General features: G+C 72.9%; 44 protein-coding genes and 1 riboswitch (1 of these 45 running past the window's edge). Of the genes, 34 read left to right on the top strand and 10 right to left on the bottom strand.

Going from position 1 to position 46,466, the window contains the following annotated elements:
- Positions 1–423 (top strand): hypothetical protein (locus tag B5D66_RS02985; RefSeq protein WP_235000664.1); only part of this gene is annotated, 423 nt, incomplete at its 5' end.
- Entirely contained in the window at positions 420–1,343 is a 924-nt protein-coding gene (locus B5D66_RS02980) for an FKBP-type peptidyl-prolyl cis-trans isomerase (RefSeq protein ID WP_078759984.1), read from the top strand. The genes B5D66_RS02985 and B5D66_RS02980, both read left to right, overlap by 4 nt.
- Positions 1,344–1,383: 40 nt before the next feature.
- On the opposite strand, the gene B5D66_RS02975 is transcribed toward B5D66_RS02980, so the two are convergent.
- The 3 genes from B5D66_RS02975 to B5D66_RS02965 all read right to left on the bottom strand — a co-directional run bounded on the left by B5D66_RS02975 (position 1,384) and on the right by B5D66_RS02965 (position 4,844).
- On the bottom strand, positions 1,384–2,358 hold the full coding sequence (locus B5D66_RS02975) for a hypothetical protein (RefSeq protein ID WP_078759983.1): 975 nt from the start codon (positions 2,356–2,358) through the stop codon (positions 1,384–1,386).
- Entirely contained in the window at positions 2,355–2,702 is a 348-nt protein-coding gene (locus B5D66_RS02970) for a GntR family transcriptional regulator (RefSeq protein WP_078759982.1), read from the bottom strand. Before B5D66_RS02970 ends, B5D66_RS02975 begins: the two co-directional genes overlap by 4 nt.
- A 93-nt stretch (positions 2,703–2,795) precedes the next feature.
- Positions 2,796–4,844, bottom strand: coding sequence for a primosomal protein N' (locus B5D66_RS02965; RefSeq protein ID WP_078759981.1), 2,049 nt, complete (start codon positions 4,842–4,844; stop codon positions 2,796–2,798).
- Between the two features lie 165 nt (positions 4,845–5,009).
- On the opposite strand from B5D66_RS02965, the gene fmt reads away from it, so the two are divergent.
- Both fmt and B5D66_RS02955 read left to right on the top strand, forming a co-directional pair.
- Positions 5,010–5,942: a methionyl-tRNA formyltransferase gene (fmt, locus tag B5D66_RS02960; protein WP_078759980.1), complete on the top strand. Its 933-nt coding sequence runs from the start codon at positions 5,010–5,012 to the stop codon at positions 5,940–5,942.
- 132 nt (positions 5,943–6,074) lie between these two features.
- Complete coding sequence (locus B5D66_RS02955; RefSeq protein ID WP_078759979.1) at positions 6,075–7,520, top strand: RsmB/NOP family class I SAM-dependent RNA methyltransferase; 1,446 nt, start codon at positions 6,075–6,077, stop codon at positions 7,518–7,520.
- Positions 7,521–7,594: 74 nt separating this feature from the next.
- Here the strand turns inward: B5D66_RS02955 and B5D66_RS02950 are convergent, their stop codons facing one another.
- A complete protein-coding gene (locus B5D66_RS02950; RefSeq protein WP_078759978.1) occupies positions 7,595–7,846 on the bottom strand; it encodes a hypothetical protein in 252 nt (83 codons plus the stop codon).
- A gap of 300 nt (positions 7,847–8,146) precedes the next feature.
- Here B5D66_RS02950 and rpe point away from each other — a divergent pair, with 300 nt between their 5' ends.
- The 11 genes from rpe (at position 8,147) to B5D66_RS02895 (ending at position 17,815) form a co-directional block, all read left to right on the top strand.
- Positions 8,147–8,812 (top strand): ribulose-phosphate 3-epimerase, encoded by a 666-nt coding sequence (gene rpe / locus B5D66_RS02945; RefSeq protein WP_078760050.1) that lies wholly within the window; start codon positions 8,147–8,149, stop codon positions 8,810–8,812.
- A 130-nt stretch (positions 8,813–8,942) separates the two neighbouring features.
- Positions 8,943–9,073, top strand: a riboswitch (FMN riboswitch).
- A 109-nt stretch (positions 9,074–9,182) separates the two neighbouring features.
- Entirely contained in the window at positions 9,183–9,812 is a 630-nt protein-coding gene (locus B5D66_RS02940; RefSeq protein ID WP_078759977.1) for a riboflavin synthase, read from the top strand.
- Positions 9,809–10,492, top strand: a complete 684-nt coding sequence (pnuC, locus tag B5D66_RS02935; RefSeq protein WP_078759976.1) for a nicotinamide riboside transporter PnuC — start codon at positions 9,809–9,811, stop codon at positions 10,490–10,492. The genes B5D66_RS02940 and pnuC overlap by 4 nt, the downstream gene beginning before the upstream one ends.
- Before the next feature lie 59 nt (positions 10,493–10,551).
- Positions 10,552–11,805, top strand: coding sequence for a bifunctional 3,4-dihydroxy-2-butanone-4-phosphate synthase/GTP cyclohydrolase II (locus B5D66_RS02930; protein WP_078759975.1), 1,254 nt, complete (start codon positions 10,552–10,554; stop codon positions 11,803–11,805).
- 46 nt (positions 11,806–11,851) lie between these two features.
- On the top strand, positions 11,852–12,334 hold the full coding sequence (gene ribH / locus B5D66_RS02925; protein ID WP_078759974.1) for a 6,7-dimethyl-8-ribityllumazine synthase: 483 nt from the start codon (positions 11,852–11,854) through the stop codon (positions 12,332–12,334).
- Positions 12,335–12,485: 151 nt separating this feature from the next.
- Positions 12,486–12,884, top strand: coding sequence for a PH domain-containing protein (locus B5D66_RS02920; protein ID WP_078760049.1), 399 nt, complete (start codon positions 12,486–12,488; stop codon positions 12,882–12,884).
- 226 nt (positions 12,885–13,110) lie between these two features.
- The gene (locus B5D66_RS02915) at positions 13,111–14,049 is read left to right on the top strand and encodes an AAA family ATPase (protein ID WP_078759973.1); all 939 of its coding nucleotides are present in this window, start codon (positions 13,111–13,113) and stop codon (positions 14,047–14,049) included.
- 6 nt (positions 14,050–14,055) lie between these two features.
- Positions 14,056–15,198, top strand: coding sequence for a vWA domain-containing protein (locus tag B5D66_RS02910; RefSeq protein WP_078759972.1), 1,143 nt, complete (start codon positions 14,056–14,058; stop codon positions 15,196–15,198).
- Positions 15,191–16,357 (top strand): XdhC family protein, encoded by a 1,167-nt coding sequence (locus B5D66_RS02905; protein ID WP_078759971.1) that lies wholly within the window; start codon positions 15,191–15,193, stop codon positions 16,355–16,357. Before B5D66_RS02910 ends, B5D66_RS02905 begins: the two co-directional genes overlap by 8 nt.
- 152 nt (positions 16,358–16,509) lie before the next feature.
- Positions 16,510–17,046, top strand: a complete 537-nt coding sequence (locus B5D66_RS02900; protein ID WP_078759970.1) for a hypothetical protein — start codon at positions 16,510–16,512, stop codon at positions 17,044–17,046.
- 148 nt (positions 17,047–17,194) lie between these two features.
- Entirely contained in the window at positions 17,195–17,815 is a 621-nt protein-coding gene (locus B5D66_RS02895) for a nucleotidyltransferase family protein (RefSeq protein ID WP_078759969.1), read from the top strand.
- Positions 17,816–17,839: 24 nt separating this feature from the next.
- On the opposite strand, the gene B5D66_RS02890 is transcribed toward B5D66_RS02895, so the two are convergent.
- Together B5D66_RS02890 and B5D66_RS02885 are read right to left on the bottom strand one after the other, a co-directional pair.
- A complete protein-coding gene (locus B5D66_RS02890) occupies positions 17,840–18,787 on the bottom strand; it encodes an aldose 1-epimerase family protein (RefSeq protein ID WP_078759968.1) in 948 nt (315 codons plus the stop codon).
- A 106-nt stretch (positions 18,788–18,893) separates the two neighbouring features.
- Positions 18,894–21,488, bottom strand: coding sequence for a protein kinase domain-containing protein (locus B5D66_RS02885; RefSeq protein ID WP_078759967.1), 2,595 nt, complete (start codon positions 21,486–21,488; stop codon positions 18,894–18,896).
- Positions 21,489–21,723: 235 nt separating this feature from the next.
- Between B5D66_RS02885 and B5D66_RS02880 the strand changes: the two genes are divergently transcribed.
- Entirely contained in the window at positions 21,724–22,917 is a 1,194-nt protein-coding gene (locus B5D66_RS02880; RefSeq protein WP_078759966.1) for a CaiB/BaiF CoA transferase family protein, read from the top strand.
- Positions 22,918–23,007: 90 nt separating this feature from the next.
- Here B5D66_RS02880 and B5D66_RS02875 read toward each other — a convergent pair whose 3' ends face one another.
- Positions 23,008–23,265 carry a DUF2470 domain-containing protein gene (locus B5D66_RS02875; protein ID WP_078760048.1) on the bottom strand — a complete coding sequence of 86 codons (258 nt, stop codon included), beginning with the start codon at positions 23,263–23,265 and terminating at the stop codon, positions 23,008–23,010.
- Between the two features lie 165 nt (positions 23,266–23,430).
- On the opposite strand from B5D66_RS02875, the gene B5D66_RS02870 reads away from it, so the two are divergent.
- The 11 genes from B5D66_RS02870 to B5D66_RS02820 all read left to right on the top strand — a co-directional run bounded on the left by B5D66_RS02870 (position 23,431) and on the right by B5D66_RS02820 (position 33,135).
- Positions 23,431–23,898 (top strand): MarR family winged helix-turn-helix transcriptional regulator, encoded by a 468-nt coding sequence (locus B5D66_RS02870; protein ID WP_078759965.1) that lies wholly within the window; start codon positions 23,431–23,433, stop codon positions 23,896–23,898.
- A 71-nt stretch (positions 23,899–23,969) separates the two neighbouring features.
- Positions 23,970–24,671, top strand: coding sequence for an SseB family protein (locus tag B5D66_RS02865; RefSeq protein ID WP_078759964.1), 702 nt, complete (start codon positions 23,970–23,972; stop codon positions 24,669–24,671).
- Positions 24,672–24,876: 205 nt separating this feature from the next.
- Positions 24,877–25,674, top strand: coding sequence for a prepilin peptidase (locus B5D66_RS02860; RefSeq protein ID WP_078759963.1), 798 nt, complete (start codon positions 24,877–24,879; stop codon positions 25,672–25,674).
- A 634-nt stretch (positions 25,675–26,308) separates the two neighbouring features.
- Positions 26,309–27,490, top strand: a complete 1,182-nt coding sequence (gene aroC / locus B5D66_RS02855; protein WP_078759962.1) for a chorismate synthase — start codon at positions 26,309–26,311, stop codon at positions 27,488–27,490.
- 49 nt (positions 27,491–27,539) lie between these two features.
- The gene (locus B5D66_RS02850) at positions 27,540–28,067 is read left to right on the top strand and encodes a shikimate kinase (protein WP_078759961.1); all 528 of its coding nucleotides are present in this window, start codon (positions 27,540–27,542) and stop codon (positions 28,065–28,067) included.
- Positions 28,064–29,143, top strand: coding sequence for a 3-dehydroquinate synthase (gene aroB, locus B5D66_RS02845; protein ID WP_078759960.1), 1,080 nt, complete (start codon positions 28,064–28,066; stop codon positions 29,141–29,143). The genes B5D66_RS02850 and aroB overlap by 4 nt, the downstream gene beginning before the upstream one ends.
- Positions 29,144–29,344: 201 nt before the next feature.
- Positions 29,345–29,911: an elongation factor P gene (gene efp / locus B5D66_RS02840; protein ID WP_078759959.1), complete on the top strand. Its 567-nt coding sequence runs from the start codon at positions 29,345–29,347 to the stop codon at positions 29,909–29,911.
- Positions 29,912–29,951: 40 nt separating this feature from the next.
- Complete coding sequence (gene nusB, locus B5D66_RS02835; RefSeq protein ID WP_078759958.1) at positions 29,952–30,365, top strand: transcription antitermination factor NusB; 414 nt, start codon at positions 29,952–29,954, stop codon at positions 30,363–30,365.
- Between the two features lie 26 nt (positions 30,366–30,391).
- Positions 30,392–31,171, top strand: coding sequence for a methyltransferase domain-containing protein (locus B5D66_RS02830; protein WP_144290664.1), 780 nt, complete (start codon positions 30,392–30,394; stop codon positions 31,169–31,171).
- 33 nt (positions 31,172–31,204) lie between these two features.
- Entirely contained in the window at positions 31,205–32,476 is a 1,272-nt protein-coding gene (dinB, locus tag B5D66_RS02825; protein ID WP_200813485.1) for a DNA polymerase IV, read from the top strand.
- A gap of 266 nt (positions 32,477–32,742) precedes the next feature.
- A complete protein-coding gene (locus B5D66_RS02820; RefSeq protein ID WP_078759955.1) occupies positions 32,743–33,135 on the top strand; it encodes a DUF3040 domain-containing protein in 393 nt (130 codons plus the stop codon).
- Positions 33,136–33,261: 126 nt separating this feature from the next.
- On the opposite strand, the gene B5D66_RS02815 is transcribed toward B5D66_RS02820, so the two are convergent.
- The 3 genes from B5D66_RS02815 to B5D66_RS02805 form a co-directional block, all read right to left on the bottom strand.
- Entirely contained in the window at positions 33,262–35,547 is a 2,286-nt protein-coding gene (locus B5D66_RS02815) for a transglutaminaseTgpA domain-containing protein (protein ID WP_235000660.1), read from the bottom strand.
- A complete protein-coding gene (locus B5D66_RS25885; protein ID WP_078759953.1) occupies positions 35,544–36,782 on the bottom strand; it encodes a DUF58 domain-containing protein in 1,239 nt (412 codons plus the stop codon). Before B5D66_RS25885 ends, B5D66_RS02815 begins: the two co-directional genes overlap by 4 nt.
- Before the next feature lie 65 nt (positions 36,783–36,847).
- Positions 36,848–37,834, bottom strand: a complete 987-nt coding sequence (locus B5D66_RS02805) for an AAA family ATPase (protein ID WP_078759952.1) — start codon at positions 37,832–37,834, stop codon at positions 36,848–36,850.
- A gap of 320 nt (positions 37,835–38,154) precedes the next feature.
- Here B5D66_RS02805 and mraZ point away from each other — a divergent pair, with 320 nt between their 5' ends.
- The 7 genes from mraZ to mraY all read left to right on the top strand — a co-directional run.
- Complete coding sequence (gene mraZ / locus B5D66_RS02800) at positions 38,155–38,586, top strand: division/cell wall cluster transcriptional repressor MraZ (RefSeq protein ID WP_078759951.1); 432 nt, start codon at positions 38,155–38,157, stop codon at positions 38,584–38,586.
- 422 nt (positions 38,587–39,008) lie between these two features.
- Positions 39,009–39,932 (top strand): 16S rRNA (cytosine(1402)-N(4))-methyltransferase RsmH, encoded by a 924-nt coding sequence (rsmH, locus tag B5D66_RS02795; protein ID WP_235000686.1) that lies wholly within the window; start codon positions 39,009–39,011, stop codon positions 39,930–39,932.
- A 417-nt stretch (positions 39,933–40,349) separates the two neighbouring features.
- Positions 40,350–40,691: a cell division protein FtsL gene (locus B5D66_RS02790; protein ID WP_235000659.1), complete on the top strand. Its 342-nt coding sequence runs from the start codon at positions 40,350–40,352 to the stop codon at positions 40,689–40,691.
- Positions 40,692–40,769: 78 nt separating this feature from the next.
- Positions 40,770–42,725, top strand: coding sequence for a peptidoglycan D,D-transpeptidase FtsI family protein (locus B5D66_RS02785; protein WP_078759949.1), 1,956 nt, complete (start codon positions 40,770–40,772; stop codon positions 42,723–42,725).
- A 114-nt stretch (positions 42,726–42,839) separates the two neighbouring features.
- Positions 42,840–44,432: a UDP-N-acetylmuramoyl-L-alanyl-D-glutamate--2,6-diaminopimelate ligase gene (locus B5D66_RS02780; protein WP_078759948.1), complete on the top strand. Its 1,593-nt coding sequence runs from the start codon at positions 42,840–42,842 to the stop codon at positions 44,430–44,432.
- 427 nt (positions 44,433–44,859) lie between these two features.
- Complete coding sequence (locus tag B5D66_RS02775) at positions 44,860–46,272, top strand: UDP-N-acetylmuramoyl-tripeptide--D-alanyl-D-alanine ligase (protein WP_078759947.1); 1,413 nt, start codon at positions 44,860–44,862, stop codon at positions 46,270–46,272.
- Positions 46,269–46,466 carry the 5' portion of a phospho-N-acetylmuramoyl-pentapeptide-transferase gene (gene mraY, locus B5D66_RS02770; protein ID WP_078759946.1) on the top strand. The gene runs 858 nt beyond the window's last position, so only the first 198 of its 1,056 coding nucleotides appear in the window; the start codon lies at positions 46,269–46,271; its stop codon lies off the right edge, out of view. The genes B5D66_RS02775 and mraY overlap by 4 nt, the downstream gene beginning before the upstream one ends.

Here is a 46,466-nt window from a genome sequence, read left to right as displayed (position 1 = left end):
CCTCGATGGGAGGTTCCGGATCCTACGGTGTCTCCGCCTGAGGCGTCTTTGGAGGGGTTCGCGGAGTTCAGTGACCTGTCGTTGCCTGAGGGGATGCGGGAGGTCAGTGTGGATTCGGGGTTCGATGATTACGGGCGGGTCGTCTATTGGATCAGCTTTGTGATCGATGATCATGAGGCCGCGGAATCCGTCTGTGAGCAGGTAGGGAATTTCCTGTCATACGGTGATGTTTTGGCCGAGCGTGAACGGGAGCGGCTTCGGATCGATCCTGCGGATCTGGAGCGCTACCCGGGGCCTCCGCGGGGTTGCGAGGCCCTTGTCGGTGATTTCAGTACGGAGGTCATGGCGGTGGTCTTGTATCCGGATCCTTCGGAGGAGGGGCCCGCCAAGGTCTACATGTCGGAGTACGAGGTATCGCGGTGAGGCGGGAAGGTCTGGCCGGGGCGGTCGTCCTTCTGGTCCTGGCCGCTACGGGATGCGGCGGTGAGGCGGATGCCTCGGAGCTTCCGGAGATCTCGGGCTCCTTCGGTGCGGAGCCCAGGGTGGGGGAGTTCGGCCCGCTTCCCGATGGGGTCGTCATCGACACGGTGATCGAGGGGGAGGGGGATCAGGTCGGGGCCAACGCGCTGGTCGTCGCCGACCTCGTCTCCTACGACTGGGCCGAGGGCTCCCCCGGCGAACCCGTCTTCTCCTCCCACGCGGTGGGAGAGCAGGTCCTGCTCTCCACCGAGGAGTTCGCCGCCTACGTGCCCGAGGGCGCCGGTTCCCTGTCCGGCCATCGTGAGGGGACGCGCTTGGCCGTCGCGGTTCCAAAGGGTTCCTCGGAGTCCGGACCACCGGACGGGAGTGAGGGGGCCGGCCTGCACGTCCTCGACATCGTCACGCACTATCCGGCCGCGCGGACCGTCGAGGGCGAGATGCGTCCCGTCTCGGACCCGGACCTGCCCTCGGTCGAGCAGGAGCCCGGGAGCGAGCCGCGGATCGACGTCCCCGACGGCGATCCCCCCACCGAACCGGTGGCGGTCCCCCTCATCGAGGGGGAGGGGCCACAGATCCGGAAGGGGGATCGTGTCGTCGTCCAGTTCACCGGGGTGACCTGGGACGACGGTGCCGTGTTCGACAGCACGTGGGACTGGGGCGGGCGTCCGACGGCCTTCCCGGTGGGAAGCGGGCAGATCGTCCCCGTCTGGGACGCGGAGCTTCCCGGGGTGAGGGTCGGCAGCAGGGTGATGCTCGTCGCTCCACCCGAGTACGGCTACGGCGCGGCCGGTGGCAAGGAATCCCTGGGGATCTCGGAGGACGACACCCTGGTCTACGTCGTCGACGTGCTCGGCGTCCACTAGAGGCCGCCGCCCTCCGCCCCGTGGCGTCGCGCCGTTCGACTCAGCGCTCGGACCGATCCCCCGCGACGAGGGCGTTGATGAGGGAGGCGCCGCGCTCGGCGTCGTCCACGCTGACGGTGAACCGGCCCCCGGAACGGTAGTCGATGACCAGGCACTCCCCGGCGCGCAGCATGACGGTCATGTTGCCCGGACGCCCCCGGATCCCCCATCCGCCGACGTGACCGGGGGTGCGCTGCTGTGCCCTGGCCCGCGCGATCCTCTCCGGTGGGATCCGGTGGACCGGCCATCCGAAGAGACCGAACGCCACCGCGACGCCCTGTTCGGTCACCCGTACGTTGACCGACGAGGTGAACAGGCCGACGAGGCCCAGGATGACGGCCAGGCCGATGAGACCACCGGCCTCTCCGCCGGCGACGCCGCCCGTCCACAGGGTGGCCAACACCAGGCAGAAGGATCCGGCGGCCAGGAGGGCGAGCCAGGGGTTGGCGCCACGGCCCACCCACACCGATCGCCGGCCGGGACGGAGGCGCAGCTCGGGCGGCTGCCGCGTGGTGTCGGTGGGGACGTCGGGCGCGCCGCGGCCGAGCCAGCCGGCGAGCACGCCGGTGGCGAGCGACGCGGCCATCACCACCGCCACCCCCCACTCCTTCAGGTCGGCACGTGACCAGGAGGAACGGTCCAGGTTGGCGTCCAGGGTGAGCAGGGAGAGCCCGACCAGGAACACGCCTCCACCGATGAGGAATCCCCACCAGTACACCCGGCCGGACCGGTGAGTGAGCGTCTGTCCCCATAGCGCCAGGCCGATCGCGATCGCGACGCCGACCAGCCACACCGCGACCGGTAGGACGGTGAAGGTGAGCAACGGGGCGGAGCCGTCGGCTCCCGCGCCGCTCCAGTGGATCGCCACGGGGTCGGGCAGGCGGTCGCGTAGCGCCAACGGCGGGGCGGCCAGGGCGGCCCCCACCAGCGTCCCCCACACCCCCGCGAGGATCGGCGCTCGAATCCGGTCGGTCATGGCAGCTCCTTCAGGATGTCGATGAGGTCGTCGCGCCCGTAGCCGTAGCGCGCGGCCTCGTCGAGGAGGTCGCGTGCCCGTTGCTCGATCAGGGCCCGCCCGGCGGGACGCTCCGCCACGGTGACCCCCCGGCCGCGCCGGAATTCGAGGATCCCCTCGTCGCGGAGGTCGCGCAGCGCCCGCAGGACGGTGTTGGCGTTGATCCCGAGCGCCGCGGCGAGCTCGCGCGCGGGAGGCAGCCGATCGCCCGGCCGGTATCCACCCTCGCCGACGGCGCGTCGGATCGCGCCGGCGACCTGCTCGTGGAGCGGCCGGGGATCGTTCAGATCGAGCGTCAGCAACATGGTGCTATCAACATTAGCACCAAATGGGGATGGGGCGCCGCGATGTGAGACGTAGATGAAGCCGGGCGGACCGCCAGGGACGCGGCGGCCCGCTCAGATCACGTCGAGGGGGTCGACCCTGACCTGGGCCAGACGCTCGTCCCGGCGCGCGCTGCGCGCCGCCGCCGCGGCCTTCAACGCGGCGGCCAAGGACCCGGCCTCGCCTCGCGGGACACGCAGCAACGCGCGCTCGGTCGCCTCGTCCCTGCCCGGGCTCCCGACCGGGACCGGTCCCAGCAGTTCGGCCTGCCGCGGCAGGTCCAGTCCCTCCACGAGCTCCCGGACCCGCGCGGCATCTCCGGTGATCGACGCCATGGTCACGGCCGGCGGGAAACCCAGTTCGCGGCGCTCGGCGAGCTCCCGTTCGGCGAACCCTCCCGGATCCCAGCGGATCAGCGCCTGGGTGACCGGCAGGGACGGGTCGGCCAGCACGACGACCTGTCCGCCCTCGGTGGCCGGGCGCACCAGCGCCGCCGCGTTGCACCAGCGACGTAGCGCCTCCTCCGCCGCGCGCAGGTCGGCGCGGCCCAGCAGGGCCCAGCCGTCCAGCAGCAGCGCCGCCGCGTATCCACCCTCGGCCGCGGGCTCGGCTCCCGGGGTGCTCACGACCAGGGCGGGCCGGGGACCGACCTCGGTCAACACCTCCTCGCGGCCCGACGTGCGCACCGGGAGCGAGGGGAAGGCCCGCCCCAGTTCCTCCGCCGTTCGCCGCGCCCCCACCACGTTCGCGCGCATCCGCCGGTGATCGCACGACGGGCAGCGCCACTCGCCGCAGATCCGGCCGCACCAACGGCAGTAGGGCATCGCGTGCGCGCTGCGCAGGGAGAGGGGACCCTGGCACGTGTCACAACGCGCGGGGGCCCGACAGCTCGCGCAGGCCAGGGCGTTGAGGTAGCCCCGTCGGGGGACCTGGACCAGCACGGGGCCCTCGCGGGCGGCCTCGCGCGCCACGCGCAGGGCCAGACTGGGCAGCCGGGCCGAACGCGCGGCCTCGTCACGGGCCAGTTCGACGTCGTCGCCCGCGGCGCGTATCCGCGGCGCCCTGCGGCGCAGCAGCTCCCGGTCGGCGGTGAGGGGGAGGGCCCAGCCCGTCTCGATGAGCCGGGCGGCGTCGCTGGTCCGGGTGAACCCGCCGATCAGGGCACCCGCGCCGGCGCGGTGCGCGCGCATGGCCAGCACGGTGCGGGCGTGCGGATAGGGGGCGTGGGGGTCGGCGTGGACGTCGTCGCCGTCGTCCCACAGCACGACCAGGCCCAGGTCGTGGACCGGCGCGAACATCGCCGCGCGGGTGCCCACGACGGCACGGGCGCGTCCGCGCAGCACCGCCAGCCAGCGGCGGTAGCGTTCGGCCGGGCCGAGGTCGGCGGTCAACGCGACGTGGTGGTCCGGCCCCAGCAGGGAGCGGAGCGCGGCGTCGACGACGGCGACGTCCCGGCCGTCGGGGACGACCACGACGCAGCCGCGTCCGGCCGCGACGGTCGTGGCCGCGGCCACCGCGATCGCGTCGGCCCACCCGGGGCCGGGCAGCGCGTTCCAGACGGCACGCGGCGGCGGGCCCGACGACAGGGCCGCCAGGAAGGCCGCCCCGTCCCGGTACTCCGCCCACGGTCCGGGGGCGGGTGGGGGCGGCGGGGGCGGCACCTCGCCCACGGGCTCCTTCTCCACCCGGGCGTGCCGCGGAGGGATGGCCAGGCGTAACACGTCGTTGAGCGTGCCGGCGTAGTGGTCGGCGACGGCTCGGGCGAGTCCGTGGACCTCCGGGGTGAGCACCGCTTCGGAGGAGACCACCTGGTGCAGGTAGGACAGGCGGCCGGTGAAGTCGGACTCGGCCGCGCGCTCCACGAGGAAACCGTCGAGCACCTGGTTGTTGAACCGGATCCGGACCCGGCATCCAGGGACCGCCTCGGCGTCCATGGAATCGGGGACCAGGTAGTCGAACGGCCGGTCCAGGTGGGGCAGCGGGGTGTCGACGACCACGCGCGCGACGGGCAGCGTGTCCGCGGGGCGGCGCCGGGCGGGGGCCGCGCCCGCGGTCCTCTTCGGGGCCGCCGCGCGGGGCACGTCGAAGAGGGCCTCCTCATCGGGGCCGGGCTGTGTGGTCATCACTGCCAGTCTTACCAGAGGGGAGCGACCGTCCCAGCTGAGCGTCCTGCGGGCCGGGGGCGGGGATGGGCCGGCGCAGGAACCCCGGTCCCGGGAGCGGCCGGACTAGACTGGCCGCGGCGCGCCGCCGGTCAGATGTCGAACGTTGAAGGTGTGGGGTCGTACATGAGGTTGGTCTTCGCCGGCACGCCCGAGGTGGCGGTTCCGTCCCTGGAGGCGTTGCTGGAGTCCCGCCACGAGGTCGTCGCGGTCGTGACCCGTCCCGACGCGGCCTCGGGCCGTGGCCGCAGGGTGTCGGTCAGCCCCGTCGCCCAGCGTGCCGCCGAGGCGGGGGTGGAGGTGCTCAAACCCGAGAAGGCGAGCGATCCGGCCTTCCTCGACCGGTTGCGGGAGCTCGCGCCCGACTGCTGCCCGGTGGTGGCCTACGGCGCGCTGCTGCGTCAAAGCGCGCTGGACATCCCCCGCCACGGTTGGGTCAACCTGCACTTCTCGCTGCTGCCGGCCTGGCGTGGCGCGGCGCCGGTCCAGCACGCCGTGCTCCACGGCGACGACGTCACCGGCGCGATGACCTTCCAGATCGAGCCCGACCTGGACTCCGGTCCGGTCTTCGGCGCGGTCACCGAGCCGATCGGTCCGCGTGACACCAGCGGTGACCTGCTGGACCGCCTCTCCCGTAGCGGGGCGGGCCTGTTGGTGCGCACCTTGGACGGGATCGAGCGCGGTGAGCTCACCGCTCGACCGCAGAGCCCCGATGGGGTCTCCTACGCCCCGAAGCTGACGTCCCAGGACGCGCGGGTGGACTTCGAGGCCCCCGCGATGCGCGTGGACCGCCTGATCCGGGCGTGCACGCCGGCCCCCGGGGCGTGGAGCACCTTCCGGGGGACCCGGATCAAACTCGGTCCGGTCGTGCCGGTCCTCGACGCCCCGGCGCTGCCGCCGGGTCGTCTTTCCGCGGACAAGAAGCGCGTCCTGGTGGGCACCGCCACCCACCCCGTCGAGCTCGGCGAGGTGCAGCCCCAGGGTAAGCGGCTGATGTCGGCCGTGGACTGGGCCCGAGGCGTCCGCCCGGGCGCCGACGAACGCCTCGGCGGGGAGTGAGCGGAGAGGGCGCCGCCGCGCGGCGGTCGGCCCCTGTTCCGTCCGCACTGACCTGTGCCTCTCTGTACCCTCGATGGGTGGCCCGCGATCTCGGGCCGCCCAGTTCCCGCTTGGCATGAGGCTGATACGACCGTGAGTGACCGTTCCCGTTCCCCCTATCGTCCCGCGCGCCGGGGCCCCCGGCCCGCCGGAGGGCCGCCCACGCCCAAGGACCCGGCCCGGCGGATCGCCTACGACGTGTTGCGAGCGGTGGACACGCGGGACGCCTACGCCAACCTGCTGCTGCCGTCGCTGCTGCGCGAACGCGGGGTGAGCGGCCGCGACGCCGCCCTGGCGACCGAGCTGACCTATGGCGCGCTGCGCCGCCAGGGCACCTACGACGCGATCCTGGACGCCTGCGTCGACCGCTCGCTGCGTTCGGTGGACGCCGAGGTGCTGCCGCTCCTGCGGCTGGGCGCGCACCAGCTGCTGGCGACGAAGATCCCGCCGCACGCCGCGGTCAGCGCGACGGTCGACGTCGCGCGCAGGGTCGTCGGCCACCACCGGGCCCGTTTCACCAACGCGGTGCTGCGCAGGGTGAGCGCCCGCACGCTGGAGGAGTGGACGGCGATCGTGGCTCCCGAGCGCGCCGTCGACCCGGTCGGTCACCTCGCGGTCGTGCACAGCCACCCGCGCTGGATGGTCGAGGCGCTGGCCGCGGCCCTGGGCGAGGATCCCGGGGGCGACCTGGCCGACACCGAGCGCCTGCTCGTCGCCCACAACGAGCGCCCTCGGGTGACCCTGGTCGCCAAACCGGGCCGTGCCGCGGTCGCCGAGCTGATCGAGGAAGGCGCGCAGGAGGCCCGCTACTCCCCCTTCGCCGCCTACCTGCCCGAGGGCGATCCGGCGGCGCTGCGGTCGGTGCGCCAGCGCCGCGCGGCGGTGCAGGACGAGGCCAGTCAGCTGGTGGCGTTGGCGCTCACCCGGGTCCCGGTCGAGGGCGCCGACACGCGCTGGCTGGACATGTGCGCCGGCCCCGGCGGTAAGGCGGGCCTGCTCGGCGGGCTGGCCGGACAGCGCGAGGCTCGGCTCCTGGCCGCCGAGGTGCAACCGGCCCGGGCCCGTCTGGTGGCGGGCGCCGTTGAACGGTCGGTGCGTGACGCGGCCCGTGTGGTCGTCGCCGACTCCACCCGCCCGGCCTGGCGTGACGGCGTGTTCGACCGGGTGCTGGTGGACGTGCCCTGCACCGGGCTGGGGGCGCTGCGGCGCCGTCCGGAGTCGCGGTGGCGGCGTAGCGAGGCCAGCGCGGCGGAGCTGGAGCCGATCCAGCGCGCCCTGTTGGATCGGGCGTTGGACGCGACCCGGCCGGGGGGCGTGGTCGGTTACGTGACCTGTTCCCCCCACCTGGGCGAGACCGAGGGCGTGGTGCGCGCGGTGCTGGCCGGGCGCTCCGACGCGGTGCTGCTGCGCGCGGCCGACCATCTCGCGGAGGTGCCGGAGGTGGCGGCGGGCGACTTCGCGCAGTTCTGGCCGCACCGCCATGGGACCGACGCGATGTTCCTGGCCCTGCTGCGCAAGGCGCCGGCCGACGCGCGCTGACCCCGCCCCTGGCATACGCGTCGGCCGTGGGGAGCGGTGCGGGTTCCCCACGGCCGGCGCGCGCCAGGGCGGGGTCAGGCCGTTCCGCTGGTGACGTTGCCCGACGCGGAACCGTGGTGGCCGCTGTGGCTCCAGGACTTGGAGTAGTAGGCCTTCCCGTCCTTGACGTAGGAGACCACCTGGTAGGAGTGGGAGCCGTGCGGCCCGGAGCCGTTGGCCTCCTTGGCGTAGTAGACGTCGGCCGACGCGACGGCCGGGGCGCCCAGGGCGAGCGCGGAGACGGCGATCCCGGTGAAGGCCAGGCGGCGTAGAACGATCGTTTTCATACTGGGTTTTCCCCTCTGGCAGGAGGCGTCGTCGGCTTCGTTGCCCGGTCTGTCATGGACCGCTCGCTTCCGACCCGGTATCGGGAGGAGAGAGGTGATTTTCCGGGCCACGCCTCATAGTGGGCTCTCGCGCATCAAAACCCAACAGAGGAAGGGCCTGGTCATGACAAAGCCATGCCGGGAGACGGTAAGGCGGAGTTGACCGAGCCCCCGCCGCCGGACGCGGGCGAGCCCACCCCCGCACGCGCCCGCAGCGGGCCGGTCGGCCCGGTGCCGTGCGGCCACCCTAAACTCGGGACCGTGGCAATCCAGATCTCACCCAGCATTCTCTCCGCCGACTTCGCACATCTCGCAGACGAGGCGGCGGCCGTCGCCGACTCCGCCGACTGGCTGCACGTCGACGTCATGGACAACCACTTCGTCCCCAACCTGACCCTGGGGCTGCCCATCGTGGAGGCTTTGCACAAGGCCGCCACACTGCCGCTGGACTGCCACCTGATGATCGAGGACCCCGACCGCTGGGCCCCCGCCTACGCCGAGGCCGGCGCGGGCAGCGTCACCATCCACGCCGAGGCCGCCCGGGCCCCCGTGCGCACGCTGCGCTCCATCCGTTCCCAGGGCGCCCGCGCCGGGCTCGCGCTCAACCCGGCCACGCCGATCGAGCCCTACGCCGAACTGCTGCCCGAGCTCGACATGCTGCTGCTCATGACGGTCGAGCCCGGCTTCGGCGGACAGAAGTTCCTCGACGTCGTCCTGCCCAAGATCCGCCGTACCCGCGAACTCATCCGCGACCGCGAGGCGGCCGTGTGGCTCCAGGTCGACGGCGGGGTGAGCGAGGAGACGATCGAACGGTGCGCGGAGGCCGGCGCGGACGTCTTCGTCGCGGGCTCCGCCGTCTACGGTGCCCAGGACCCGGCCGGCGCGGTCGAGGCGCTGCGCGCCCGGGCCGAACGGGCGGCGGGCTGACCGGCCCTCCCACCGGCGACTTCGCGTGGCCGGTCACCACGGAGGTGGTGGCCGGCCACGTCCGTGTTCCCGCCCCGCGCGACGCCGGGAATACCCGGGCGTGGCAAACTGTTGGGCGAGACGTTTTCGAACGCGTGCTCCGGGGTCGGTGAAAGTCCGAACCGGCGGTGACAGTCCGCGACCCGGCCGAAGCCATCGGCCGGTTGAACCGGTGGAATTCCGGTACCGACGGTGAAAGTCCGGATGGGAGGCAGCGCGCGTGGGAGACCGGCTTTCCGTCGTCCAGCACGGCCACGGGAACCCGGAGTCCCGGCGGTCCGCCGCTCACGCACATCCCCGGAGCCTGACCAGGTAAGGGGATGGCTCCCTCGTGTTCACCGGAATCGTGGAAGAACTCGGCGAGGTCGTCGCCGTCGATCCCGTCGGCACCGCCGGCGAGGCCGCCCGGATGACGATCCACGGCCCCACCGTCACCTCCGACGCCCGGCACGGCGACTCCATCGCGGTGAACGGCACCTGCCTCACCGTCACCTCCGTCGCCGACGGCCGCTTCACCGCCGATGTGATGAGGGAGACACTGGAGCGTTCCAGCCTCGGCGCCCTCGTCCCCGGATCCCCCGTCAACCTGGAACGCGCCGCCCGCGTCTCCGACCGCCTCGGCGGCCACATCGTCCAGGGCCACGTCGACGGCACCGGCGAGATCCTGGAACGCGTCCCCGGCGAGAACTGGGAGACCGTCCGCATCTCGCTGCCCGACCGGCTGGCCCGCTATGTCGCGGAGAAGGGCTCCATCGCCGTCGACGGGGTCAGTCTCACCGTCGTCACCGTCGCCCCCGGTTCCTTCGGCATCGGCCTCATCCCCACCACGTTGGAGCTGACCACGCTGGGCCACAAGGGGGTCGGCGCGACCGTCAACCTCGAGGTCGACGTCATCGCCAAGTACGTCGAGCGCCTGGTGGGCGTGGGAACGTCGACGGGTACGGGGGAGGCCGCGCGATGAGCGCCGTCCACACCGGGGTCTGGTGGCTGGAGTGGGCCTACGCGGGGTTCACCCTGTTCGGCGAGCATGTCCGCTGGGCCGACCTCATCGGCAACGCCGCCGCGCTGGGCACGGTCGCCCTGGCGATCCGGCGCACGATCTGGACCTGGCCGGTGCAGCTGGTCGGCACCGTGCTGCTGTTCGCCGTCTCCATCGACGCCCATCTCACCGGCAACGCCCTCAAGCAGGTGATGTTCGCGGTCATCGTCGTCTACGGCTGGTACCGATGGGCCAAGGGAACCCGTGGCGGCGCCGAGCTCCCGGTGCGTCCGGCCACGGCGCGCGAGCGGGGCCTGCTGGCGGGCCTGCTCGTCGGCGGGACCGTCGCGATGGCCTTGCTGTTCGACTACACGGGCGTCTCGTGGGCGCCCTGGCCCGACGCCTTCATCTTCGTGGGCAGCGCGATCGCCACCTTCGGCCAGAGCCGGGGGCTCGTGGACTTCTGGGTGGTCTGGATCATCGTCGACCTCGTCGGAGTCCCCCTCGCCCTGATGTCGGGGCTATGGGTCACGGGCATCGTCTACGGGTTCTTCTTCGTGCTCGCGCTGATCGGCATCCGCGACTGGATGCGCCACTACCGGGCCGACCTGCGAGAGCAGGCGGACGCGCGACACGGCCCCGGCAGCACCGCGTCGGCCTGATGGCCCCATCCCACCATCCCCACCCATTCCACAGTGACCGCAGGACACGAGGAGCATCGATGACGATCGCCGCCGAGCAGCAGACCCCGGCACCGGTCGAACTGGACGACATCGCCGACGCCATCGCCGACATCGCGGCGGGCCGCCCCGTCGTGGTCGTCGACGACACCGATCGGGAGAACGAGGGCGACATCATCTTCGCGGCCGAGGCCGCGACCCCCGAACTCCTGGCGTTCACCATCCGCCACACCTCCGGCGTCATCTGCGTGCCGATGCTCGGCGAGGACCTGGACCGCCTCCACCTGCCGTTGATGACGGCGACCAACGAGGAGAGCATGCGCACCGCCTACACCGTCACGGTCGACGCGCGCACGGGTGTCTCCACGGGGATCTCCGCCGCCGACCGCGCCCGCACGATCCGCCTGCTCGCCGACCCCGCCAGCGTCGCCGGGGACTTCGTCCGTCCCGGACACGTCCTCCCGCTGCGCTACCGGGCCGGGGGCGTGCTCGCCCGTCGCGGTCACACCGAGGCCGCGGTGGACCTCGCCCGGCTGGCCGGGCTGGCTCCGGCCGGGGTGCTCGCCGAGGTCGTCAACGACGACGGGACGATGGCCCGGCTGCCCCGACTGCGGGAGTTCGCCGACGAGCACGGTCTGCGGTTGGTCTCCGTGGAACAGCTCGTGGAGTACCGGCGGCGCACCGAGACCCTGGTCGAGCGGGTCGTGCAGACCCGGATCCCCAACCGCCACGGCGAGTGGCGCGCGGTGGGCTACCGGGGCAGTGTGGACGGTTCCGAACACGTCGCCCTGGTCTACGGCGACATCGGCGACGGCGCCGACGTGCTGGTCCGGCTGCACTCCGAGTGCCTGACGGGCGACGCCTTCGGTTCGCACCGCTGCGACTGCGGTACCCAGCTGGACGCGGCCATGGCCGGTATCGCCCAGGAGGGGCGTGGAGTGCTCGTCTACCTGCGCGGCCACGAGGGGCGCGGCATCGGTCTGCTGCACAAGCTGGAGGCCTACCGGTTGCAGGACGCCGGCGCCGACACCGTCGACGCCAACCTGGAACTCGGTCTGCCCGCCGACGCCCGCGAGTTCGGTACCGGCGCGCAGATCCTCGCCGACCTGGGGGTCACCTCGGTACGGCTGCTCAGCAACAACCCGGCCAAGAGCGAGGGACTCGCCCGTCACGGCGTCACCGTCACCGAACGGATCGCGATGCCCACCGTGGTCACCGCCGACAACCTCCGCTACCTGAGGACCAAGCGCGACCGCATGGGCCACGACCTGCCCGGCATCGCGGTGGCCGACTGAGCGCGTCGCGGGCGCACCGACAACCGGCGAGATCGAGGAGACGCAGATGAGTGGAGCAGGAAGTCCGACCACGGGGATTCCCGACGCCCAGGGGATGACCCTCGGCATCGTGGCGACCAGGTGGAACGCCGAGATCGTCGACTCCATGCTGGAGCGGGCCCTGGAGGTGGCACGGCGGGCGGGTGTGGACACGCCGACCGTGGTCCGGGTCGCCGGGGCGATCGAGATCCCCGTGGTCGCCCAGGAACTGGCGCGCTCCCACGACGCGGTCGTCGCCCTGGGGGCCGTCGTCCGCGGGGGGACGCCGCACTTCGACTACGTCTGCCAGTCCGTCACCCACGGGCTGACCGAGGCGGCGCTGCGCGAATCCAGCCCCATTGCCAACGGCGTGCTGACCTGTGACACCCTGGAACAGGCGCGCGACCGTGCCGGCCTCCCCGGCAGCCGAGAGGACAAGGGGTACGAGGCCGCCGTCGCGGCGCTCGACACTGCGCTCGTGCTGCGCCGGCTCCGCGCCGGGGCCGCCTGAGCGCCGGACCGCCACAGGGGCGGGAGCCGTTGACCGGCGGGTATGAGGGAGAAGAAGCGTGCACCCCGGGAACACCAGAGACGAGGACGCCGTGGACGAGACCGGCGCCGCGCCCACGCCACCCGTGACGTGGCGGCCGCGCAACATCCGCATGGTCGCCTACGGGCTGGCCGGGCTGCTGTTTGTGACCATGGCCGTGCTGGCGCTCATCCTGCCGGCGGACTGGAAGTTCCAGGACCGTGTCGGCCTGCTGCTGCTCGGTGTGCTCTCGGTCGGGGTGCTGCACCTCCTCGCCCGGCCGCGGGTGACCGCCACCGACGAAGGTGTCACGATCGTCAACTCGATCCGCACCCACGTCCTGGTGTGGCCGGAGATCGTCGACGTGCGCATGCCGGTGGGCGAGCCCTGGCCCTCGGTGGACCTGGCCGACGGGTCGACGCTGGCGGTGATGGGGATCCAGAGCAACGATGGTGACCGGGCCCAGCAGAACCTGGCCGCCCTCCGCGCGCTGCTGCGGGAGCGGGGCGAGGCGGCGGAGCCCGGCCACTGAGCGGACGGGTCGCCCTCCGCTGCGGACCGGTCGAGGGGCGGTCGTCGCCGACCGCCCCCTCCCCGCTCGCTTGCCACCCCGGTGTCGCTGAGCAGGCGCGCGGTCCGTCCGAGATGGGCGGATATGTGGTTGACCACGAGAGCGCGACGCCGATTTCGGAGGATCGTGATCATTACGGTGGGCCCCCACCGGGCATAGCCTGGCCACGAGCACGGGAGGGGTGCCCATGACCAGTTCCCCCGCGGTCGCCGCGATCGCCGGGCCCGACGCGCTCGCCGCGGCGCTGGACGCCCGCGACTATCTCGCCGACGAGGGAACGGCCACGGCCTGCTTCCTCGCGTTGCGCATGGCCCGCCCCCTGTTCCTGGAGGGCGAGCCGGGAGCGGGCAAGACGGGGCTCGCCCAGGCCCTGGCCGAGGTGCTCGGCGGTCCCCTCATCCGGTTGCAGTGCTACGAGGGGATCGACGCCGCCCAGGCGCTCTACGACTGGGACTACCCCCGTCAGCTCCTGCACCTGCGGGCCGCCCAGGTCGCGGGCGCGCACCAGGCCGACGAACTGGAGGCCGGCCTCTACGACCGCCGCTTCCTGCTGGCCCGCCCCCTCCTGCGGGCGTTGGAGAGCACCGGTCCGGTGCCCGCTGTCCTGCTCATCGACGAGATCGACCGGGCCGACGACGAGTTCGAGGCGTTCCTGCTGGAGTTCCTGTCGGAGTTCGCGATCTCCATCCCGGAGCTGGGAACGGTGCGCGCCGAGGTGCCGCCCGTCACCGTCTTGACCTCCAACCGCACCCGCGAGGTCCACGACGCGCTCAAACGCCGATGCCTGTACCACTGGATGGCCCAGCCCGACCCCGAGCGCGAGGTGGCGATCATCGGCCGCCGCCTGCCCGGGGTGGCCGAACGGCTCGTGCGCGAGGTGGTCGAGGTCGTCCAGCGGCTGCGCGCCCCCCGCGGCCGCGGTGCCGACCTGGTCAAACCGCCCGGTGTCGCCGAGAGCATCGACTGGGCGGCCGCGCTGGCCGAGCTCGGCGCCCGGGAGCTGTCCCCCGACCTCGCCGCGCGCACCCTCGGCGCGCTGCTCAAGCACCGCGAGGACCACGAGAACGTCACACCCGACCTGCCCGGTCTGATCTTCGGGCGGCGGCCCACGGGGAGCGCGGGGTAGGCGGCCATGGCCTTCGACCGTGACGCCCGGGACCTCGCCAGGTCCCTCCTCGACCTGCCGCGCGCGTTGCGCGCCGCCGGGGTGCGCGCCGACCCCGCCCGCGCGCGGGCCTTCCTCACGGCGGTGGCCGAACTCGGCGTGGGCCGGCCGAACGCGATCTACTGGGCCGGCCGGATCACCCTGTGCTCAGGGCCGGAGGACCTGGAGCGCTACGACGCCTGTTTCGCCCGGCACGTCGAGGCCGGACTCCCCGGTCCCCCGACGGGCGGGGAGGGATCGCAGACGTTCCGGGCCCCGGTGTGGCATCCCGCGCCGCGCAGGGAGCGCGGCGCCTGTGACGCCCCCGAGCACGCCGTCGCGGCCTGCGACACCGAGGTGCTGCGCTCCCGCGACATCGCGACGCTGGCTCCGGCCGAACGCGCCGAGGTCGCGCGGCTGCTCAGCCTGGTGGAGAGGCGCGGCCCGCGTCGTCGGTCCCGGCGCACGGTTCCGGCCCGGCGCGGCCGGCCCGACCTGGCGCGCACGGTCCGCGCCATGCCGCGCCGCGGGGGCGAGGCGCTGCATCTGGTGCGCGGCGCCCGCCGTCTGCGCCCCCGCCGCGTCGTAGTGCTGATCGACGTGAGCGGTTCGATGCGGCCCTACGCCGACGCGCTGCTGCGCCTGGCCCACGCGGTCCTGCGCGGACATCCCGGCCACACCGAGGTGTTCGCCGTGGGCACCCGGCTGACCAGGCTCACCCCCGGTCTGGCGGCCCGGGACCCGGCCGCCGCGCTCGCCGCGGCCGGCAGGGCCATCCCCGATTGGGGAGGCGGGACCCGTCTCGGCGCCGAGCTCAAGGAATTCCTCGACCGTTTCGGGCGCCGCGGTATGGCTCGCGGGGCGGTCGTGGTTATCGCCTCCGACGGCTGGGAACGGGGCGACGCGAACGAACTCGGTGTCCAGATGGGCCGGCTGGCCCGCCTCGCCCACCGCGTGGTGTGGGCCAACCCGCATCGGGGACGGCCGGGCTACGAACCGCTCACGGCGGGGATGCGGGCCGCCCTGCCTCATGTCGACGATTTCGTGCCCGGGCACAGCCTGGACGCGCTGGAACGGCTGACGGCCGTCATCATCGGCGGAACCGTCAGGAGAGGAGCAACCCGTGCGTGACATCCGCAACACGGTGGCGGAGCTGTACGCCACCGGCGAGACGTTCGCCCTGGCGACGGTCATCGACACCTACCACAGCGCGCCCCGCGACGCCGGCGCGGCCATGGCGGTGACGGCCGGGGGCGAGGTCGTGGGCAGCGTCTCCGGAGGCTGTGTGGAGGGCGCGGTCTACGAACTCGGTCAGGAGGTCATCCGCACCGGACAGCCGGCGCGCCGCACCTACGGTGTCAGCGACGACGACGCCCTCGCCGTCGGCCTCACCTGCGGCGGCACCCTGCACGTCCTGGTCGAACCCGTCGACCCCCACCGTTTCCCGCGGCTCGGCGACGTCATCGACGCGGTCAACCAGCACCGCCCCGTCGCGGTGGCCACCGTGGTCTCGGGGCCGGGACGGTTCGGCGCGCGCCGCGTGCTGTGGCCGGAGGGGGCCGAGGGAGACCTCGGATCCCGGAGGCTGGAGGCGGCCGTCGACGACGACGCGCGCGGCATGCTCGCCCAGGGGCGCACCGGCATCCTGCGCTACGGGGCCGACGGCCAGCGCCGGGGCGACGAACTCGAGGTGTTCGTCCAGTCGTTCGCGCCGGCGCCGCGCATGCTGGTGTTCGGGGCGATCGACTTCGCCGCCGCCGTCGCCGACATCGGCGCCTACCTGGGCTACCGGGTCACGGTGTGCGACGCCCGGCCGGTCTTCGCCACCCCCAAGCGGTTCCCCCGCGCCGACGAGGTCGTCGTCAAGTGGCCGCACGTCTTCCTCTCCGAGATCGAGGACGAGATCGACGAGCGGACCGCGATCTGCGTGCTGACCCACGACCCCAAGTTCGACGTCCCGGTGCTGGAGGTCGCGTTGCGCACGCCGGCCGGCTACATCGGCGCCATGGGCAGTCGGCGCACCCACGAGGACCGGCTGGCCCGGTTGCGGGAGGCGGGGGTGCCCGACGAGCGGTTGGAACGGTTGCGTTCACCGATCGGCCTGGACCTGGGGGCGCGCACCCCGGAGGAGACCGCGGTGTCCATCGCCGCGGAGCTGATCCAGGTCCGCTGGGGAGGAAGCGGTCGGCCCCTCTCCTCGACGGCCGGACGGATCCACCACGAGTCCGCGCGCCCGCAGCGCCGACCTGCCTTGGTCGGGGGACCGCGCGAGGAGACGATACGGGAATGAGGCGCGGGCGCCCTTCTCCGGAACCGGCTTTCGCGGCGCCGTGACCGGCGGTTTCGCCGGCGGGGACGACAAACTCCCCGGGCGGGCGTTGCAACCCGCCGTGAGCGGGAAGTTCCGCCAAAGAGCGGAAAACAAGAGCCGAGGAGGCGGTCATGCCGTCGTGGGGCTGGGCCGGAGCCGTGCTCATCGTGGCGTTCGCGGTGTTCGGATGCTGGTTGTTGGTACAGCGCACCAAACGACCGAGGAAGTTCTTCCGGGGAGGGTTCGCCGATCCCCTCCGCGACGAGTTGCCACCCGAGGAGCGCACCACGCTCGCGCCGCAGACGGTGAAGGAGCCCACTCGGCGCAGTTTCCTGGAGACCACGATCGATGAGGAGGCCGCCGCCCTCGTCGAGGGGGACGGGGAGCGCCATCACACGCCGCCGTTGACGACGAACCTGGACCGCGAGGCCGCCGCCCTCATCGACGAGCAGGTGGGCGATTCCAGTGAGGGGACGGGGGCCAGGCCCCGGGAATCGGTTCCGCCGGGCGACGCCGACCCGACCCGTCCGCTGTCCTCGAAACCCCGGGGACCGGTGGGGGACCCCCAGGCGCGTGAAAGCGCGCCCGCCCCCGCTGAGGAGCCGGCGTCGGGCATCCCGCTGCCCCGCCCGCGACGCCGTATCAGGTGGCGCAGAGGTCGAGTCTGACCGGCCACAAGCGGCCAAGCCGGCAGGTGAATCGGGGGCCGAGGGCGGGTACATCAACGCGCCATCGCATAGATCACGGGCATAACGGGCGTGAAGCGAGAGTCGCAGATGCAACCTGCCAGAGCTTGTCGCATGGCATCATCGCGGCATGACGACACGGGAGCGTGACGCCGAGACCACGTCGGTCGCCGGACTGTTACTGGCCGCGGGGGAGGGCAGCCGCCTGGGGCGCCCCAAGGCCCTGGTCGAACTGGAGGGGGAGCGGCTCGTCGACCGGGGAGCGCGCATCCTGCGTGAAGGCGGATGCGACCCGGTCTACGTCGTGACCGGGGCCGCCGACGTGACGGTCGAGGCGGCGGTCACGATCCACAACCCCGACTGGGCCGACGGCATGGGTTCCTCGCTGCGCATGGGCCTGGCCACGCTCCCGCCCGGTGTCGACGCGGTGGTCGTGGCCCTGGCCGACCAGCCGCTGGTCACCCCGGCCGCGATCGGACGCCTCCTGGGCGCCTACCGCGAGGGCGCCCGGGCCGCGGTCGCCACCTACTCCGGCAACCTCCGCAACCCGGTCCTGCTGGGAAGGGAACACTGGCCGAGCGTGCACGCGCTCGCCGAGGGCGACGTCGGCGCCCGCCACTTCCTGCGCGCCTACTCCCACCTGGTGACGATGGTCGCCTGCGACGACGTGGCCCGCCCCGACGACATCGACACCCCCGAGGACCTCGACCGGATGCGGGCCCTGCTGGCCTCCGGCGAGAACCGGCCCTGAAAGATCCCGCGCGGTGTCGTCGCGTCACGCTCGGTCCCCGTGCGCGGGGACCGGATCGACCCGGCGGATACCGTAACGGGACTCGGTCGTCTCGCCAGGGGCCAGCACGATCAGATCGGTGCCCGAGGCGAACCCGTTGGGCGGGCAGGTCATGGGCTCCACCGCGAGCTGACGACGGCGCACCCCGGGCTCCAGCACATCAGAGCTGAACACCTGCAACCAACGGTAGGAGGCGTCGGCCCACAGGGCCACAGCGTGGTCCCGATCCGACAGCACGGTCCAGGCCAGACCGTCGAGACCGCGCCGCAGGTCGGTGAACGCGGTGTCGAAGACGGTCTCGCCGATCCGGTGGGCGGAGGTGAAGTCCAGCGGCGTGCCCCGCACGGGCGTGGGCGGGCCACAGGGCAGCAGGCGCTCGTCCACGGGCAGGTGGGCCCCGGCCGGCAGCGCCAGAACCGCCTCGTCCACGACCGAGCCGACCGTCAGGTAGTTGTGCGTGCCGTTGCCGTAGGGCGCCGGATCCGCTCCGGCGTTGCGCGCGCCGATGCACACGCTCAGCCCCGTCACCGGGTCCAGGTCATAGCGCACCGACAACTCCAGCCGGAACGGATATCCCGGCGCGCCGTCGAGCACGTGGGTCAACAGCGCGTCGGTCGAGGAGATGTCGGCGGGCAGCCAGGCCGCGGAGTGGGTGAGGCCGTGGAGCGCGGTGGCGCGTCCGGGCTCGGTGATCTCCAGGCGGTGCTCGACACCAGCGAAGGAGTAGCAGCCGTCCCCGATCCGGTTGGGCCAGGGCAGCAGCACCTGCCCCTGGAAGGCCACCGGCGCCTCCCCAGGGGGGTAGCCCCACACCAGGTCGCGGTCCCGCCAGACCAGGCGTTGCAGCGCGGCCCCGCGCCGATCGATCGACGCCTGGTAGTCACCGGCGGCCAGCTCGATCGTGTCGGTCCCCACTGTCGCCTGACCGCTCATGTGTCCCACCGCTCTCACATCCGATGTCGACCATCGGCGATCATAACCGTCCGGCCCGGGGCGGCGGAGGATCTGGGCGGCGCCGTCCCTCCAAAGCCCGGCGGCGCTATCCGAGGACCAGGCTGAGGGGGATGAGCACCCCCATCCCCACCAGGAAGAAGCCACTGGACAGCAGGCGGACCAGCATCACCGCCGACCCCGCCACGGCCAGGCGGCCGGCGACGAGCCGGGTACGGGCGCGGCGCCGCTGGCCCGCCGCGACCCGGCCGGCCACGAACAACCCCGACCCCAGCGCCACGGGGAACCACCACACCAGCCCCGCGCCGGCGGGGAGCAGGCCCAGCAGCGATGTGGCCAGCTCGGCGACGGGGGAGACGAGGGCGCTCCCGCGCAGTGCGGTCAGCGCCTCGTGGGCCGAGGCGATCCACGGCTGGTCGCTGTAGAGGCCGCGGGTGTGCCACAGCAGCAGGCCGCTCCCGTCGAGGAGACCCAGCAGGGCGGCGGGGTAGGCGAGGCGGCGGCACCGGCCGGCCCGCATCGCGCGCTGGAGGCGCTCCATGTGGCGATCGATGCGTTCGCTCTCGGACAGCCGCCGAGGGCGCAACCGCTCCCAGGGCGAGCCGGACCGCCCGTCGGGGGCGGCGGGGGCGGCGGAACGGCCCGCGCCGGTGACGCGCTCGCGCGCGCTCGCCCAGCCGTCGCTCAGCGCGGTGCCCATCCGTTCGCGGCGTCCCCGCCACAGCGCCCTGCTGTCCGCGCGCTCGCGCTGGCGCAGCAGTTCGCCCTCGCGCGCCGCCGTGGGCAGCGTCAACAGGGCCATCACCAGCGCCGCGTTCGTCGTGGTCACACCGCCCCGGCCCTTCAGCGCGATCCGGCGCTGCTCGCGCCACCAGGGGACGCGCGGCGCGTCGCTGCGGTGGGCGGGGTGCCAGGACTGGGCGCGCAGCAGCCGGCGGTAGTGGCCCGCCGAGTCGGGGTCCAAGACGAGTTCCACCGCTCGCGCCCAGCCGGCGTCCCACTCGTGGCGGCCCGGATGGACGGTTTCGTGATCGTCGCGGGCGGCGAGGCCCGCGACGGTGGCCTCGACCTGACGCATGATGAGGGGAACCTCGTGCTGCACGCGCTCCAGCAGCGCGCACCGGTTCGTCCCCTCGGCGCGGCAGGCGGGGTGGTCGCACCAGTGCCGCGCGGCCAGGCCGAGCGCGCCCAGCTCGACCGCCTCGCGCAGCGCGGCGTGCCGGCTCCCCTCGCCGGTGGCCAGGGCCAGCACCCCCTCGGCGGTCACCTCGTGGCCGCGGTAGCGCGGGGGCATGCCCGGCACGAACCTCGCCGCCAAGGCGCTGATGGCCACGTGCACGCGCTCGGGGTGGGCGTCGAGGACGGTCAGATGGGCGCGGTCGAAGGTGTAGTCGTTGACCTCGCGGTCCAGCCAGGTGCGCAGCGCCGGCCAGTGGGTGCGCAACCAGACCTCGCCCTTGTCGGAGCGGTCGAGGAGGTCGAAGGCGAGGCTGGGGGGATCGTCGTGGGAGACGTCGGCGAACTTGATCGGCGCGTGCCGCCTGGTCTTGACCACCTGCGGCCGTTCCCCGGCCAGCCACTGCGTGACCTCGGCGTACCCCCAGCGGTCCCGGGGGACGGGGGTGAGCAGTCCGCGGGCCAGCAGCCGCCACCGTTCGTCGGGGATCGCCGAGACGTCGACCTCGCTGTTGCGGGCGGTCAGCCAGTTCTCGCCGCGCTCCGGCCGCCTCCCGGTCATCAGCTCGTGCACCATGATGCCCAGCGACCACCATGCGGCGGGCGCCTCGCGGCGGCCCTCGACGACCTCGGGCGCCGCGTAGGCCTCGGTGATGGCCAGCCCGCCGTAGACGCGGCTCATCGTGGCGCGCACCGCGCCGCCGAAGTCGGTCAGGGCGAACACCGGCGGGTCGGTCGCGCGGACGAGGAGGTTCTCCGGCTTGACGTCGGTGTGGTTGTGCTGGAGGGAGTCCTGCCAGTGGTGCAGGCACTGGGCGACCGCCGCGACGATGCCGCGGGCCTCGTCCTCGGGGAGGGGGGAGCGGTCCATGATCGCGCGCAGGGATCCCTCGGCGAAGTACTCCTGGGCCTCCCAGGCCACTTCCTCGCCCCAGGCGCTGCGCGCATGCCCGTAGCCGTGGATGGCGGGCGTGTGGGGGTCGGCGGTGCCACGGGCGCGCAGCCGGTCGAGCAACTCGCGGTTGATGTCGTGGCCGGGCCGGTAGACCTTCAGCGCGACGCGGGGCCGCGGCCCGCCGGCGCCGCCCTCGGAGGCCGCGCCGATCGGCTCGGCGAGGTAGACCACCGCCTCGCCGCCGGAACCGATGTGGCCGAGCACCTCGTAGGAGCGGCGGAGCTCGGCCGGGACGGCGTGGTCCAGGTCGCCGGCCGGGCCGATGACGACACGGGAGACCAGCCGCGCCAGCCAGTCGAGCAGGGGGCGCAGCAACCGGCGCCACCACGGCTGTGACGAGGTGGGGGAGGCGGTGGCCCCAAGGCGCCGGGTGTGTACCGCGGTCTCGCCGCCCGGGGCCGGGGCCGGCGCTACCCTGGTCCGGTTCCCGGGCCGGAGCAGGGCGGTGACCCGGCGGGTCCGCTCCTGGTCGGGGGCCGACCGGGGGCCGGCCGCGGCGGGTTCGATCCGCTGGGTCGGTGCGGTGGGGTCGGAGGGGTCGGGTGTGGCCATCGTGGGAACGGCGTCTCTCCGCTCGCTTGGAAAAGCTGGGTCGCCCCTCCAGGGTAGGTCAGTCCCCGGCGGCGGAGGGGGTCCTCACCCCGACCGGTCGGGACCCGCGCCGGGGTGTGGGCGTGGCCGGGGCCGAGGGAATGGTGCGAGGGGGTTGTCCCCTTTCGCGGAGATTGGCTAGCGTGGCTCATTGGCTAGGCCAATTTCGGTCGCCGAAGCATGGAGGAGGAGCGCAATGACGCACGCCGGTGGGCCGCTCTCGGGCATCGTGGTGCTGGACCTGTCGCGGGCCCTCGCGGGGCCGCACGCCGCGATGCTGCTGGGCGACCTGGGCGCACGGGTCATCAAGGTCGAGCAGCCGGGCACCGGCGACGACACCCGCGGCTGGGGACCGCCGTTCGTGGGCCCCGAGGACGACCCCATCAGCACCTACTTCCTCTCCTGCAACCGCAACAAGGAGTCGATCGAACTCGACCTCAAGTCCGACGACGGCCGCACCCAGCTCACCCGGCTCGTGCGGGCCAGCGACGTCCTCGTCGAGAACTTCCGCCCCGGGGTGCTCGACCGGCTCGGCTTCTCGATGGAGCGGCTGCACGAGCTCAACCCGCGTCTGGTGGTCTGCTCGATCAGCGGTTTCGGGCACGACGGCCCCGAGGGCGGCCGGGCCGGATACGACCAGATCGCCCAGGGCGAGGCCGGCCTGATGAGCATCACGGGTTCCTCGCCCGAGGAGCCCACCAAGGTGGGCGTGCCCATCGGCGACCTGCTGGCGGGGCTGCACGGTGCCTACGGGACGCTCAGCGCCCTCTACGAACGCGAGCGCACCGGCCGGGGCCGCGTCGTGCGCACCTCGCTGCTCTCCTCGATCGTCGGCGTCCACGCCTTCCAGGGCACCCGTTGGACCGTGGCCAAGGAGGTGCCCCGCCCCATCGGCAACCACCACCCCTCCATCGCCCCCTACGGCACCTACGCCTGCGCCGACGGCATGCTCCAGGTCGCGGTCGCCAGCGAGGGCCAGTGGGCCAAGTTCGCGGCGCTGCTCGGACTGGACGCGACGGACCCGCGCTTCGCCCGCAACGCCGACCGGGTCACCAACCGGCCCGAGCTCAACGCCGCGATCGAGGCGGTGCTGGCCGGCGGGTCCCGGGACGAGTGGCTGGAGCGCATCGGCGCGATCGGGATCCCCTGTGGGGCGATCCGCACCATCGACCAGGTCTACGAGTGGGAGCAGACCCGCTCCCAGGGGCTCGTGCTGTCGGTGGACCACCCGGTGCTCGGCGAGATCGAGCTGCCCGGTCCTCCGGTGCGCTTCGACACCCACCCCGACGAGACCACGGCGGGACGCGCCGGACACCTGCCGCCGCCCCGGTTGGGCGAGCACAACGACAGCGTCCGCGCCTGGCTGGACGAGCTCGACGCGGACGCGTGACCCGCGGCGGGGCGGAGGTGGTGCGGCCGGGGCGACGGCCGCACCACCTCCGCCCCGTTGCGAGCCCTCCCCACGGGCAGGCGCCCGCCCTTATCGTCCACCACGCGGCTCGACCCCGAGCCGGGCGCACGCCTCGCGGTACAACCGCACGACCTCCGCGCGGATCTCACCGCGCTCGGTCAGCGGGCGCCCCCACGGGATGCGCACGGTCTCCTCGACGCCGTCGACGACCACCACGTACTCCCCGCCGGCGCCGTCCAGGCCGGTCATGCGCGCCGACGTGGCCCGCGGAGAATCGCCGAAGGCGCGACAGATGAGCAGGGTGTCCTCGGCGTGGTCGTCGTTCATGTGCGCGGTGACGGCGCGCACGACATCGGGTGAGAACGGGCCGCTGGACACGGGTGGTTCCTTTCCACGGGCGAGGCGTCGCAGAGGTCCACCGTAACCGGCCCACGGCGGGCGGCGACGCGGGGAGGGCGGGCCGGACGCCGGACGCGTAAGTACGATGGGGGTATGAGCGAGGTCGACTGGCTGAACGCCGATGAGCAACGGACGTGGCGCAGCTACCTCGTGGTCAACTCCCTGTTGGAGGAGCGGCTCGACCGCGACCTGCACCGGAGGAACGGCCTCTCCCTGGTCGAGTACGGCATCCTCGTCCACCTCTCGGAGGCCGAGGGCATGCGCATGCGCATGCGTAACCTCGCCCACACCGTCATCGTCTCCAAGAGCCGCCTCTCCCACCAGGTGGCCCGGCTGGAGCGCGACGGGTACGTGCGGCGCGAGCACTGCTCGGAGGACCGTCGCGGCGCCTGGGCGGTGCTCACCGAACAGGGACGCGAGGCGATCCGGGCGGCCGCTCCCGGCCACGTCGCGCTGGTGCGCGCCAGCCTGTTCGACCGGTTGAACCCGGAGCAGGTCAAGCACCTGACAGAGATCATGGACGTCCTGGAACGCGGTCTGCGCGAATCCGAGAACGGATGAGGACCGTCCCCAAGGGGTGTCCTGGCCGGTCCCGCCCACTGACATCCCCCAGGAGGAAGTAGAGTCGCCTCGTGAAGGGACCAACGATCATCGGCGCCCAGCGCTTCCGTGACGACGACGGCAGCGCCGATCCCGAGGTGCGCGAGAAACTGGACGCCTACTCCCGGGGAGCGATCGGTGAGCGCCAGGTCCTGGCCGCGCTCGGTCCCTCCCGGCTCCTCGTCCCGATGGTGGCCGTCGCCACCGAGGTCGAGACCGACGCCGACGGGTTGACCCACGACAAGAAGAGCGACGTCGCGGTGCCGATCCTGGTGGGCAGGGACGGTCGGCGTGGCATGCTCGCCTTCACCTCGGTCGAGACCGTCAAACGCTGGCGTGAGGACGCCCGGCCGGTACCGGTGACCGCCGTGGACGCCTGCCGCACCGCGGTCGAGGAGGGCACGGACGCCCTCGTCATCGACGTCGCGGGGCCGGTCACCTACGCCGTCCAGGGACGTTTCCTGGCCACCCTGGCCGAGCACGGGACCGTTCCCAGCCCCAAGGACGACCCTCAGGTCCTCGGCCTGATCTACCGGATCACCCACACCGAGTTCGGGATCGAGCGGGTACGGATCCACGAGTCCGACCGCGCCGACATCGGGGTGCGCCTGGAGCTGGAGCGCCGCGACGACGAGTCCCTGCGCAGGGTCGCCCAGCGGCTCGCCCAGGAACTCGCCCCTCTCCTGCCCGGAGGCGTGGAGCTCAGCGCGGTCGTGCGCGCGCGCCGCGACTGACGCCCGAGGGACGGGCCGTCCCACGGGGACGGCGGATGTGCCCCCGTCGGCCACCCGGCCCAGACCGCGCCGCCCTTCTCGGGTGGAGTCGTTTTCCCGCCACGGGCGGGCGCCGCGCGGTCGGCGGGAAGGCGCCGCACGACCGGGAAGTGACGGGGTGTGGGCGGCCGGGCGGTGCGTCCACGGTCCGGCCTAGAGTTCCCCCATGCCCTCCATCTCCGTTGTCCTCCCCGCGCTGGCCCTGGCCCTTCTGGGCGGATTGCTGGGGGCCGTCGCGGGCCGGGTGGTCCCGTTGTTCCGGGCCTACGAGCCCGTCCCCGACGGGTCACAGGGGCCGCCCCCGCCCCAGTGCCCCCACTGCGGGACGCGGGTCCCCTGGCCGCGTTGGACGCCGTTGCCGGCGCGCTTCGCCCTGACGGGACGCTGCGCCGACTGCGCCACCGCGGTGCGCGCCCCCGCGGTGGTCGGGGTGACGGCGGCGGCCGTGCTGGGCGGGCTGGCCCTGCTGCCCGGCCGGTCCGCCGTCGAGATCCCCGCCTTCGCCTTCCTGGGGGTGGTGGGGGTGGTGCTGGCGGTGGTCGACGCGCGTACCCACCGCCTGCCCAATCCGCTGGTCCTGCCGGCCTATCCGGTCGCGCTGGCGCTGCTCGGGGCGGCGGCGCTGGCGGTTCCCGATGGGGGCGGGCGGATGCTCACCGCGCTGGCCGGCATGGCCGGGGTCGCGGCGTTCTACTGGGTGCTGTGGTTCATCCACCCGGCGGGGATGGGGTGGGGGGACGTCAAGCTCTCGGGGCTGCTGGGGCTCTACCTCGGTTGGTGCTCTCTGGGGTCGGCGGTCTCGGGCACCTTCGCCGCCTTCCTGTTCTCGGCCTGCTACGGCCTGGTGCTCATCGCCTTGGGGAGGGCCACCCGCAGGAGCCGTATCCCCTTCGGCCCGTTCATGATCGCCGGGGCGTTCGCGGTCATCGCCCTCGGCGACCCCCAGCCGGCCCTGCTCGGTTGAGCCCCGCGCCGCCGCAGATCGACCCCGCCGGGGGCCGACCTCCCGGACGGTGCAGCGGCCCGGCGCGCAGGACGGCCGGGATCGTCGGGCTCCGCGGCACGGGGTCGGGGAACGGGCCGCCCGGCACCGTCGAGATCACGCCGTCCCTCTCACCGGCGCGGCCTGTCCGACGGCCCGGCGCGCGGCCGCCACCAAGCGCGCCTCCACCCGACGCCCACGGTTTGAGACCGCGTCGACCGGCGACGTCGGCGCCACCCGCGCGGCGTCCCGCGGAGCGGACCGGCGGGCCTCGGGCGTGCCGCCGACACCCCGCGTCGCTCCAGCACCCGGCCGGCCTGGCGGCGCCCTGGCAGCATGGCGGCGGACGGAGCGCCGGACCGCCGTCCGGGGCGCCCGCGACCGACACGAGCGGACCACCAGGTGCCGCCGGCCCGACGGACACGTCGATCTGCGCCGCCGCGTCCGGTCCGGCGACCGGCGTGGTGGTGGGCTTCCGGAGTGGCCTGGCAAGGCCGGTCGGGGCGGAAGCCCACCGCCCCGGAAGGAGCGCCACCAGGCGGACGGCCCGCTCCCGGGGACGACCCGCAGTCGCCCCGATGTCCCGCCGAGGTCCCGACCGTGGGAAGATCAGGGCATGTTGCGCTGGCTGACCGCTGGGGAGTCCCACGGGCCGGCACTCGTCGCGATCCTGGAGGGCCTCCCGGCAGGCGTGTCCGTCACCTCTGACGACATCGCCGCCGCGCTGCGCCGCCGACGCGCCGGGTACGGCCGGGGCGCCCGTATGAAATTCGAGCAGGACCAGGTCTCCATCCTCGGGGGCATCCGGCACGGCCGTACCCAGGGCGGGCCGGTCGCCATCGAGGTGGGGAACACCGAGTGGCCCAAGTGGGAGCGGGTCATGTCGCCCGACCCGGTCCCCGCCGAGGAGCTCGAGGGAGTGGCCCGCAACGCTCCGCTGACCAGGCCCCGCCCGGGCCACGCCGACCTCGTCGGCATGCAGAAGTACGGCCACGACGAGGCGCGTCCCATCCTGGAACGCGCCAGCGCCCGGGAGACGGCGGCGCGCGTCGCCATCGGCGAGGTCGCCCGCGCCTTCTGCCGCCAGGCGCTCGGGGTGGAGATCCTCAGCCACGTCGTGTCCATGGGGGAGATCGGCGTACCCGACGACGCGCCGCTGCCCGGCCCCGGGGACCTGGAGCGTATCGACGCCGACCCGTTGCGCTGCGCCGACCCCGAGACCAGCACCCGGATGGTCGCCGAGGTCGACGACACCAAGAAGTCCGGCGACACCCTGGGCGGTGTCGTCGAGGTGCTGGCCTACGGACTTCCGCCCGGCCTGGGCAGCCACGTCCACTGGGACCGGCGCCTGGACGCGCGCCTGGCCGGAGCCCTCATGGGGATCCAGGCCATCAAGGGCGTCGAGGTCGGGGACGGCTTCCGCACCGCGGGACGCCGGGGTTCGGCCGCCCACGACGAGATCGAGCCCGGACCCGACGGGGTCCGCCGCCGCAGCAACCGCGCCGGCGGCGTCGAGGGCGGAATGAGCACCGGGGAGCCACTGCGGGTGCGCGCCGCGATGAAGCCCATCGCGACCGTCCCCAAGGCCCTCGACACGATCGACGTCACCAGCGGCGAGCCGGCCCAGGCGCACCACCAGCGCAGCGACGTCACGGCGGTGCCGGCGGCCGGAGTGGTGGCCGAGGCCATGGTCGCACTCGTCCTGGCCGAGGCCGCGCTGGAGAAGTTCGGCGGCGACTCCGTCGCCGAGACCGTCCGCAACCTGAACAACTACCTGGACGCGCTGACCATCAGGTGAGCGGGTCCGCGGCCCCGGGCGGGACCTCCCGCGGGGGAAGGGGGATTCGGTGATGAGCAGGCCGATCGCGGTCCTCATCGGTTCGCCCGGATCGGGCAAGTCCACGGTGGGGGCCGCCCTGGCGGCCCGGCTGGGCGCGCCGTTGGTCGACACCGACGCCGAGATCGAGACGAGGGCGGGAAAGCCCATCGGCGACATCTTCGTCGAGGACGGTGAGCCGGCGTTTCGCGAGCTGGAGCGCGCGGTCGTCGTCGAGGCGCTGACCGGGCATCCCGGCGTCCTCGCGCTCGGTGGGGGGGCGGTCCTGCATCCGGACACGCGCGCCGCGCTCGCCGGGCACCACGTCGTCTACCTCCAGGTGGAGTTCGCCGACGCGGCCAAGAGGGTCGGCCTGGACCAGGCCCGACCGCTGCTGCTGGGCAACCCCCGGGCCAGGTTGAAGGCGCTGCTGGAGGAGCGGCTGCCCATCTACGAGTCGCTGGCCACGGTCACGGTCTCGACCAGTACCCACCGCGTGGAGGAGGCGGTGGAGGAGATCGTCGCCCGTCTCCCCGCTGCCCGGAACGGAGAAGGATGAGCGCAACACGGATCGGTGTCGGGGGGTCCTCGGCGCCCTACGAGGTCGTCGTGGGCAGCGGTGTGCTGGGCGAGCTCGCCGGGCTGGTCGGCGGGACGGCCGCGCGGGTCGCGGTGATCCATCCCGGTTCGCTCGGCGAGATCGCCCGTCCGGTGTGCGCGGCGTTGGAGGCCGCCGGCCACGTCGTCCACCCCATGCCGGTGCCCGACGGCGAGGCGGCCAAGGACGCCGCGGTGGCCGCCGACCTGTGGGCCCGCCTGGGGCGGGCCGGATTCACCCGCAGCGACGCCGTTGTGGGGGTCGGCGGGGGCGCCACCACCGACCTGGCCGGCTTCGTCGCCGCGACCTGGCTGCGCGGCGTGCGCTGCGTCCTGGTCCCCACGACGCTGCTGGGCATGGTCGACGCGGCCGTGGGAGGCAAGACCGGCATCAACACCGCCGAGGGCAAGAACCTGGTCGGCGCCTTCCACCCTCCCGCGGGGGTGCTGTGCGACCTGGCGACGCTGCCCAGCCTGCCCACCGCCGACTACATCGGCGGCCTGGCCGAGGTGATCAAGGCCGGCTTCATCGCCGACCCGGTCATCCTCGACCTCGTGGAGTCCGATCCCGAGGGCGCCGTCCGCCCCGAGGGCCGGCACACCCGTGAGCTCATCGAGCGCGCCATCGCGGTCAAGGCCGAGGTCGTCTCGGCGGACCTGCGGGAGAGCGGCCGGCGTGAGATCCTCAACTACGGGCACACCCTCGGCCACGCCATCGAGCGCGCCGAGAACTACGCCTTCCGGCACGGGTACGCGGTGGCGATCGGCATGGTCTTCGCCGCCGAACTGGCCCGCCTCGACGGGCGTCTGGACGCGCGGACCGTGGAGCGGCATCGGAGCATCCTCACCTCGGTCGGTCTGCCGACCGGCTACGCGGGCGAGGCGTGGGCCGGCCTGCGCGACACGATGCGGGTGGACAAGAAGGCCCGCGGCGCGACACTGCGGTTCGTGGTGCTGGAGGGTCTGGCCCGTCCCGCGATCCTGGCCGGCCCCTCCGACGCGCTGCTCGACGCCGCCTACCGGGCGGTGAGCGCCTGAACGGCACGCGCAGGTCGCCCCGAACACCCACTAGACTCCTCAGGGGAACGGTGTCGGCTCCTCTGAAGGAGCGTCCCGCCCGAGGCGGAGACGCCGGCGGCCGACACCACGGGTTCCCGCGACGCGCGCCGCAGCCCCACGGGCACGGCCGTGGTTCCTTGACAAGATGACTTTGCCTCACCGCTGGGAGAGACGACCGAAGTGGCCACGACGAACGACCTCAAGAACGGCATGACCCTGAAGCTCGACGGTGGCGAACTCTGGAACGTCGTCGAGTTCCAGCACGTCAAGCCCGGCAAGGGCGGCGCGTTCGTCCGCACCAAGCTGAAGAACGTGACCTCCGGCAAGGTCGTCGACAAGACCTTCAACGCCGGCGTGAAGGTGGAGGTCGCCAACGTCGACCGCCGCGAGATGCAGTACCTCTACGCCGACGGTGAGTCCTACGTGTTCATGGACACCGAGACCTACGACCAGCTCTACATCCCCCGCGAGGTCGTCGGCAAGAGCGCCGACTACCTGCTGGAGAGCGCCCTGGCCACCGTCGCGATCAACGAGGGCACCCCGCTCTACATCGAGCTGCCGGCCGCGGTCGAGCTGGAGATCGCCCAGACCGACCCGGGCCTCCAGGGCGACCGCTCCACCGGCGGCACCAAGCCGGCGACGCTGGAGACCGGCGCCGTCATCCAGGTCCCGCTGTTCATCAGCACCGGTGAGAAGGTCAAGGTCGACACCCGCAGCGGCGAGTACCTGGGTCGCGTCAACTCATGACGTTGCACCACTTCACGGCGGCACCCCTGGCAGGAGATCGATGAGCGGCGCGCGACGCAAAGCCCGCAGACGCGCGGTGGAAGTACTGTACGAGGCCGAGGTGCGCGGCGTCACGGTCGACGAGGTGATCAAGCGGCGACGGGCCCAGCCCGAGCCCCCGATCAACGAGTTCACCGAGCACCTCGCCCGTGCCGTCGACGAGCGGCGTGAGCGCATCGACCACCTGCTCGGCGACTACGCCATCGGCTGGACGCTGGAGCGGATGCCCGTCGTCGACCGCAACATCTTGCGCATGGGGGCCTACGAACTGCTGTGGGCCGCCGACATCCCCGACGGCGTGGCGATCGCCGAGGCGGTGGCGGTGGCCAAGGAACTGTCCACCGACGAATCGCCGACCTTCATCAACGGCCTGCTGTCGCGGCTGATGGAGAACAAGGAACAGCTCACGCTGTGACCTTTCGGGCGGCGGGAGGGAATCTCGTGACGGAAAGGGCCGGTACCGCGGCGTCCGCCTCAGGGCCGCAGCGTGCCGCCGGCACGGCGCGCACCGCCGTCGTCTGGGACGCGCTGCGTTCCGAGCTGGCCGGCATCCAGCGCTCCGGGGGAGAGCCCCTGCGGATCGTGGACGCGGGCGGCGGGACGGGAGGGGCCGCGGTCCCCCTGGCCGAACTCGGTCACGACGTGACCGTTGTCGACCCCAGCCCCGACTCCCTGGCCGCGCTGGAACGCCGCGCGGCCGAGGCGGGGGTGCGGGTGCGCGCGGTCCAGGGCGAGACCGCCGACCTCGCCGGCCTGCTTCCGGCCGGGGAGGCCCACCTGGTGCTGGTGCACAACGTGCTGGAGTACGTCGAGGATCCGGCGGCGGCGCTCGGCGACATCGTCGGCGTCACCCGGCCGGGCGGGGCGGTGAGCGTCCTGGCCACCAACGCGGTCGCGGCGGTGCTGCACCGCGCGCTCGCCGGGCACCTCGGTGACGCCCGGAGCCTGTTGGACTCCACGGACGGCCGTTGGGGCGAGGGCGATCCGATGCCGCGCCGGTTCACCGCCGAAGGGCTCGTCGGCCTCGTCCGTGCGGCCGGCCTGTCCGACATCAAGGTCCGCGGGGTCCGGGTGTTCACGGACCTGCTGCCGGGGCGCGTCTTCGACGGCGACCCGCAGGCCGGCCGGGAGCTGCTGGAACTGGAGAAGTCCGCCTCGGCGCACCCGGAGCTGTCGGGGATCGCCACCCAGCTGCACCTGCTGGCCCGCCGCCCCGCCTGAGCGGCTGTCCCAGGTCGACCGCACAATGGTCATATGAGCCGACGCCAGCTCCAGCGGGGGACCGCGATGCGCGGTGCCGTCACCGCGTCCGGCATCGAGCCGCTCGACCTGACCACCGTGTCCGATGAGGACTGCCCCATCCTGCACATCGACATGGACGCCTTCTTCGCCGGTGTCGAGGAGCTCAAACACCCGTGGGCGCGCGGCCGTCCCGTCATCGTGGGCGGTACCGGCGGGCGCGGGGTGGTGGCCTCCGCCAACTACGCCGCCCGCCGTTTCGGGGTCCACTCCGCGATGCCGATGTCGCGCGCGCTGCGGGCGTGCCCGGACGCGGTGGTCTTCCCACCGGACGGAGCCTCCTACCGCAGGGTCTCGGCGGCGGTCATGGACATCCTCCGCTCGGTCACCCCCGAGGTCGAGCCGCTCTCCCTGGATGAGGCGTTCCTCGACGTCTCCGGTGCGCGCCGGCGGCTGGGCGGCCCGGTGCGCGTCGCCACCCTGATCCGCGAACGGATTCGGACCGAACAGCGGTTGACCTGCTCGGTCGGTGTCGCCTCCACGAAGTTCGTCGCCAAGCTGGCCTCCACCCACTGCAAGCCCGACGGACTGCTGTTCGTCCCCGCGCGGCACGTGCGGGCCTTTTTGCACCCGCTTCCGCTGGGGGCCCTGTGGGGGGTGGGCGACAAGACGGAGCAGACGTTGGCCCGGCTGGGGCTGCGCACCATCGGGGACGTGGCGGCCACACCCCCCGAGACCCTCCGCCGCGAACTGGGCGTCGCCCTGGGAGACCGGCTCGCCGCGCTCTCCCAGGGGCGGGACGAACGCCGTGTCGTCACCGACGCGCCGGACAAGAGCATCGGCGCGGAGGAGACCTTCGCCGAGGACGTCGCCGACGCGGGGCGGATCGGGCGCGAGCTGCTGCGGCTGTCGGAGAAGGTGGCGCGACGGCTGCGGGCCACCGGCCAGGTCGGGCGGACCGTCGTGGTCAAGCTGCGCCGTGACGACTTCACCACGATCACCCGCTCCCGCACGCTCCCCGACTACACCGACGTCGGCCGTGAGATCAGCGCCACGGCGCGGTCCCTGTACGCGGCGGCGGGACTGGACGGGGCGCGGTTGAGGCTGGTGGGGGTCCGGGTAGAGGGGCTGCGGGCCGCGGCCGGCGTGCACCGGCAGCTCGCGTTGGACGAGCCCGAGAGCGGATGGCGCGACGCCGAACGGGTCATGGACCTCGTCGCCCGGCGTTTCGGTCCGGCGGCGCTGCGACCGGCCGTGCTGGCAGAGCGTGACGAAGATGACGTATGATTCGGTAACTTTGTGCCGCCCTCGATCGTTGTACTCGTCAGGTGGTCGTCCACCTGGCGCTGAACCCCCAGGTCGGAGGCAGAGAGGGACGTGGAGACCGGTGTTTTGGGCGAAGCACGCGGGTAGTGTGACCCATGTGGGTCACCTAGACGCGGAAGTATTCTTTTCACCGGGCGCTAAGGCGCCGTATTCTGGGCATATCACTGGCCACCAGATGGTTGCTCAGTACCGGTTGCCCCACCCGGGGACTGTTTTTGGGAGGCGCCGTGCCGCTCTCTGAACACGAGCAGCGCATGCTCGACCAGATCGAGCGGGCGCTGTATGCCGAGGACCCGAAGTTTGCCAATACCGTCCGCCAGACGAATCCTCAGGTCCACTACAAGCGCTGGATCATCAAGGCCTCGATCGGGTTTGTCCTGGGCATCTGCCTCCTCATGGGGGGCGTGATCGTCCAGCAGCCGATCGTCGGTGCCCTCGGTTTCGTCGTCATGCTGGCATGCACCCTGTGGGGCCTGTCGGGGTGGCGGCGCGTCTCCGGTGGTGGCGCGTCCGAGGCGAATACCCCCGCGGCGCAGCCCAAGCAGCGCCGTCAACAGCGTCCGGGCATGATGAGCCGCTTCGAGGAGCGCTGGCGCCGTCGTCAAGAGGGCGAACAGTAGCGTTTCGGCCCACGCGATCCAATACAGAGATCTCACATGTGTCCGCCGGGGTGATCCCTCACCCCGGCGGACACATGTCTGTCTCCCCTTCCTCCCTGTCCCGAACCCGCCCGAGCCGTCTGCGGGTCACGCGTGTGCGCGTCGCCTCCGGGGCCGGGCGCCCCAGACCAGGAGCGAGCGCGGTAGCAGCACCGCCCGCATCCGCCCCCAGGGCCCGGCCCCGGCGCGCAGGGCGCCTCGCAGCAGCAGGCTGTCGGCCGCCAGGTCCTGCGATGGGGCGGGGGGAACCGGGGCGTAGCGGGCCCCCTCCTCGGCCAGCGCGATCCGGTCGAGCGCCGCGCGGGCCTCGGCGGACAGCCGCCGCTCCTCGCCCAGGCGGCGGGCGACCCCACGCGGGCTCTCGGCCGGATTCCAGGCCAGACCGGTGTCGAGGACGTCGTCGCGCAATTCCAGCCACGCGGCGCGGGACCTGGCCGCGTGCGAGCGCGCGCCCGCCCAGCGGACGCGGCGCCTGAGCGTCCGCAGCAGTGCCGGCAGCAGGGGCGCCACGACCAGCGTCAAGGAGACCAGTACCAGGGGCGACAGCGGTGCCGGCCGGGAGGTCGGCGCCGAGGTCGGCGCCTCCGCGGCCGGTGCCCCGCTGCCGGAAGAGGAGGGCGTGGGCTCCTCCTCGGGAGAAGGGACGTCGGTGGTGGAACCGGTCGCCGCCTCCTCCGGAGCGTCCGGCGTGGGAGTCCCGCCCTCGGGGGCGGAGGAGGCGTGATCGGGGACGTTCGCGCCCGGCTGCCCCTGCCCCGAGGAGGGGGTCGGCTCAAAGCGCAACCAGCCATGCCCCTCGAAGTACAGCTCGGGCCAGGCGTGGGCGTCGCGTTCCGTCACCAGCCAGTGGTCGTCGAAGATCTGTTCCCCAGGGGTGTAGCCGACCGCCACCCGGGCCGGGATGCCGGCCTGGCGGGCCATCAGGGCCATCGCGGCGGCGAACTGCTCGCAGTAGCCGACGCGTTCCTCGAAGAGGAAGCGGGCCAAGGGGTCCTCGCCCTCGGGGACGGCCGGGGGCTGCAGGCTGTACTCGAACCTTCCGTCGGTGAACCACTCCTGGAGGGCCACCGCCCGTTCGTGCGGCCCCGACGCGTCGGCGACGATGGAGCGGGTGAGCTCCCCGATCCGGGGGTCCAGGCCGGCGGGCACGTCGAGGTAACGCCGGTCCACACCGCTCACGTTCGGGGAGGCGGCGGCGAGATCGTCGGGGTCGGTCGCGAAACGCGGGGAGGTCACCCGGTAGGTCAGTCCTCCCGCGTTGCCCTGGGGGGCGAACACCATCAACGTGTCGGGGTCGGCGAACCAGTCGCCGGAGATCTCGATCCGCTGTGCCGGATAGGGCAGGGGCAGGAAGTTCATGTCCTGGGCGGTCGGGGTGACGGTGATGTCGGTCGTCGTTTCAACGGCCGCGTCGGACTCGACCCCGGGGACCGGCGGCAGCGCCTCCTCGGTCACCCGGTACCGTTGGGCCGCCCGCACCGCCGACATCGTCCAGTTCTCGCCGTCGAAGGCGTCGAGGACGTGGACCCGCAGGTAGTCGGGTTCCTCCGTGGAGGTGCGGTACTCCAGGACACGCCGATCCAGCGTCGAGAGCAGGCCACGGCGCAGGGAGGCCATCGGGTGGACCGTGGTCACGGTCCCGTTGTCCCCGCGGACCTCGTCGATCAGGCCGAACACCGTCCCACTGGCCAGTCCGGGGACGACGGCCGGGACCAACAGGGCCAGAGCCGTCGCGGGCGCGGCGATCAGGAGGCCGTCCACCGCGTGCCGTCCGGCCCCGCCCGCGCGTCCGGGCAGGGCACCGCGCTCGCGTGCCCGTTCCCAGCCGTCCACGACGAGCAGGATCAGGAATCCGGCCGCGGCCACGACGAACGCCGGACCGCCGATGCCCTCCTCGTGCACCGACAGGGGGACGAACAGCAGGGCGAGGAGTGCCAACCCGCTCAGCGCCGCCAGCCGCAGTGTCACCACGACGAGGTCGACCAACATCGCGAACAGCCCCAGAGACAGGGTGACGACGAACACGAGGGAGGAGGTCGCCTCGATGGGCGAGGGATTGGCGTCGATCTCGGCCATCCCGGCCTCGGCCAGTCCGCGCAGGACGGCCATGGAACCGCCCGTGGGGACGACCCCGAGCAGCGCCTCGCCGGAGGCGTGGCAGCCGGTCAGCAGTGCCAGCAGTACGACCGCCTGGAACAGGGGCAGCAGGAGCGCCGGTGAGCGGAGGGCGCGGGCGGCCAGCGAGGTCAGCCCGACCGCGAGCACCGCCACGGCGGGCACGGGCCACCAGTCCCGGTCCAGGAACAGCGGATGCAGCAGGGGCAGCGCGCCCAGGGTGGCGAGTGTCGCCGCCACCGTGACCCGGCCTTTCACCTGTGCCCTCCCAGGGGTCCGGTCCGTTCGGTCGATGGGCGACGGCCCTGCCACGCCGCGGGCAGGTCGTCCAGCGTGTCGATCGCGAGCACCCGCCACCCGGTTCCGGTGAGCCGCACCTGGGCCTTCTCCAGAAGGGCCGGGGAGGACCATGGCGCCCGTCGACACAGCACCGCGATCCGGTCGCGCCCCTGCGCCGGGCGGGTCCGCGCGAACTCGTCGAGGTCCGACTCGGTCAGCGCGCCGAGCACCGCGACGACCGGCCCCCGGTCCGCCGCGACGGACTCGTCGAGCAGTCCGAGCTCGCAGCGCAGGTCACTCGTCGAGGCCGGGAGCACGGCGAGGACGTCGAGCACGCCATGGCCGGACACGGTGGTCTCGCCTCCCGCGGCGAGCAGACGGATCTCGCGGCCGTCGGCCGACAGGTGGAGCGCGATCGATCCCGCCGCGGCCACCGCGGTCTCCAGCGACGACTCCGCGCCCTCACCCGCGTGGGCGTGGGACCGCGCGTCCAGGAGGAGGGTGGCCTGCTCGCGTCGCCACCGTTCCTCACGCCGTACCATCAGTTCGCCGCGCCGCGCGGTCGAGCGCCAGTGCACCCGCCGAACGTCGTCACCGTGCCGGTACTCCCGGGGAACGGTGTCGTCCTCCCCGCTGCTCGCCATGGAACGCGCTGGACTGGTGTCGCTGTCCGCTGTCCCGCCACCGGGCGCCGCCCCCGAGAGCTCCACGATCCGGGGCACCACCAGCAGCGACAGGCCCGACCCCGAGGGCCTGGCGAGTTCGACGCAGCCCAAGGGGTCGCGGAAGCGCAGGGTCAGGGGACCGATCGGGTAGCGTCCGCGCGCCCGCGCGCACACCCGGTAGGCGATCTCCCGTTCCTCGCCACGGCGCAACCGGCCCACCGCGAAGCTCGGGGGCCGCCCCAGCGCCAGCGGCAGCGTCTCCTCGACGACCAGCCCGCCGGCGAACAGGGCCGTGGAGGAACCGGTGAGCCGGATCACGACCCGCGCCTCCTCCCCGGCGGTCACCCTGGCGGGGAGGAGATCGCGCGTGTGCCGCACACCGTCGGGGACTCGCAGCACGGTCAATGCCGCCAGCAGGGGCAGCGAGACGACGAACACGCCGACACGCAGCAGATCGCGTTCGCCGACGAGCACCGCTCCGACGGCGACCGCGACGCCCACGCACAACAGGACCCGACCGCGGAAGGTGAAGGCGCGTAGGGGTTTCACGACCCCGTCTCCGGCCGGACCGGAACGGCGGGGCGCAGGACGGCGTTCATGGAGGTGTCCTCGGGTCAGTCGGGAACCGGGATCCTGGCGACGAGGTCGCGGACGACCTGTTCGACGGGCAGCCCCTCGATCCGCGCCTCGGTGCTGGGGAGCAACCGGTGGGAGAGGACGGGGACCGCCAGGGCCTGGAGGTCGTCGGGGATGACGTAGGAGCGCGCCTCCAACGCGGCGTAGGCGCGTGCCGCGCGGACCAGGTGCAGGGTCGCGCGCGGCGACGCTCCCAACCGCAGCGCGGGGGAGGAACGGGTGGCCGAGACGAGGTCGACCGCGTAGCGGCGCACGGAGGGGGAGACGTGGATGGCGCGGACCCGGTCGATCATGTTCTGGACGTCCGCGGCCTTGGCCACCGGCTCCAGCCCCGCCAGCGGCGACCGGGATCCGTGGGTGTCGATCATGTCGAGTTCGGCCTGAGGGGAGGGGTAGCCGATGGCGACGCGGGCCATGAAACGGTCGCGTTGCGCCTCGGGCAGGGGATAGGTCCCCTCCATGTCCACCGGGTTCTGGGTGGCCACCACCATGAAGGGCCGTTCCAGCTCGCGGGTCTCGCCGTCGACGCTGACCTGGCTCTCCTCCATGCACTCCAGCAGCGCCGACTGGGTCTTGGGCGAGGCCCGGTTGATCTCGTCGCCCACGACGATGTTCGCGAAGACCGGCCCCGGGACGAACTCGAACTCGTGGCGTTCCTGGTGGTAGGCGTTGACTCCGGTGATGTCGCCGGGAAGCAGGTCCGGGGTGAACTGGATCCGGCTGACGGAGCAGTCGATCGACCGGGCCAGCGCCTTGGCCAGCATCGTCTTGCCGACGCCGGGGATGTCCTCGATGAGCAGGTGCCCCTCGGCCAGGAGGACGGTCAGCGCGATCCGCACGACCTCGGTCTTGCCCTCGATCACGGTTTCGACGGCCGTCCGGATGCGGTCGGCGGTGTCCAGGACCGCGCCGACGTCATGCACGGCCTCGTCGTCTCGTCCGGTGAGCCGCGTGTCCAGTGACACCTGTCCCCTCCCGCCCCGCCTGCTCCGACGACTTGAGGCTAGGCGTAAAGCGGGGCTTTGCAAACCGGAACCGGAGAGTACGTCCGGGCTCCCGCCGTGACCCGCCTCACCGGCGGATCCCCGGGGCGCGTCACGCCGTGACGGGCCCCGCGGCCCGACACGTCCGGATCGTTTCGCTCCTCCCCCTCTGAAGTGCTTCGATGCTCGCTGGGGGCGGGTGGGGCGACCGCGGAATCTGTTGACCGTGGAGGAGAGTGGAGTACAGTGGGGCACCGTGGAGCGGGGCGCCGCTCCATCGGGTCGGTGGGAGGTGGGAACCGGTGTTCCTCGGCACCCACGCGCTACGCCTCGATGAGAAGGGACGACTGTTCCTTCCGGCGAAGTACCGCGACGAACTGTCGGGGGGACTGGTGATCACGAAAGGCCAGGAGCGCTGTCTCTACGTCTTTCCTGTGCACGAGTTCCAGCGCATCACCGACGCCCTCCGTTCCGCACCCGTCACCGCCAAGTCGGTGCGCGACCACGGTCGCGTCTTCTTCGCCAGTGCGTCCGACGAGACGCCCGACAAGCAGGGCCGGGTCACGGTCCCGCAGAGTCTGCGCTCCTACGCGGGACTCGGCCGCGACTGCGTTGTCATCGGGGCCAACACGCGCCTGGAGATCTGGGACGCGCGAGCCTGGGCCGATTACGAGACCGAACAGGAGCAGGCGTTCGCGGAGTTGTCGGAGGAGGTGTTGCCGGGGGTGCTGTGACCCCAAGGCGTCGCCGCGCCGGTTCGACGGCCGGTCCGGCGGGTCCACGGGTCACGACCGTCGAATCCCGTCCGGTCACGGCCTCCAGACGCGCAGGAACGCCGGCTGACGCATCTTCCCCGGCGCCAGACGGCGAAAGGCGGGTCACAGCGGCTCCGCGTGCCGCGTCCGGGGGCCGGACCGGGGCGGTCTGGTCCGGTTGTCGACACCGGGTGCTGTCACGATCACGAGGGACGTCGATCGGGCCGCACCCGAGCCCGGCACCGACGACTGAAGAAGTAGCGATTCAAGGGGGAAGAGTGCTGATGGTCGATCCCGGACCGGAGGCCGTGGACGGGGCGTCGGCGAAGACGACCGATGTCGCGAGGGCCGCGGAGGGGCACGAGGGTCCGTTGGAGGATCGGCCCAAGCACGTGCCGGTCATGCTGGAGCGGATCGTCGAGGTCCTCTCCCCGGCGCTGGAAGGCGAGCGGCCCGTCCTCGTGGACGGCACACTGGGGCTCGGCGGCCACTCCGAGGCCCTGCTACGCGCCCATCCGCGGCTCCGGGTGGTCGGTGTCGACCGCGATCCCAGCGCGTTGGAGCGCAGCGCCCGTCGCCTCGCTCCGTTCGCGGAGCGGGTCGACTACGTCCACGCCGTCTACGACGAGATCCCGCGCGCCCTTGACGACCTCGGGATCGCCGAGGTCCACGGTGTCCTTCTCGACCTCGGGGTCTCCTCGCCCCAGCTCGACGAGGCGGAACGGGGCTTCGCCTACTCCTACGACGCGCCGCTGGACATGCGGATGGATCCCACGCGGGGGCTCACCGCGGCCGACGTCGTCAACACCTACTCCGCCGCCGAACTCGCCCGCGTCCTGCGGGTCTACGGCGAGGAGCGTTTCGCCGCGCGCATCGCCCAGGCCATCGTCCGTGAGCGGGCGGGCGGGCCGATCGACTCCACCCGCCGTCTGGCCGACCTCGTTCGCGGCGCGATCCCGGCCGCCACCCGGCGCACAGGCGGAAACCCGGCCAAACGCACCTTCCAGGCGCTGCGTATCGAGGTGAACGCGGAACTTCCCATCCTGGAACGCGCGCTGCCCGCGGCCCTGTCCCGGCTCGCGGTCGGGGGACGGATCGCGGTGCTGTCCTACCACTCACTGGAGGACCGCATCACCAAGCGCGCGCTGGCGGCGCTGGCCACCGACACCACACCTCCCGACCTGCCGGTTCCGCTTCCTGACCGGCAACCCGAACTCCGCCTGCTCACCCGCGGGGCGGAACTGCCCTCACAGGAGGAGAACGCCCGCAACCCCCGTGCCGCCTCGGCGCGCCTGCGGGCCGCCGAGCGGGTCCGCAGGGCGTGACGAGGGACGGCTGAGGGATGACGCGCCGTGAATGGGGAAGCAACGGGCGCGGGACCGGACCAGCCGGACCGGGAGTAAACAGGGGACAGGGATGAGCGAGCCGCAGGGGAACGGCGACACCCGGGCCGCGGGCCGCGCCGGCAGGGGGCGAACACGCCCCCACGCCACGACCGGTGCGCAGACCGGGGGCGCGTCTGTCCGCTTGGGCGCCGAAGGGGAACGGGAGAGCGCGGTATGAGCAGTGCGATCGAGGACAAGGCCCGGCGCGGGCGGACGGCCGGACACGCCGCGACGGCATCGGTCCCCCGGAGCAGAGCCCACCGTCCGCGCGATGTGTCCGCGCGGCGCGCCGCGACGCCGTCCCGGCCGGTCCCCCGCCCCGCTTCCCGACCCGCCGCGACGGCGCAGCCACCGCGCATGCCCTTCGTCCTGCTCGTCCTCGCCCTGCTCGGCGGCGCCCTGGTGGTCCTGCTGGCGCTGCGCACCGTCCTGACCGAGGACGCCTTCGAGATCGGGGAGTTGCAGAGGGAGAACCGGGAACTCTCCCACGAGCAGCAGCGCCTACAGGAGCTCGTCGTCCAGGCCGAGTCGCCCGACGCGCTGGCCCGCCAGGCAGAAGAGCTCGGTATGGTGCCGGGCGAGGCGCCGCAGTTCATCGACACCCGCACCGGCGAGGTCCGGGGCGGTGACGAAGGCGGGGCCGACAGCGGGCTGCCCGGAACCGGAGACCCCGGCGAGGTCGACGGGGAGGCCCGGTGAAGGGCGTGGCCGGCGCAGACCGGGGGGACGGGGCCGCCGAGCGCGGGCCCGCGTCGGTGAACCGGTGAAGGAGGCAAGGTGAGCACACCCCGTGACCCCCGCCCTCGCAACCCCCGGCGCCGTGGCACCCCCGACCGCACGGTCAAGGGGACGTCTCCGCGGGAGAACGGGGGGCAGGGCCGGCCACGCGGGTCGGTGGATCCGGCCCGGACGGGCACGGCGGCGAAGGGGGGCAGGCCACGCCCGCGCGGGAAGGCCGTCCCGTCCCGCCGCCCCCCGCGTGGCCCGGTTCCACCGCTGCGGCGACGGTTCCGCCGTAGTGATCCGGGCCCGCGCATCAGGATCGCCCTGGCCCTGATGGGGGTGGTGCTGTTGGTCTTCGCGGGGCGGCTGGTGCAGATCCAAGGGATCGAGGCCGCCTCCTACGCCTCGGCGGCCGCCGAGCTGCGCCTCAGCGAGACGGAGATCCCGACCACGCGCGGATCGATCACCGACGCCGATGGGCGGCCGTTCGCGATGTCGGTCGAGGTGCGCACCGTCTTCGTGGACCCCTACGACGTCAAGGCCGACGAGCGCGACACGATCGTCACCGAGCTGTCGCGCCGCTTCGACCTGCCCGAGGAGGAGGTCGCCCGCAAGGTGGACTCCGACGACAGCCGCTACCAGGTGATCGCGCGCGAGGTCCCGCTCGAGGAGTGGAAGGAACTCGACGAGCTGGACCTCCAGGGGGTGGCCGCCGAGACCGCCTACAAGCGCGTCTACCCCGAGGAGACCGGGGCGGCCAACCTCGTCGGCTTCGTCGGCACCGACGGGCACGGCCTGGAGGGCCTGGAGAGCGTCTTGGAGGATACGCTCGCCGGCGACCCCGGCAGCAGGCAGGTCGAACTCGGCACGGGCGGCACCGAGATCCCCATGGCCAACGGCGTCGCCAAGGAACCGGTCCCCGGCCACGACGTGCGGCTCACCCTGGACCAGGACGTCCAGTGGCGGGCCCAGCAGGCCCTCGCCCAACGGGCCGGGGAACTGGGGGCCGACAGCGGCAGCGTGATCGTGATGCGGCCCACCGGCGAGATCGTCGCGATGGCCAACTACCCCACCTACGACCCGGACGCCATCGAGGAGTCGACACCCGAACAGCGCGCCAATGGGGCCTTGTCGGCCGCTTTCGAGCCGGGCAGCACCAACAAGGTGATCACCGCGGCGGCGGCCTTGGAGGAGGACGTGGTCACCCCGGACACCGTCTACACGGTGCCCGACTCCATCCGTCGCCACGGCGAGACGTTCCGCGACTCCCACAACCATCCGACCCAGCGGATGACGCTCAACGGGATCATGGCGACGTCGAGCAATGTCGGCACGATCAAGGTCGCCGAGGACGTCGGCGCGGAAGGGCTGTACGAGTATCTCGGCAAGTTCGGCTTCGGCGAGCCCAGCGGTCTGGGACTGCCAGGGGAGAACAGCGGCATCCTCACCGCGCCCGACGAGTGGTGGGGGACCCAGCTGGCGTCGATCTCCTTTGGACACGGCATCTCCGTCAACGCCGTCCAGATGGCGAGCGTCTACGCGACGGTCGCCAACGACGGCGTGCGCGTCGAACCCACGGTCATCGCGGGCAGCACCGACGAGAACGGCGAGTTCCGCCCGGCACCGGAGCCGGCCAAGGAGCGGGTCATCTCCGAGGAGACCGCCAGGGAACTCAGGTTGATGCTCGAGGCGGTGACCGGTGAACACGGGACCGCCCAGGACGCCCGTATCCCGGGCTACCGGGTCGCGGGCAAGACCGGCACCGCCAACCGGGTCGACCCCGACACGGGGAGCTATGACACCGGGGGCTACACCAGTACGTTCGTCGGCATGGCGCCGGCCGACGATCCGGAGCTCATCGTCCAGGTCGTCCTGCACAACCCCAAGGAGCAGTACTACGGGGGCGAGGCGGCGGCTCCGGTGTTCACCGATGTGATGTCCTTCGCGCTGAAGACGTTGCAGATCCCGCCGACGGCGACCGAGCAGCCCAACATCCGCCTGTTCGAGTGAGGTGCGGACGTCCTGGTCTCCCGTCCGAGGGGAGGCGCGGGGCCATGCCGCGCGGGCGTGTGGATTAACCCCGGGTGGGTCACAACGGATAACCTCATCGGCGTGCCACCGGTAATGCGACCTGATCACAATCAACTCCGCCCGCTGTCCGAACTCGTCCGGTTGCTGGAGACGAACGCCTTCGGCGGGCGCCCCGACCCCGACGGGACGACGGACGCCGTGCCTCCGGCGGTCATCGGCGACGACCTCGACGTCACCGAGACGACGATCACGGGGATCACGCACGACTCCCGCGGGGTGCGTCCCGGCGACCTCTACGCGGCCCTGCCGGGTCAACGGGCGCACGGCGCCGCCTATGCCGAACAGGCGGCCCGGGCCGGCGCCGTGGCGATCCTCACCGATCCGCAGGGCTACGAACGCGCCGTGGCCACCGGGCTGCCGGTGCTCACCGTCCCAGATCCCCGCGCGGTCCTGGGCGAGGCGGCGGCCTGGGTCTACGGCCACCCGGCCGACGAGTTGCTGCTCATCGGCACCACGGGGACGAGCGGCAAGACGACGGTGACCTACCTGATCGAGTCGGGGCTGCGCGCCTCGGGGCGGCGCACCGGGCTGATCGGCACCGTGGAGATGCGGGTCGGTGACGAGCGGGTCGACTCCTCGCTGACCACACCGGAGTCCACCGACCTGCACGGTCTGTTCGCGGTCATGCGCGAGCGTGGCGTCGACGCGGCCGCCATGGAGGTCTCCAGCCACGCCCTGGCCAAGGGCCGGGTCGGTGGCGCCCACTACGACGTGGCGATCTTCACCAACCTCTCGCAGGACCACCTGGACTTCCACGCCGACCTGCGCGACTACTTCGACACCAAGGCGCGCCTGTTCACCCCGGAGTTCGCCAGAATCGCGGTGGTCAACCGCGACGACCGGTTCGGGCGGGCGCTCATCGACATGGTCGCCGCCCACGGTGAGGTCCCGGTGACGACCTTCTCCTCCGAGGGAGACCCCGAGGCCGACTGGCGGGCCGTCGACGTGGAGCTGGGGCCTGACGGCAGCACCTTCCGGATCGTCGGCCCGGGCGGACTGGAGACGAACGCGGCGGTGCGGCTGCCCGGCCCCTTCAACGTCTCCAACGCGATGGCCGCGATCGTCGGCCTGGTCGAGGCCGGGATCCCGCTGCACGAGGCGATCGAGGGGGTCGCCGCGGCGCCGGGCGTGCCCGGGCGGATGGAGCGCGTCGACGAGGGACAGAACTTCACCGCGATCGTCGACTACTCCCACAAACCGGGGGCGATCGAGGCGGTACTCTCCTCGTTGCGTTCCATCACCGAGGGGCGTCTGACGATCGTCGTGGGCTGCGGTGGCGACCGTGATCGGGCCAAGCGTCCGCTCATGGGCGAGGCGGCCGCGCGGTTGGCCGACGCCGTCATCCTGACCGATGACAATCCGCGCACCGAGGACTCGATCACGATCATCACGAGCATGCTCGACGGGGTCGCGAAGGTCCCGCAGGAGGAGCGCGCCCGCATCACGGTCGAGCCCGACCGCGCCACGGCCATCCAGATGGCGGTGGAACGCGCCAAGCCCGGTGACGTGCTCGTGGTGGCGGGCAAGGGCCACGAGCGCGGCCAGTACGTCGCGGGGCGGGTCCTGGAGTTCGACGACCGCGAGGTGCTGCGCGATGCGCTGCGCTGGCGGGTGGGCGACTCCTAGAGGGGTGCCCGCGGGCCGATGGCGGTGCTCTCGGGCGGGTCGTGAGGGAAAAATCGGCCCGTCCGAAAACCGGTGTGAATCGTGATCACTCCGTGAGTAGAGCCCGGCGTCGATAGGGGTGCCTTCCGGGAGGAAACGCCGGACCTGCGAGTTTCTGTCGATTTCCGGCGACAGAGGGAAGGCTGGGACGGGGCGCTGTCCGTGCGCTCCGTCGCCATGGGGTGACGAACCGGTTCCCATTCCGGGCTGGGCGCAACCCCGATAACCAAACATGTTCTAAGGTAGGTCCGGCAATTGCAGCCCGGCACCGTGGCGTTGAAACGCCGCCCTGCGTCCCATGTGTACAGCGATGTCCCCGTACTGCGCGCTGTCCGTCGTCAGGGAGCCCCCAGGCGCGGTGGAACCGGGCCCGACATGAGGAGTGGATTTGATCGCGCTGACGCTCGATCGGATCGCTGAGATCACCCAGTCCCGCATATGCGGATCGGCGCAGCCCACCGACATCGTCACCGGCCCGGTCGTCATCGACTCGCGGCAGGTCGGCCCGGGCTCGCTCTTCGTGGCTTTGGGTGGCGAGCGGGTCGATGGCCATGACTTCGCCGACGCGGCCGTCGCCGCAGGCGCCGCAGCCGTGTTGGCGTCCCGCCCGGTGGCGGCACCGCACCTGCTGGTTGACGGAGGCGACGCCGAGGTCGTGGACGCCCTGGGGCGACTGGCCCGGGCCGTCGCCGAGCGGCTTCCCGACGCCGACATCGTCGGTGTGACCGGCTCGTCCGGCAAGACGACCACCAAGGACCTGCTCGCCCAGGTGCTGCGCCGCCTCGGTCCCACGATCGCGCCCGCCGGCTCGCTCAACAACGAGATCGGCCATCCCCTGACCGTGCTGCGTGCCGACGAGACCACCCGGTTCGTCGTGCTGGAGGTCGCCGCGCGTGGCATCGGGCACATCGCCCACCTGTGCTCCATCGCCCCGCCGCGCATCGGCGTCGTGCTCAACGTCGGCAGCGCCCACGTCGGCGAGTTCGGCAGCCGCGCCGCCATCGCCCAGGCCAAGGGCGAGCTGGTCGAGGCGCTGCCGTCGGCGGAGCAGGGCGGCGTCGCCGTTCTCAACGTCGACGACGACGCGGTGATCGGGATGCGCGCGCGCACCGACGCCCGGGTCGTCACCTACGGCCTGGCCGAGCAGGCCGACGTGCGCGCCCGCGACGTGGAACTGGACGCTTCGGGACGGCCTCGCTTCGTCTTGGAGCTGGGAGGAGACAGCGCGCCGGTCAACCTCGCCCTGGTGGGCGTCCACCAGGTGCACAACGCGCTCGCCGTGGCGGCGGTCGCCGCGGAGATGGGCATGGCCGTCGCCGACATCGCCGCAGCCCTGAGCGAGTCCGGCCCGGTGAGCCGATGGCGGATGGAGGTCACCGACCGCCCGGACGGTGTCACCGTCGTCAACGACGCCTACAACGCCAACCCCGAGTCCATGGGGGCCGCACTGCGGACGCTGGACGTCCTCGCCCGCGGCCGGCGCTCCTTCGCGGTCCTGGGGCACATGGCCGAGCTCGGCCCCGCCCACGAGGCCGAGCACGAACGCATCGGCCGGCTCGCGGCCGAACTCGGCGTCGACACCCTCGTCGTCGTCGGCGAGCACGCCGCTCCGATCGCCGAGGGCGCCCGGGCGGTCTCCACCTGGGCCGGGGAACTCGTCGAGGTCCCCGGCGCGCTCGAGGCCGCCGCCGCGTTGCGAGAGCGGTTGCGTCCCAAGGACGTCGTCATCGTGAAGGGATCCCGCGTGGCCGGGCTGGAACGGGTAGCCGAGGAGCTCATCGCCGTGGAGGACGCCAAGTGACCGGCATTCTCATCGCCGCGATGCTCTCCCTGCTGGTCTCCCTGCTGACCATGCCGATGGTGATCCGGATCCTGTACCGGTTCAAGTTCGGCCAGGAGATCCGCGACGACGGCCCCGAGGGCCACAAGACCAAGCAGGGCACGCCCACCATGGGCGGCATCGTCATCATCCTGGGCGCGGTCATCGGCTACTTC

Source organism: Marinactinospora thermotolerans DSM 45154, assembly GCF_900167435.1.
Lineage (GTDB): Bacteria > Actinomycetota > Actinomycetes > Streptosporangiales > Streptosporangiaceae > Marinactinospora > Marinactinospora thermotolerans.
The sequence above is the reverse complement of the archived record's forward strand: the minus strand, read 5'-3'. Positions and strand labels throughout refer to the sequence as shown.

Bases quoted from the DNA above. Each gene is read 5' to 3' on its own strand.
- B5D66_RS02975 (WP_078759983.1), bottom strand. From the start codon at position 2,358: ATGACCGACCGGATTCGAGCGCCGATCCTCGCGGGGGTGTGGGGGACG.
- B5D66_RS02970 (WP_078759982.1), bottom strand. From the start codon at position 2,702: ATGTTGCTGACGCTCGATCTGAACGATCCCCGGCCGCTCCACGAGCAG.
- B5D66_RS02965 (WP_078759981.1), bottom strand. From the start codon at position 4,844: ATGACCACACAGCCCGGCCCCGATGAGGAGGCCCTCTTCGACGTGCCC.
- fmt (WP_078759980.1), top strand. From the start codon at position 5,010: ATGAGGTTGGTCTTCGCCGGCACGCCCGAGGTGGCGGTTCCGTCCCTG.
- B5D66_RS02950 (WP_078759978.1), bottom strand. From the start codon at position 7,846: ATGAAAACGATCGTTCTACGCCGCCTGGCCTTCACCGGGATCGCCGTC.
- pnuC (WP_078759976.1), top strand. From the start codon at position 9,809: ATGAGCGCCGTCCACACCGGGGTCTGGTGGCTGGAGTGGGCCTACGCG.
- B5D66_RS02930 (WP_078759975.1), top strand. From the start codon at position 10,552: ATGACGATCGCCGCCGAGCAGCAGACCCCGGCACCGGTCGAACTGGAC.
- ribH (WP_078759974.1), top strand. From the start codon at position 11,852: ATGAGTGGAGCAGGAAGTCCGACCACGGGGATTCCCGACGCCCAGGGG.
- B5D66_RS02920 (WP_078760049.1), top strand. From the start codon at position 12,486: ATGGTCGCCTACGGGCTGGCCGGGCTGCTGTTTGTGACCATGGCCGTG.
- B5D66_RS02915 (WP_078759973.1), top strand. From the start codon at position 13,111: ATGACCAGTTCCCCCGCGGTCGCCGCGATCGCCGGGCCCGACGCGCTC.
- B5D66_RS02910 (WP_078759972.1), top strand. From the start codon at position 14,056: ATGGCCTTCGACCGTGACGCCCGGGACCTCGCCAGGTCCCTCCTCGAC.
- B5D66_RS02900 (WP_078759970.1), top strand. From the start codon at position 16,510: ATGCCGTCGTGGGGCTGGGCCGGAGCCGTGCTCATCGTGGCGTTCGCG.
- B5D66_RS02895 (WP_078759969.1), top strand. From the start codon at position 17,195: ATGACGACACGGGAGCGTGACGCCGAGACCACGTCGGTCGCCGGACTG.
- B5D66_RS02890 (WP_078759968.1), bottom strand. From the start codon at position 18,787: ATGAGCGGTCAGGCGACAGTGGGGACCGACACGATCGAGCTGGCCGCC.
- B5D66_RS02885 (WP_078759967.1), bottom strand. From the start codon at position 21,488: ATGGCCACACCCGACCCCTCCGACCCCACCGCACCGACCCAGCGGATC.
- B5D66_RS02880 (WP_078759966.1), top strand. From the start codon at position 21,724: ATGACGCACGCCGGTGGGCCGCTCTCGGGCATCGTGGTGCTGGACCTG.
- B5D66_RS02875 (WP_078760048.1), bottom strand. From the start codon at position 23,265: ATGAACGACGACCACGCCGAGGACACCCTGCTCATCTGTCGCGCCTTC.
- B5D66_RS02870 (WP_078759965.1), top strand. From the start codon at position 23,431: ATGAGCGAGGTCGACTGGCTGAACGCCGATGAGCAACGGACGTGGCGC.
- B5D66_RS02860 (WP_078759963.1), top strand. From the start codon at position 24,877: ATGCCCTCCATCTCCGTTGTCCTCCCCGCGCTGGCCCTGGCCCTTCTG.
- aroC (WP_078759962.1), top strand. From the start codon at position 26,309: ATGTTGCGCTGGCTGACCGCTGGGGAGTCCCACGGGCCGGCACTCGTC.
- aroB (WP_078759960.1), top strand. From the start codon at position 28,064: ATGAGCGCAACACGGATCGGTGTCGGGGGGTCCTCGGCGCCCTACGAG.
- nusB (WP_078759958.1), top strand. From the start codon at position 29,952: ATGAGCGGCGCGCGACGCAAAGCCCGCAGACGCGCGGTGGAAGTACTG.
- dinB (WP_200813485.1), top strand. From the start codon at position 31,205: ATGAGCCGACGCCAGCTCCAGCGGGGGACCGCGATGCGCGGTGCCGTC.
- rsmH (WP_235000686.1), top strand. From the start codon at position 39,009: ATGCTGGAGCGGATCGTCGAGGTCCTCTCCCCGGCGCTGGAAGGCGAG.
- B5D66_RS02790 (WP_235000659.1), top strand. From the start codon at position 40,350: ATGCCCTTCGTCCTGCTCGTCCTCGCCCTGCTCGGCGGCGCCCTGGTG.
- B5D66_RS02780 (WP_078759948.1), top strand. From the start codon at position 42,840: ATGCGACCTGATCACAATCAACTCCGCCCGCTGTCCGAACTCGTCCGG.